The sequence below is a fragment of the Maribacter arenosus genome, from assembly GCF_014610845.1.
Lineage (GTDB): Bacteria > Bacteroidota > Bacteroidia > Flavobacteriales > Flavobacteriaceae > Maribacter_A > Maribacter_A arenosus.
In genome coordinates this window covers 115344-173014 of record NZ_JABTCG010000004.1, presented here as the reverse complement: position 1 = coordinate 173014, position 57671 = coordinate 115344, and the positions used below count along the sequence as shown (strand labels likewise).

The window sequence follows — 57671 nt, the reverse complement described above, 5'->3', positions numbered from 1 at the left end:
TCTGGATAAAAAGACCAAATGGCTTAAAAAGTTAAATCTTTTCAATGAAAATCATAAAGAAGCAGCATAATATGAACAAGATTGTACTTTTATTGTTTTTCGTCACTCTGTCCAGTTTTGCACAAGATAGGAAAGAGGAAAAACGGAAAGAAAAAGCACAAATCGAATCTACTGACCTGACCTGGGAGGGAAATAAGGACTTGTCCGAGAATGACTTCGTCTCAGCCGAAGTGGATTACCGAAAAGCCATTGCAAAAAGTGGTGAGAATAATGCAGCCCCCTATAATTTGGGAAATGCCTATTACAATAAAGAAACCTATAGTGAAGCCTTTGGAAGGTATAAGCAGGCAGGGGAAGTGGCCACTGCCAAGGAGGATAAGCACAAGGCTTACCATAATATGGGTAATGTCTTCATGAAACAAAAAGAATATGAAAAGGCTGTCGAAGCCTATAAAGAGGCCTTACGAAACAATCCCAAAGATGAGGAAACCCGTTACAATCTGGCATTGGCCAAAGAACTTTTGAAAAAACAACAAGACGAGCAACAAAAGAACGACGATAATAAAGACGACCAAGACCAAAAAGACAAACAAGACCAGGAACAGGACCAAAAGAACGAAGGGGATAATAAGGAGGACCAAAAAGATCAGGACGACAGTGATAAAAATGATCAAGGTGATAAAGGGGACGAAAAGAAAGAGGACAACAAAGAAGGTGATGGGGATAAAAAAGAGGAAGATAAAAAGCAACCTGAACAAGGTGATAAACCCCAAGAACAACAACAGCAACAACCAAGACCCAATCAACTGTCGAAACAACAAATTCAAAATCTGTTAGAGGCCATGCAAAACGAGGAAAAGAAAGTACAGGAAAAGATCGATGCTAAAAAAGTCAAGGGAGCTAAAGTCAAAAATGAAAAGGATTGGTAATTCAAATGGGATTTAAATATTATATATCATTACTGCCATTATTGTTCATAGCGCTCACAATGGGTGCTCAGGACAATGCCGTAACTTTTGAAGCGAATTTGAGCAAGGAAAAGTTGGGCATCAATGAAAGGCTACGCATCGAATTTACGATGAATAGGGATGGTGATGATTTTTCACCCCCCGATTTTGATGGATTTCGCGTCATATCGGGTCCATTGCAGGCCATAAGCTCTTCTTGGGTAAATGGGGTACGTTCCTATTCAAAAACCTACTCCTATACCTTGGCCCCTACGGGACGGGGCAAATTCACTATTAAACAAGCCTCGATAGTTATCGATGGAAAGGTGTATAAATCCTTGGCCAAAACTGTAGAGGTAACCGCCGCGGTAGAAAAGCCTAACGACGATATGACCGTCGATGATTATGCGGACAATAACCTCCACTTAGTGGCAGAAGTGTCAAAAACAAATCCATATTTGAACGAAGAAATAAGTGTGGTCTACAAACTTTATGTGAGTCCCTCTATACGTGTTTCAAATTATCGCCCATTGGATAATCCGAAATACAATAACTTTTGGAGCCAAGATATTCCCGTACAACGATTGAATACCGAAAATGGCACCTATAAAGGCAAGGCATACCGTTATGTAGTCTTAAAACGGGTGGTACTCTTCCCCCAAAAATCGGGTAAATTGGACATAGAACCCCTCTCACTCGATGTAACGGTTGACGTTCCCACAAATAAACGTGACTTTTTCGGTGGAAGAATTTATAGCCAGACTAATAAAACGGTATCTGCTGGTAATCGCACCATCAATGTTAAAGCATTGCCGACAGCTGGGAAACCTACCGATTTTGGAGGTGCTGTCGGTGAATTCGATTTTTCGGTCACTACTAGTAAAACCCATTTAAATGCCTCAGAATCACTTCAAGCCATAGTTGAAGTGCGTGGAAAAGGGAATCTTAAATTGTTTCAATTACCAACACCGGAATTGCCAAGTTCGCTAGAGGTCTATGATCCGGAACACAATGAAAATGTACGTACTACTTTGTCGGGAATGCAGGGTAAGGTAAGTGATAGCTATACGATTGTCCCTTCTTTCAAGGGAAAATACCCTGTGCCCAGTATTTCGTTCAGTTATTTTAATCCAAAATCCGAAACCTATCATACCATTAATTCTGAAGAAATAATGATCAATGTGATTGAAGGTCCTGCCAATTCTTCAGGAACCATGGCCAACAATCCCATAAATTCCAAACAAAGAGTGGTGACCACAGGAAACCAGTTCAATTTTATTAAACTCAATCCAGAACTTACTGCCAAAAACAGCGATTATTTCTTTAGTTCCAAGTATTTTTATTTATGGTGGTTATTACCTTTAGCCCTAATACCTTTAGCTATCATATTCAGAAAAAAACGTGAAGCCATAGCGAGTGATGTTGAAGGAAATAAAATTAAAAAAGCCAATAAATTGGCTAGGAAATATTTGTCAGAGGCCAAAAAAACCTTGGGGAAGAAGGATGCATTCTATATCGCTTTGGAAAAAGCTCTACATAATTATCTAAAGGCCAAATTAAAGATCGAGACTTCTGAATTCAGTAAAGATAAAATTGCCAGCCTATTGACCGAGAAAGAAGTTGAAGTGGAAACCAAGGAAGGCTTTATCGGCTTATTGAAAAATTGTGAGATGGCACGTTACAGTCCATTTTCAGATGTACAGATGCATCAGGATTATGATAAGGCAAGTGAAGTCATCTCTAATCTTGATAAACAACTATAAGCAATGAAAAAGTTACTTTACATCATTGTATTATTGACCGCCTTTATAGGGAATGCACAAAATATAGCGCTTTTCGATAAGGCTACCGATGCTTATAATAATGGCGACTTTCTAAAAGCCATCGAATATTATAACGGGATTTTGGATAATGGACAGCATTCCGCTGCCCTTTATTTTAATTTGGGTAATGCCTACTATAAATTAAACCAGATTGCCCCAAGTATATACAACTATGAAAAGGCACTCTTACTTTCCCCAAATGATCCTGAAATAAAGAACAATCTTTCCTATGCAAGAAATATGACACTCGATGCCATTGAGGTTATTCCCGAAACCGGACTTGCAAGGATATACAATACCATAACGGGGGTTCTTTCCTTCGACCAATGGAGCTATGTAGGGATTGCATTCATGATTCTTTTTGTTTTGTTATACATCGCCTTTTATTATTTTAAATACGCGATGCGCAAAAGAATTGCTTTCGTTGCCAGCATCGTATCTTTAATGATATCGGTAATGGCGGTGGTATTCGCCCTTGTGCAATACAATGATTATATGACCGATCAACCTGCGATTGTTTTCGATAGTGAAGTGCAGATAAAGATGGAGCCCAATATAAGAAGTGAACCCCTGTTCGTGCTACATGAAGGCACTAAGGTGAATGTTCTCGATGAACTTAATGATTGGAAAAAAATCAAGATCGCAGATGGCAAATCGGGTTGGGTAACCTCAGAAAGTATAAGATTGTTGAAAGATTTTTAGTATTTCGTTAACAGACAATCAAAGCTATACTTTTATATTTGTGCAAAACCAGTATTCCATGAAAAGGACGAACATCCTTTCTACTTTACTATTCGTATGGATTTTTGCCATATTCACACCGTCGGTCATTACACTGTTCAATAACGACGGGAACTCTGTCCTTACCACTAATTTAACCGAAGAAGAGCAGCCAGAGCAAGGGAAAAATAATATTGATGAGAAACTGATATTGGAAAGTAATACCTCGGATTTTTCCATGTTAGCCCATCTACAAAGCCTAGGTTTATATGATTTCTATATATTAGGACTTTACGACCTTACCCCTGATATTGTTCTACCTCCTCCTGAACAATCCATCTAGTTCATGATAATTTCCTAATAACCAGGTATTTGTGCCAAGGAAATAATATCCTAGGATTCTGCATCCTAGGGTGAAATCGTATAATCATTGACTATTTATCGAATGTGTGTCTTTTTGATAGGACTCCTAATTCGATATTGGTTATCTGTAGAATGAGTAACTTAACATCTTAAAACTAAATAATATGCAAGTGGATAACGTCTTTAAAAATAACGAGAAGTGGATAAAAGAAAAACTAGCTACCGACCCTAAATTCTTTGACGAATTGGGTAAAGGTCAAAACCCTGAATTACTCTATATCGGTTGCTCCGATAGTAGGGTGACCGCTGAGGATTTAATGGGAATGGGGCCTGGCGAAGTATTTGTACATCGTAATATTGCCAATATGGTCATCAGTATAGATTTGAATGTCATGTCCGTTGTCAACTATGCCGTTGAACATTTAAAAGTGAATCATGTAGTGGTCTGTGGCCATTATTCATGCGGAGGTGTAAAAGCGGCCATGCAATCTGCTGATCTAGGTATTTTGAATCCTTGGCTACGTAACATTCGTGATGTATTTCGAATTCATAAAGATGAACTGAACGCCATCGAAGATGAAGATAAAAAATATGACAGATTGGTTGAACTCAATGTACAAGAGCAATGTGTAAATCTAATTAAGACCGCGGCAGTTCAAAAGGCATACCGAGATCGAGGACTTAAAGTGCACGGTTGGGTCTTTGATATACACACCGGCAAGCTTATAGACCTAAAAATAGATTTTGAAGGTATACTCAAGAATATAATGGAAATATATCATTTGGATTAATATGGTGATGGCATCCTACTTATTTTTTAATACATCACCTTTCAGACGGACATTAACCAATGAAAATAAATATTCAAGCCCTTTGAGATTTATTTATCTAAAAAATAGATTCATACAGGCCAAATAACTTATATAAATAACTTTATGAAAAACTTTTTCGCTCATTTTAAAGGAGACCTCTTAGGGGGAATCACAGCAGGCATCGTTGCATTACCATTGGCACTTGCCTTTGGGGTAAGTTCAGGGTTAGGACCAAGTGCCGGACTGTATGGTGCAATATTCATCAGTTTTTTCGCTGCACTTTTTGGGGGTACCAACACCCAAATTTCTGGACCAACAGCCCCTATGACCGCCGTGAGTATGGTCATCATTGCAGGCATCATCGCTGTCTATGACGGTAGTGTGGAAAAAGCACTCCCAGCTATTTTAACTGTATTTTTATTGGCTGGCCTCATGCAAATTGGATTAGGCTTTATAGGCGTTGGAAGATACATCAGGTACATCCCGTATCCCGTAGTTTCTGGGTTTATGACGGCTATTGGGGTCATTATCCTAGTTACACAGATATTACCTGCATTAGGCTATTACCCCAAAGAGGATGAATCCTGGGTAGAACCTTTTAAACCTCAAGCCGAGGAGTTGATATTGGAGAATATTTTGAGGGAAGAGGCCGGAGAGGGTATCTTGGTATTGGAAAACTTCAAAGAAACCATTGAAAGGTCTAATGAAGTAACCGAAAAGACAATTTTGCAAGAGGCCAGTACCTTGGCGGCCAAAGAAGCCTCAGGGGTTATCGGTGCCGTCAAGGTTTTACCAAATGCCTTGAAAAACATCAATTGGCTGGAACTTGGCCTTGCCTTGGCTACCATTTTTATCATTTACGGGTTTAAGCGCATTACTACCGCTGTTCCCAGTACATTAGTGGCACTTCTGGTTGTATCCGGTATCGCCTATGGCTTTGGGCTTGATTATAGGACGATAGAAAAAATTCCCGAAGGCTTTCCTATGCCCAATCTTGAAATTATTACCGAATTCAAACTTGGGGCTATATCCCCCTATATTTTTACGGCATTAACCCTGGCCTTATTGGGGGCCATTGATTCCCTGTTGACCTCTGTTGTTGCCGATAACATGACCAAAACCAAACATAATCCGAACAAGGAATTGGTAGGGCAAGGAATTGGAAATACCATAGCGGCCATTTTTGGAGGGTTACCTGGGGCAGGTGCGACCATACGAACAGTTGTAAATATCAAATCTGGAGGTAAGACCAAATTGTCAGGGATGATAGCCGGTATATTACTGTTGTTCATTTTACTTGCGATGGGGCCAATTGCCTCCCAGATCCCGGCTGCAGTTTTAGCGGGTATCCTAATTACCGTGGGTATCGCCGTAATGGATTATAAAGGCCTTAAAGCAATTCCCAATCTTCCGAAAGACATTGAATTCGGTCCCTTGAAACTAAGCTCCGAGGTGGTAGTGATGTTGGTTGTTTTGGTATTATCAACGGTTTGGAACCTGGTATATGCAGTAGGTATTGGTTTGGTAATTGCTTCTTTGATGTTCATGAAAAAAATTGGTGATCTCACTGCAGAACGATCAGATGTGAAATCCCTGAATAAGGAAAAGGCATGGGCCGATGAAAGCATTTTCCCAGAAGAATTTAAAGAAGAAGTCTTTATAAAGCATATAAAGGGGCCGTTATTCTTTGGTACGACCAGCGACTTTCAAATACTCGCCGACCAAATTCCTAAAACAGCCTCTTACGTCATCATCCGGCTAGATCGAATGCAGTATATGGATCAGTCAGGTCTTTATGCCATGGAAGATGTTCTTCAGGAACTGAATAAGAACAATATTACCGTTCTCTTTGTTGATTTACAAAGCCAGCCAAGATATATGATGGAACGTATCGATATCATTCCCGACTTTATTCCAGAGGAACATATCTTTAAAAATTTCAAAGAGTGCACGAGGTGGATAAAATCGCATGTAGAAAATAAACATCTACCGAAGAGTTAGGCAAAAAAAAGCCGTGCTTTCGATTAAGGCACGGTTTTTTATTGGTTCTATTTTGATTGTACTTTGGTATATTGTTTTAAATTTGTCTTCTTAGTTCAGTACCATGATCGATAAGATAAAGGAACATATTGCGGAAGTCGAAAACTTCACAGCCGAATCCAAAGAAGCTATTGAGGCTTTCCGAATAAAATATTTAGGGAAAAAAGGGTTGTTGAATGATTTTTTTGTAGCCTTTAAAAACGTGCCCAATGATCAAAAGAAGGTATTTGGCCAGTCGATCAATCAGTTGAAATTAGCTGCTACCGAAAAAGTGAGCGAACTAAAGGAATCACTTGAAAGCAAAACGGAAGATACAGGGAAGTATGGCGATTTAACCCGTCCTGGGGAAGCTATGGCCCTTGGGGCAAGACATCCTATTTCCATTGTGAAAAACCAGATTATCGATATCTTCTCAAGAATTGGTTTCAATGTCTCCGAAGGTCCCGAGATTGAGGATGATTGGCATAATTTCACCGCTTTGAACCTGCCTGAATATCATCCTGCAAGGGATATGCAGGACACTTTTTTTATCCAAACTGATCCTGATATCTTATTGCGTACGCACACCTCATCGGTTCAAGTACGTTATATGGAAAACAACAAACCTCCCATACGAACCATTTCGCCAGGCAGGGTATATCGAAACGAGGCCATCTCCGCCCGTTCACATTGCTTTTTCCATCAGGTGGAAGGATTATATATTGATAAGGATGTTTCTTTTGCCGATTTAAAACAAACCCTACAATTTTTTACCACCGAGCTTTTTGGCAAATCAAAAATCAGGCTTCGTCCTTCCTATTTTCCTTTTACCGAACCCAGTGCCGAAGTTGATGTCTATTGGGGCTTGGAAACGGAAACCGATTATAAAATGACCAAGGGCACGGGTTGGTTAGAGATTATGGGATGCGGTATGGTAGACCCCAATGTACTTGAAAATTGCAACATCGATTCCAAGGAATACTCAGGCTTTGCTTTCGGAATGGGAATTGATCGCATTGCCCTATTGCTCCATCAAATATCGGATATTCGATTGTTGAGTGAAAATGATGTTCGCTTTTTGGAACAATTCAAAAGTACCCTATAGACTTCCCTTTTGAAAAAAGACATTGAAATCCCGGTCGTCAAAGATGTTTATGTCGCAATGCTATACGAATGGAATGACGACTTCCGCTCTAAAGAATGGAATGCGTACCTAATAAATGATGGAAGTTTCCCTATTGAAATGGTTTTCGTTGTTTCAAAAGGATACCATGGCGATATAAAAACCGCCACGATGAGACATCGTATGGAGGCGTTAGAGTCCAAATCCTATCAAAAACTGGAATTCGTTCTGAAAGAAGTTCTTGATTTGAACAATGAGTTTTATGTTACATACTACTTACATGGCCAACTCTACGAAAAGCGGTTTATCTTTAAAAAAGAATCGATTTCAGAAAAGAATCTGACCCAAATTCCACTACTTAAAATTAAGGGTATTCTTGCCCGCTGATGAAAATCAACGCAAGGGGAACCCTTTAGCAGCCCACCATGGGTGAATTTCAATTACTAGTCTTCCGGCTTTTACCATGGGATCCATATTGGCCAGGCTATCTGCCATTTCCAATGTTGGGGTGTTATAAATGGTAATACCACGGATATCGCCATCATCACCAAAGGGTCCGGATATATCTGCATAACCTTCGTTGTACATTCGGCCAAGATGTTCTAGATGCAAGGCTTGTAGGCTATCGGCTTCCGTTTTGTTCTGCGAACGAATTGGCCCCCTTTTTAGAAAGGCAATAAAATATTGTTGCATGAGAATGGTGTCCTTTGTGGTTTCATCAACAAAATCGAAGGTTTTATATCCTTTTAGAACCAGTTCTTCATTGATTTGCCTGATGGATTTTTCTTTTACGACCTCCTCGATTTTTTGGGGTACTTTTTGTTGCTCCTGACATGCTAATAAACTCAACAGCGCCAATATACACGTTAAATACTTCATTTTACCATGACTTATAAGGTTGTTTACTTAATATCGAATTATAATATTTTAGATCGCCGGTTACTTCTTCCCCAAGCCATTCAGGGCGTTCAAACACCTCCTTTTCGTCTTGCAGTTCAATCTCTGCGATAACAAGCCCCTCGTTTGCCCCTAGAAATTCGTCTACTTCAAAAATGTAATTCCCCAGAGGGATTTCATACCTATTTTTTTTAATCACGGTTTCTTCACACAATTGGAGCAAAGCTTCTGCCTCATTAAGGTCGATCTCTTTTTCCCATTCAAATCGGGATGTGCCAGATCCATTCGATATTCCCTTCACCGTTATAAAGCCTAAATCCCCTTTCACTCTTACACGAACAGTCCGGTTAGGGTGTGTGTTCAAAAAACCTTGGACTATTCTGGTTTTTGAGGATGCTTCCTTTCTATAGGTATCCCCTTTAACCAAGAATTTGCGCTCTATTTCAACCATAATCGAAAGGTATTCAAAACTAAAAGTATATAAATGAAAGCAATAATCCCCATAAAAAATATGGGGATTCTTGAAAACTATAAATGCTTCAATTTTTTTATGCCATATCTGGCTTATCCTTCTTTGTTGAAAAAGGGATGATCAACATATACGCAAAACACAGAACAAGTACCACGAGGCTTCCTATGATTCCAGAAGTAGAGCTTACATAGCCCATAATCGGTGGAATAATAGCCCCACCTACGATAGCCATGATCAATAGGCCCGATATCTCATTGGATCTAGAGGGCATTTTGTTTATGGCTATTGAAAATACCAAAGGAAACAGATTGCCCGCCCCAAGACCTACAATGAAAATAGCGATATAGGCCATCATTTCAGTTGCGGAAAACATAATCATCAGCGTTCCAATAATCGCAAGAACCGTAGTGGTCACCAAAAAAAATACAGGCTTTAAAAACTGTAATAAAATGGCCCCAACAAACCTACTGATCATAAGTGCCGTAAAATAAATGCTAATCCCATAGGAGGCATTTTCCAAAGTAAGTCCGTGAAGTTTCATTAAAAACCCTTGAATGTTGGAGTTCATTCCTACATCGGCGCCAACGATAAGAAAAATGGCAATAACCATGGTAAGTACAAATCTATTGGTCAATAATTTCATACAAGAACTAAAGGTGGCCGGCGTTTCGGATTTGATATTCTCTTCGATCTTTGTAGTTGAAAGCCATAGCACATTCGCCACTGATATAATGGCGTATACAAGGAACACTAAAATCCATTTGTCATAGGTGATTGCCAAATACGTGGCAATAATAGGTCCTGTCAACGAAGTAATGGCTTTTATAAACTGGGAAAGGCTTAAAAAACTTGAAAGTTTTTCCTTTGGTGTAACCTCTTGTAAAAGTGGACTTGCCGCCACCTGAACTATGGTATTCCCTATGCCCATAAAAACAAAGGCAATCAATATTACTGCGAAAGAATAATAAATAAAAGGAATCAACAACCCTATAATGGTAATGATGATCCCAAGGTTCATCATTTTCTTTTTGCCGATTTTGTCCTGAAGGATACCTACTGGTATAGAAAAAACAAAAAACCATAGGAACACCATGGATGGAATAAACTGGGCCATTGAATCGGAAAGACCAAAATCTTTCTGTACATATCCGGTCGAAACCCCAACGATATCGACAAAGCCCATCACAATAAAGGTCAGGAATACCGGAAATAATTTACTGGGTTGAATTTTTTTAGAAACCATATAGTATAATTTAAAGTTTAGGAAGTTCATTTTTAACCATGTCCCAAAAGTCGGGCACAAAGAGTTTGGCACTACCGATAATAGCTGCATCCTCCATTAATGGCGATACCTCAAATTGCAATTGCAATCCTGCTTTGTGTAATTCGCTCTTTAAGGTGGGCAGGAATAGTTGGCTTGCCTTGGAAATATTTCCACCCATGACAATGATTTCAGCTTGAAAATTCGCAATATATGGAATCATAAATTCGGCCATATTGGCCCCGAATTCCCTAAATACGGTTTTTGAACCCTCAGAATCGGCCTCAGCAATTTCCTTTACGCCCTTCACTCTTTTTTTTGTGATTTCAAAATAGCGTTCAATACACCACCGCGTAGAGAAATAATCATCGCTTATGCCTGATTTATAGGGTTTGTCCCATAGACAACCATCTTTTGGAACATCATTGGAATTGACCTGAGGGACCCCATTATTAATAAATGCCGATCCAAAACCTGTTCCTAAGGTCACAACAATAACCTTACGGCAATTCTTGGCTTTCCCCTGTGTGGAGACCCCTACACCAAAAGCGGTGGCATCATTAAGAAATCTAAGGTTCACTTGGTCACTATTAATGAATTTTGGCAATTCATGGGGAATCGAGACCTTGTACAGGCTTTCATATTTATCATTATCCCCCTCGAATAAGGCCACCCCTGTCTTATAGTTAAAAGGGCCAGGTATGGCAAATCCGATATCTACTTTACGCTGCATTGAAGTACTTTCAATGGTCTTATTTATAGCCTTACTCCAATCTTGAAGCACCACATCCTTTGATGCCTTATTGTTTATATGGGCAGAAAAAGTGGTGTTTTCAAGAATTTCAAACGTTCTTAAATCAACCGCTGCACTAGTAACATGACTTCCGCCTATATCCACTCCAATGGCAATTTGATCATTCATAAAATCTGTATTTAAAGTTCTCTTTTTATTTCAATGTCGTACGTAAAGTAATCGGTATGATAATACACTATATTGAATTCAACAGGCCTATCCCCTGGATCACATACCAACCGTTCCCTCCTTAAAATAGGAGCTTTAGAAGGGACTTCTAGGATGGAAACCAGTTTTTTGTCCGCTTTTATCGCGCTGATTCGTTCCTTGGAAGTGGCCACAATGGTATCATGGGTGTCTTCAAGCAATTCGTACAATGGCGTCTTAAAATTTTCATTCCCTGTTATACCCACTCTCGGATGAAAATAAGATACGGAATACAAATATTTAGCATTTTTGGATCCCCTAATTTTTTCAAGTTTCCATATTTTTTTGGATTTCGGAGTAGCTAAGGCCTCATAAACTTCATCCGGTGCAATTTCAAGGGAAATAGTAACCAAATAATCGACCACTTCGATGCCCTGTTTTCGCATTTCCTTGGTGAAACTGATCCAATTGTCGAGCCGTGTTGCGATTTTATTGTTGACCACCTTGGTGCCCACCCCTTTTTTGCGTTCAATGAGCTGCTCATTTACCAAGGTATTGACCGCCTGACGTACGGTATTCCTGGAAACCCCTAATTTTTTGGCCAAGGTTACTTCCTTTGGCAAAAAACACTTTCCACTTAGATATGCATCCTGAACGATCAGCGACCTGAGATATCCCTCTATTTGTGCGTGGAGTGGAACAGGGCTGTTATGGTCTAATTTAAAGTCCATCCTCAAACTGTTCCCCTATTGTTCTTTTGATATTTTCCCATTTATTCCTTAATGGAATTAGCCCATTCTTCAAATGTACGTATTGCAGTATAAAGTACACCTGCCGAACCTCGAAAAGTACCAGATCCTTTCGGTTTATTATCCACGGTATACCATTCATAGAACCCATCGTTCTTGATTACCCTATCGGTCATCGGTAATATTTGTGCATAGGCATCGGCAACAAAACCATAATTCACCATTTGCTGGATCATACGTGCCCCGAACCAGGTCCAATCACCTCCATTTTGGTAATTGTATTCGGGATTCATGATTTGGTTCTCAAAGTATCCTGCGGGATAAGGAGGGTATAAGGTCAGCCCAATTGAGGGGGCACCTGCCTGCTTTACCCTCGAAACCATTTCATCAATAGATGTTTTTATTTCCTCCTTGGTCAGCAACCCTGCCTCTATAGCTACTGCCGTGCCTCCAAAGTAATAAATTTCATTCTCATTAAAATCTTCCGGAAATGGCGAACCATCCAAATAAATATGAGGTATGAATTTTTTGGCTTCGCTATCCCAAAGCCATTTTTTTGCATTTTTCGCCAATTGATTGCGGATGGGAAGCCATTTAGTTCTTGTTTGTGGTAACAATTCCACCAAATTGTCCAAGGCTATAACTAACATGGCATTGTCATAGATATCAATGGCCCTATGGGTATTCGCATCTATATCGACCCCCCAGCCGTGCTCTGGTTGCACATCGCCCCAATCGGCTGTTGTTGCACCCCAAATTAACCCATGTTCGGTGGAGAAGCGTTTGTCTATTAAAAATTGCATGGCCCATTCCATACGTTCGGCGACGGTTTTATCCCCAATTTCAACATCTAGAATAGTGGTATCCCCAGTAACTTTTACATACTTATACACGGTCTGTATCAAAGAGGTTTCCTGGTCTGTTTCCACGGTGTTCTTATGACCGGCATAACGTGGTTCCAAATCTGAATAACTAAAATCGGTTTCTTCTTTGGAAATTGCTTCCGCAGGGGTAAACCCGTCAATAATATTCCCATCATCGCCTTGCATTCTAAAAAACACCAAAAGGTTTTCCTTTAATTCCTTGGGAGGATATACTTCTGCTGATAGCTCAATAAAGGTGTTATAATCCCGAATCCAAACCTCGCGATAGCCATCCCCTGCGTTGAATCCGGTTTTGACAACGGCCAGTGCCCTTTCTTTTACTTCAGTGAATTGCTTATCGGCCAGTATTTTATCGGCAAGTTCCTTTTTCTCATTTTTGGTTGAGCAGCCAAGTAATACTAGGCTTAAGATAAAAGCCATCGATCTTTTCATTTTCTATTTATTTTTCGTTAGACATTGAGGGTGGAGGGGTATCGGTACCCCAATCTAGATTAGGTTGGGGGCCAAGGTCAAAAACGAGCTTTCCTCCTTGCGTCAATTCCTTATGGTACATCCAATTTTTAGCAATTGGTTCCCCGTTAAAGCTGAGGGATTGTATGTATAGATTATCCGGATGTTGGTTTTTGGTTTCGATAATCAGTTCCCTACCCCCATAATAGTTTTCATCGAGTTGTATGGTTATTTTTTCAAATAAGGGACTCCCAAATTGTAAAGAGGGTTTTGCCGAAGTATGACCCTGCACATCGAACAAACCCATGGATGCCATGACATACCAAGCTCCAAGTTGACCTTGGTCCTCGTCCTGGCCAACCCCATAACCATGTAGAGGCTCCGTTCCATAGAATTCATTACAAATGGTACGTACCCATTTTTGGGTAAGCCATGGCTTACCGGAATAGTTGAATAACCAAGGGTTATGTAAACAAGGCTGGTTGCCATGGTTGTACAATTTTTCAACCCCCGAAAAACTATGTATTTCTTCAGAACCACCACCGAACATGCTTTTTTGGGCATCGGTGAACATGGTCTCCAAACGTTCATTGAATAATGGTTTACCCATTAAGGCAATGAGTCCAGCAGGATCATGGGGTACATACCAGGTATATTGGTAGGCATTTCCTTCTTGAAAGCCATCCCAACCTTTCATAGGGTCGAATTCCTTAATAAACGAACCATCCTCAAGTTTGGGTCGCATGAATTTAGTTTCAGAATCAAATAGATTTTTATAATAATCCGACTGCGCTATCAACTTGTCATAACTGGTTTTGTCATTTCTGCCTTTCGCCATTTGGGCCACGGCATAGGAGCTAAAACTATACTCCAACGTATGGGAAGCCCCGAAATTGAAAACCCAACCATTAGAGATTATCGTATCCTTGTAAGGCACATAACCATTCTTTACAAAATAACTTAGATCGTATTTGCCATTACCCAAATTACGACCATGGTACTCCAATTCATTCTTAAGGGCCGCTTTATATCCGGTTCTGATATCGAAATCACGAATTCCCACATTATAGGCCGAAGCCAATAACAAACCTTGAAAATTGGTCTGAACCCCATTCGTAAAAACACCGTTCGCGACCCCATCGTGAAGCCATCCGCGATCTTTATAAAAATCGATATTCGATTGTATGTAGTCACTAAAGTAATCAGGATAAGCCAACGCCCATAATTGGCTTAAATTCCAAAACCCTCCCCAAATACCATCGGTATTATAATGCTGATACTTTGGATTACCTGATTCGTCCAATTCGGTACGGCCTATTTTTCCATCAATCAAAGGATAATCCCCATTAACATCGCTTGACAGGCCCCGACCCAATAAGGCATGGTACAGCCCTGTGTAAAACTTGATCCTATCCTTTTTTTGACCACCTTCAACTACAATGCGGTTCAATCTTTCATTCCATATCTCCTGGGACTCCTTTGCTACCGTATCAAATGTTTTACCCAAAGACTCCGTCTCTAAATTAAAACGGGCATTGGCAATTGAGGTATGGCTTAAACCGGTCTGTATTTCCAGCACTTCATCCTGTTCCATGGCAAAGGTCAGGTACAAACCATTGTTAACGCCTTTAGTATCTATAGCATCCTTTTTTTGTAAACTGTCCACAAAACTTCCGGTTCGTAATGGTTCTTTGTTGAGTTTGGCCACAAAGTACATTTTTACCCTTTTTCCTGGATCGCAAAATTTCACATACTCGGGATATGTTTCAATATACCCCTCTATTTCGTTGGGGTTCACGATTTGGGCAAAGGCATCGGTAACATCGCTGCTTTCCCCTTGTTTATGGCCTATATCGATTATTAAATGGGCTTCCTCTGACTTGGGAAAGGTATACCGTTGATATCCTACCCTTTCGGTCGAGGTCAGTTCGGCCGTTATTCCATAATCATCCAAAAAGACCGAATAATAACCTGGCTTGGCAGATTCATTGGACTTATTGAATCGAGATCGATAGCCACTGTCCGGATCCTCCAAAGTACCGGGAACGGTTTTTAAATCTCCTACGATTGGCATATATACCAATCCGCCAATTTGAAATTCATGAAAATGGCCAAAACCCTCAATAGAGGTGTGACGATCATCATAGCCAGTTGGCCCCCAACTGCCCAAACTATTATAGGCATTGGTATGTGGCGCCAATTTTGCCATTCCGAAAGGCCGTGCTGCGGGGGTATAAAAAAACCATCGCCCATGTACCGATCCTATTTGGGGGTCTACATATTGTGTCAGGTCAAGTAACGGCCTTTCCAACGCCATATCTTCATTACAGCCTACAAGACATAAGAAAACGAAAAGTGATGTTGCTAGATATCTCATTTTTCAATTTGTTTTGAACTTTTCGGCAATTCTTGTATGCCCCAATCAAAATTGGGTTCGGGACCCATGATCAACTCTAATTCCCCACCTTTCAACAACTCACTTGACGGAAACCAAAAATTCTTCAGTTCCCTACCATTCAAAGTGGCTTTTTGTATATATTTATTGTTGAACGATGTATTTTTCGCTTCAATAACAAATGAATTACCTCTTTCGTATCGCCCTCCCAAATCTATCTCGACCTTTTCAAAAATTGGACTTCCTATTTCATAGATAGGGTCTACACGAACCCCACCATCGGTTTGGAAAAGACCTAAAGAGGCCATCAAGAACCATGCGCTCATTTGGCCTTGATCCTCATCGCCTAAATAAGCATTGGATAACCCAAAACCGTAATACCGATCTACAATATCCCTGCTCCACTTCTGTGTTAACCACGGTTTTTTAACCCAATTAAACAAGAATGAAAAATGCATGGATTGTTGATTGCCTTGTGTAACCGGAAAATCCCAATACAACTCGTTGGGTGCATTGTATCGCCATGGACTACTCACCATAAAACCATCGTCCAAACGATTTGCAAATTCCCCCTCACCAACAATGGCCGCCAGTGCAGGCACATCTTGTGGAACAAAAAAGGTTAACTGCCACGCATTACCTTCAACATACTGAAAATTACCTGCCGTTTTAATAGGGTCGAAATCTGGGAACCACGAACCATCAGAATGCCTTAAATGGGCAAACCCGCTATCTGGATTTATCGCATTTTTCCACCAATACCCTCTTTGTATAAATTCTTCATATTCCTTATTCTTACCCAAAGCTTTGGCTAGTTGGGAAACCGCAAAGTCATCAAAGGAGTATTCCAGGGTATTTGAAAAACGCCCTTTGTTATACGGCACATAATGGTATTTTAGATAAGGCTCCAAATCCCTATTCCCTGCATAACCATTCCCGACCTTTTGCCCTAAAGTGGTCTGCATTTTATAAACAGCTTTAAAGGCTTTTTCTGAATCGATATTGCCAACGCCCATTTGATAGGCCCCCACAATCAGTGGAATCTCATGTTCTGCTACCATTACCGGAATATATTCCATCCCAGCAGGTCCTTTGGCCAACCAGCCATTGGCATCATACATTCCTAACTGTGAATTCACCCATTTCGATGACCAATCCGGTGTTACCAAATTCCAAAATTGGTTTAAATTCCAAAACGTATTCCAAAAGGCATCACACCCTAAAGCCACTCCATTGGGGTCTTCGATTTTTTGAACCTGCTCCTCGGCATCGACCCAACTACCATCGATATCACTGAATATATTCCTACTTACCAAAGCACGGTACATGTTTGAATAAAACCGTGTTTTTTCCAATCGGTCATTCGATGTAATCAGGACCCTCTCGAATAAATCGTTCCATGCATTTTCTTGATTCTCACGAACTTTGTCAAAGCGCCAACCAAAAGGTTTAGTTATTTCTTCCTCTAAATTGAGGGCAGCATTATCTATACTTACATAGGAAATTGCGGTTCTTATCTGTACAACTTGATTATCCTTGGTATCAAATTCAACAAAGGCCACTACATCTTCCGGATTTTCAACTTTAAATTCCACAGTATTCGTAATGGCGACATCATCCTTTCCTTCTTTTTCGCCATCCACCCAGACACCAAAATCCTTGATTGGGGCATCAAACTCCATCACAAAATGTACGGTATACTCTTGTGCTATATCGTCCCATTCCTTGGGTTGATCACCATCTTCCACATATTGTTTCCTATAATAACCTTCTCCCCAAACTGAAGGGGATATTTGCTTACTATAACCTACAAGCTTATAATCGTTTACCTTCTTAAAATAAGCTTCTTCAATCTTATAGTTGTATTCCGAAGGTGTTTGTAAATCGACTAGTATTCTGGAATTGGGCTTATCTTTTGGATAGGTGTACCGCTGAAAACTAGCGCGTGTTGTAGCGGTAAGTTCCGCCTTGATCTTATAATCACTTAAAAAAACGGAATAGTACCCCAACGGCGCCTGCTCGGTATTTTTGTCAACACGTGAACGATAACCGGAATCGGGGTCTCCGGGGTTCCCTACCTCGGTAACCAAAGGGCCATTGGTTGGAAAAGTCCCCAAACCGGCCATAGTCCATTCGTGGATATGGCTAAATGTGCCCACACTTTCAAATGAAGGTTGATACCCTGCTTGCCAGCCACTTTTTTGGTTGTCCGGACTTATTTTTACCATCCCGAATGGCATCCATGGTCCAGGTGCGATCATCCATCTGGAATGCCCTGTGCCTATTTTGGTGTCAACATAGTCCGAAAGCATGTTTAGTTTTTGTGGACTTCTTTCCACTGTTCCTTCTTCTATAACTTTGGCGTCTACTAAAACAGTATATCTACTGGTTTTTGATGTCTTTACCGCTGTCATGGGTGCTTCATAAATGCTTCGCCCATGCTCCACGGTTTCTTTGAATATCACTTGACCATCTAACTGCACTTGAAGCAATGGATTTCCTGAAAGATGCTGGACATCCAATAGCAAAGGCTGAATTTCTTTCCTATTTATCTTCAATTCATAATCTGCGGCGGTTACACTTCTTAAGAATGCGTTTTGGGGCTTTATCAACTTCACGTTTTCAGGTCCTTCCAAACGAACTTGATCGAAAACCAACCAACTGCCTTCCAGAGTTGTTAATTGTATTCTATTACCCCCACTTTTTATCAATCCTTCCGGAATAGGGATACTCAATTTTTGTTCCTTGGTATCCTTATTAACCCCTTTTAAGGCTTCAGCATTCTGTCCTTTATCGAGCTTGAACTTCCATGATTCATCATTGACGCTTACTTTAAATAAGGGTGGTGTTTCAGGGTTACAATCCAAAACATCAACAACCAATCTCCAAGAGGCATTGCTCGGTTTTTCGCTGATTCCAAACAGAATATTTATTTCATGTGGGCGTATACCTGCCAGTCCTGAAGTACCCCCCCAATAATCCGTTGCCCCTGGCAAGACGAACGGAAAGTCATTCTTTTCATCAGAGAAGCCGATTAAAAAAAAACGGTCTTCCCAGCCAAAATCATACTCTAAAAACTTCGTATACCCAGAATTTGCCAAAGCGAACTCCGAGCTGCTATCATTGGATTTTCCAATTTGCCAAACCGTTGATTCTTGCGCTTGGAAAGAAGTGAACCATACAAGCGTGACAATTAAAATTTGAAATCTAGGGTAAATCATATGTTTTGGTTTTAGCAAGCTTCATCCTTTACAAAAGAAACAACGACCTTTGCCTTTTTATCTCCCTTATTTATAAGCAGATATTTTTCAGCGGCTGCAGGAACAGCAAACGTTTCGGCATAATGGAAGATTTGAGGGCTAAATCCCTCAACAACCAATTCAATGGATTGTCCCTCGACCAACATCAATACATGGCATTGATTGTTGGTAGCGACAGATACTTCATTGTTGAACTCATACCTATAGATATCATAAAAATGATCTTGGTGTGTTTCTAAGTGGATCATCTCCCAATCCTCTCCCGATGCTTCAATTTCCGGTTTGGCTATAAGGGTTGCGGGCACCTTTTCCCCTTGTCTTTCAAAATTGAGGTTTTCAAAGGCCCTTTCAATATTCATAGGTCTTGGGTTACCATCTAGGTCCAAGCGTTGCCAATCATACATCTTAAAGGTGAAAATGTAAGGTGTTGCACTGATTTCCAAGACCATGTTATTAGTACCCGAGCAATGGATGGTGCCATAGGGAATTAAAAAAAGGTCGTGTTTTTTAGATGGGAATTTCTGTACGTATTTCTCAACATCCAATTCCTCTTTGGTTCTATAACTGTGAACTAAGGCGCTTTTGAAATCCGATTTATTAATTCCTTCCTGAAAACCCAAATACACTTCGGCATCCTCTTCGGCATCCAAAATATAGTAGGTTTCATCCTGTGTAAAATTTTCCCCGAACTCCTTTTTGATATACTCCGGTTTCGGGTGGCATTGCACCGATAGGTTTCCTCCATCGAATGTATCCAAAAAGTCGAATCGTATAGGAAATTCGTCTCCGAATCGTTTCCCTGCTTTTCCCAAAATATTCGCACTGTTCTGGAACATCAGCATGTCAAACGAAACCTCTAATAAAGTTCCGTCACTTTCAAATAGCAAACCGTTCTCAGGTACGATCATCTCAAAAGACCAGGCGTAATTGGGCACATCCGGATTCAGGTCTTTAAACCTTTCTTTCATCCATTGTCCGCCCCAAACCCCAGGCTCGAACCAAGGCCTGACCCTGAAATAGGATCTTGACATTCTTTTTAGGACATCCCTCAGTTCTTCCCCATCCATCCACACCGGATTTCCCGGTCTTTGTTGATCTACTATGATTGAAATGTTGGGTAGCAGTCTCTTTTTCTCCCTGTTGAGCATAGGCCAATCGACAAAGTAAAAATGCTTATACATTTGTTTATGGTCTTTTGACAAACTAAAACCAAAATTTGTTATGGCATCGGCACGCATGCGAAATTGTAGTTCATTTTTAGGTAGATCAAAATAGACCAACTTGCCTTCTACACCAAGTGTACTTGCCCCTGTACCATATATTATGTTGACATTGGCTTTTGGGTCTATTTTGAAATGACCCATTTTTTCATGCACGAAATAATCGCCGATCTCTACAGTGGTTATATAACCGAAAATAGGGTCATTGCCCCCTAAAAACGGAGTTATTAAGGATGAAATATCATCCTCAGTTTTCAAGAAAGTGCTTATATTTTGGAATGACGTTCGTAGTCCCTTTTTTTCAAATGCTTCCCTCAAAGAGGCAATTACCTCATCCCAATCGACGCCAACATATCCATCTAAAATCACTGTTTCTTCACTGGCCAATTCTTCCGCCAAAGTGGCATACCCTTTTTTGATAACTCCATTTTCAAGTGGAAACGAAGGATAAATATCATAAGATGATTCATCGTGATTTTTCTTTTTAATAGGAATTAAATATTGGGACGTTCTTCTTTTCATGGGTCAGTATGCGCTAACGTCCTACGAAGATAAAAATTAATATGTTCATATGTCTATACATATTAAAATAAATTTACTTTTGCTGACTGTTTTTAACCAATTATTAATGCCTTTGGGCCAAATCCTGGATGACATCGGAAGGTATCCTTACCCTTTCGTATTCATTATTGGCGATCCAAACCATGGCCTTGGCAATACTGATAGGGTGAATTGATTTATACTTCTTCAACGGTCCAGCCATGACCAGATTGGCCACTTTCATCAATTGTTTAAAGATCCATTCGCCGATTCTCCGTTCCTCGCGTTTACCTCCTATCAGTGAAGGTTGAAGAATATGTGTTTTAGGTATTTGCATTTGCAAAACCGCTTCTTCCATTTGGCCCTTTATCCTATTATAAAAAATTGGGCTCTTCGCATTGGCGCCCAATGCGGAAATAACGATAAATGTCTTTATTCCATTCTCTTTTGCAAGTAGGGCTGCACTTTTAGCAATACCGAAATCGATTTTTTTATAAAACTCCTTGTTAGGGGTTTTCGACTTTGTTGTGCCAATGCAACAGAAAACTTCTTCGCCCGTGAATTGAGCCTTAAAGTCATTCAAATTGAACATATCGCCAAGATATTCCTCTATTTTAGGGTCAGAAATGCCGACAGAACTTCTAGAGAACAGTTTAATTTTAGTATAGTTCGGGTCATTCAACAAAAGTTCTAACAATTTTCCTCCTGTCAACCCGGTAGCCCCTAAAATTATCGCTGTTTTCACCTAAACTAAAATTGTTAAAAGTTATTATAAATTTACAATATGAAATGAGCCATAACAAATTTTGACATCAATCATTATAGACGTTTGCGATTTACCTCTGACTTATAAAAAAATAATCATCATCAGATGAAAACGGATTTCCCAACACGAAAGATCATTCATGTAGACATGGATGCCTTCTATGCTTCCGTGGAAGAACTTGATAATCCCGATCTCAAGGGAAAACCTCTGGCCGTAGGAGGCAATGAAATAAGGGGTGTTGTTTCAGCAGCAAATTATGAGGCTCGCAAGTATGGGGTCCGCAGTGCGATGAGTGGTTATTTGGCTAAGAAAAACTGTCCCCAACTGACATTCGTAAAACCCCGATTCATTAGATACAAAGAAATATCGAAACAAATACGTAACATATTCTTCGATTACACCGTTTTGGTAGAACCCCTTTCGCTCGATGAGGCCTACTTGGATGTCACGGTAAACAAAAAGGGGAATCCATCCGCAACTTTAATTGCCCAGGAAATTCGACAACGTATTTTTGATGAAGTTGGCCTAAAGGCATCGGCCGGAATATCTATAAACAAATTCATTGCCAAGGTCGCCAGTGACTTCAACAAACCCAACGGTCAGAAAACCGTAAATCCTGAAGAGGTATTGCAATTTTTAGAAGATTTGGAAATACGTAAATTTTATGGCGTAGGGAAAGTCACTGCAGATAAAATGTACAAGTTGGGCATATTTACAGGAAAAGAGCTTAAAGAAAAACCGCTCGAATTTTTAGAAGCTAATTTTGGGAAGAGCGGTTCTTATTATTTTGATGTGGTTCGGGGCATTCACCATAGTGAGGTTAAACCACATCGAATTCCAAAATCCGTAGGCGCGGAACGTACATTCAACGAGAATCTGAGCAGCGAGATCTTTATGTTGGAGCGTTTGGAGCACATTGCCAATGAACTTGAAAAACGTTTGAAAAAATCGAACATAGCAGGAAAGACTCTAACCCTAAAAATCAAATACAGCGATTTTACATTACAGACTCGAAGTAAAACCCTTCCTTATTTTATAGCGGAAAAAGCATTAATCCTGGAAAACGCCAAGGAATTACTCTATCAGGAAAAAATGGAAAACTCGGTACGCCTGTTGGGAATTTCTCTGGCAAACCTTAATAACGAGAAAAAGAAAACCGAATCTAAAGAAGACTCGGTTTCGGTACAATTGCAGTTCGATTTTTAAGGGCATCAGTCATAGTAACATACCTAAACGGTTTACGTTCAGCAACGAACTATCCATCAGAACCATCTTCTTTAAATTCATCAAATTCAGATTGGTAACGTTCCAAAAACTTTCGCTGCATATTTTCCATTCGTTCCCTAACCCGGTCAATATCCATAAAATCTTGACCGAATTCACTTTCAAAAAAATCGTCGGTAAAAAACCGTCTGGTAAATAGAGAATCCCTCACAAATATATCTGGGAACCCTTCGCTATTAAAATCGGAAAAACTCCTATAGAACCTTGATTGCATCGATTTCAGGACACTATCCTTATTCATGGAAGCCAGATCATTTAAATCTGTATTTGAGGACCATGAATAGATGGAGTCGTAACGTATAAGGTTGCCGTCCTCATCGAATTCCCTATTGACCTTCCAACTACCCTTTGGGGTTTCTGCAATTTCTTCTTTACCCTTTATTTCGTCTTTATCCTCATTTTTCTTTTCCTGGCTATTGCAACTCAGGGTTACTAGTGCAGATAGAACCAGTAGGCCATATTTTTTCATAGTACCATAATTTTAAGATTAAAAAATATTTAGGGCTCTAGCACATCGTTTTCGAAAATAGTTGGGATCTCTTCTATTCTTCCTGCTTACTACTATATCCGATTCCGATATGTTCACAACAAAAAACCGATTAGGTGTGTGTTGCAATTTTAATTAAAACTTACTTTCTTCATGAACACCGCAAGGACAAACGTTCATTGTAAAAAAAAATCAACGTAGATCGTCAAAGACGATCTACGTTGATAATGATTATGAAATTTTAATATTTCGAGGCGGTTTTTGAATGGCCTCCTCTTTCTTGGGAAGATGAATGCTTAGAATACCATCGGTATACGCTGCTTTTATCTTCTCCTCTTTGATGGTTTCCGGCAGCGAAAATGTACGTTTAAACGAGGCATATCCAAATTCCCTTCGGGTGTAATTTTCCATCTCCTTTTCATCCCTTTCATTCAATTCAGTTGAAATAGATAACACTTTATTGTCTAAATCGATATGGAAATCAGATTTTTTCATTCCTGGTACGGCCATATCAACAAAATAGGCGTCCTTGGTTTCCCTGATGTTCACCTTTGGGAGCGTTATCCCTGTATTGAAGTTGGAAGTGAAAACAGAAGGTAAATCCCGATTGAATAGTTCATCCATCCAAGTAGACCACGTTGGGAAAGTTTGGCCACTGGTAGTTGTTTTTGCCAAACTCCCATTTCCAGTTTTTACTAAAGTACCCATAAATACAAAAATTTAGTTAGACAATCAATTTTTACATTTAAAACATAATCATCTAGGCAAAATGAATGCCGAAACCGAACTTGGGATACAACCATAATCAGTTTTATAAATTCCTTAAGATTTATACCTCTTGATTATTAAAAAAGTCCTAATGGGAAATGTCAGAATGGCATATGAACAGTGCCTCGATATGCCAAGATTTCATTTGTCATATCCTTTCGAGAAGTGGCGTAAAGCTGATGAAAATTCCAAATAATCTTGACCATTCCAAAAAAAAACCGTTTTATGGCATCCGAACGAATTTGGAGAGGATTAGATATTGCACGTCTGGATTTCTGTGACCCTAAGCGTGTTCACCATTCCTTTATCTTTAATGGGCATAGCTGCCAAACTGATCAACATATCGCCAACTTCCAAATACCCTTTTTTGCACGCAATGCCATTCACATCCTCAATGGTCTCATCAGTTGAAACATACTTATCGTAATAAAAGGCCTTAACTCCCCAAAGTAAATTAAGTTGGGTTAAAATTCTCCTATTTGAGGTAAACACCAGAATAAGGGCACTGGGTCTCCATGCAGAGATTTGAAAAGCCGTATAGCCACTATTGGTTAAAGTAGAGATGGCCTTGGCTTTTATCTCATTGGCCATGATGGCCGCATGGTAACATACCGATTTGGTGATATATCTATTGGTTCTAATATGTGGTGGTTCTTGTGGAACTGAAATCAGCTCTGAATTCTCAACACTTGATAAGATACTCGCCATTTTTTGAATAACCTGTACAGGGTAATTGCCGACTGAGGTCTCCCCTGAAAGCATTACCGCATCTGCGCCGTCCATAACTGAATTCGCCACATCATTTACTTCTGCCCTTGTTGGGGTTAGACTGGTAATCATGGTCTCCATCATTTGGGTGGCAATAATAACCGGTATCCTGGCCTTTTTGGCGCGCAAAACCAGTTTTTTCTGAATCAAGGGTACCTCATGGGCAGGAACTTCAACACCCAAATCGCCACGGGCGACCATTAAGCCGTCACAATAAGAGACAATCTTATCTATATTTTCAACCGCTTCCGGTTTTTCGATTTTAGCAATAATCGGGATTTTCTGTTTTGCATGCTCCTTGATGATATTTTGAAGGTCGATAATGTCTTGACTATGTCTAACAAAGGACAAAGCAATCCAATCGACATCCAAGGAAATGGCAAAAATGGCATCCTCAATGTCTTTTTCGGTAAGGGCGGGCAATGAAATATTGGTATTCGGTAAATTTACTCCCTTTTTGGATTTCAATGGTCCTCCTTGAACCACCTTGGCCTTTACTTGGTCTTTTTTATTCGTTGAAACCACTTCGAACATCAATTTCCCATCATCCAACAAGATTCTCTCCCCGGGATTTACATCTTTTGGAAAAGCGGTATAGTTCATATATACCCTTTCAGAATTTCCTTCAAATGGTTCCCCGGTTACAAAGGTGATTTCGTCACCTGGAGCAACAACCACTTCTTCAGCCATGACTCCAACCCTAAGTTTAGGTCCTTGCAAGTCCCCTAAAATGGCAATATTGGTATCCATTTCAGTATTGATCTCACGAATCATATTTACACGTTCCTTTACATCTTCATAGTCGGCATGGGAGAAATTAATCCTAAAGACATCAACACCGGCTTCTATCATGTCAATTATAACTTCCTTTGTGCTTGTAGCAGGACCCAGCGTTGCAACTATTTTCGTCTTTTTTTTATTTGACATTAACTAAAAAATTAAGTTGTTTCTTGATTTCAAAATATCCGCATTTAAACTATATGCGGTGATTATTCTTGGTATGGTCATTAATTTTTTTAACAAAAGTGCTTCATTTAAGTCATCATCGTGTTCAATCTTGATAAAATAATCGACATCCTTGTATTCCGGAATCAAATGGCGTTTAGCATATGAGGGCTCATTTTGAAAAAGGTCATCTCGCATCAAACGCTCTTTCTTCAAGCTTTCATTGGAGATTAATGTCCAATACCTGTCATGTTTATCATCTTGCCATTCAAAAAATGGAAATGCCTCATATTCGGACAATTCCAGATCTTTTGATACCCTTACAAATGAGGACATGAGTGCCTCATTAATAGCGTACACTATCGAAAAATCGGGCATAGTACTATGTAATGCGATTAGGGTAAAGGATTCCTCGTAAAAATCCCCGCTAATTTTATGCACTGTCGCCATATGCCTTCAAAAACGTAAATATAGGATTAATAAAATATATTGCCTAAGCCCCTAAAGGCTAAAGCTATTTTTGTTCAAACAAAAATGCTGTTTTTTCAATTAATTGATATTGTGCTACCCTATTCTATCTTGAAGGGCGAAAAATGCGCGTTTTGAAGCGCGTTCCTCTGCTTTCTTTTTAGAAGTTGCCCGTGCTTTTGCCACCACTTTATCCCCTATGGATAGCTTTACCGCAAAATGCTTTAATTCATCGTTCCCGGTATCTTCATATACATCGAAGTGAAAGGTCTTTTTTTGTTTTTGGCACCATTCAATAATCAAACTCTTATAGCTTATGACCTTACCTTCCAATTGTTCTATATCAACATAAGGCACGATTACCCTTTCATGAATGAATTTTTCACAATACTTGTAGCCCCGATCCAAATAAATGGCCCCTACCAAGGCTTCAAATACATTGCCATGGATGTTATCGCCGAAATGGGTTTTGGGAATTCTACTCTCTACAAATTTAATCAAGTTCAGATCTTTGCCCAATTCGTTCAAATGTTCCCTACTTACGATTTTCGAACGCATTTTGGTAAGATAACCCTCATCGCCTTCGGGAACTTCATTGTATAGATGTCTCGAAATAATGGTCCCTAGCATGGAATCGCCTAAAAACTCAAGGCGTTCATAATTCATTGGGTTGCCTTTTTTGTCTTTTTTATTCAACGACCTATGCAAAAAGGCCTTTTTATAAATTTCCAGTTTCTTCGGCTTAAAGCCCAGAATTTCGGTAATCCCCAAAAAAAAATCCCCATCCTGTTTGGAATGGGAATTGAATATATTGGATGCAAAATTCATAAAATGATTAACTGATTTTCTTAAAAACAACACATGCATTATGACCACCAAACCCAAAGGTATTGCTCATCGCTATTTTAACATCCCTTTTTTGTGCCTTATTTAAGGTAAGGTTGAGCTTTGGGTCAATATTTTCATCAACCGTCGTATGGTTTATCGTAGGAGGAACAATACCATGTTCCATAGACAATATGGATGCTATGGCCTCAATCGCACCTGCTGCACCTAACAAATGGCCGGTCATTGATTTTGTAGAATTGATATTGATTTTTGGTGCATGCGCTCCAAAAACCTCGGATATGGCCAATAGTTCGGCAACATCTCCCAAGGGTGTTGAAGTACCGTGTGTGTTGATGGTATCAATATCCTCAGGTTGTAACCCTGCATCCCTTAAGCAGTTTTTCATAACCTGGACTACTCCTATACCCTCAGGATGTGGTGCGGTCATATGATAGGCATCACTGGACATTCCCCCACCAAGTACCTCTGCATATATTTTAGCACCTCTTGCCTTGGCATGCTCATATTCCTCTAATACAAGCGCTCCAGCGCCCTCTCCCAAAACAAAGCCATCCCTAGTGGCATCGAATGGTCTTGAAGCTGTTTCAGGACTCTCATTTCTGGTTGAAAGTGCATGCATGGCATTGAATCCTCCCATACCAGCCAAGGTAACGGCAGCTTCACTACCACCAGAAACAATAACATCGCAATGGCCCAAACGAATATAGTTCAACGCATCGATCATCGCATTGGCCGATGAAGCACAGGCAGATACTGTTGTATAATTAGGACCCATAAATCCATGCTTGATCGATATATTGCCGGGGGCGATATCCGCAATCATTTTAGGGATAAAAAAAGGATTGAACCTTGGGGTACCATCACCTTGTGCAAAGTTTATTACCTCGTTTTGAAAGGTCTCTAAACCACCAATACCTGCGCCCCAGATTACACCTACCCGGAATTTGTCGATAACATTAAGGTCCAAATTGGAATCAAGTATCGCCTCATCAGAGGAAACCAGGGCATATTGTGCAAAGCGGTCTAGTTTACGTGCTTCCTTTCTGTCAAAAAAATCTTCGGCATTGAAGTTTTTAAGTTCACAGGCAAACTTGGTCTTGAACTTTTCGGTATCGAAGTAAGTTATAGGCGCAGAACCACTTTTACCATTAACCAAACCGTCCCAGTACTCACTGATAGTATTGCCAATAGGTGTTAACGCACCCAATCCTGTAACTACAACTCGCTTTAATTGCATTGAACTAACTTTAGTATTAAGCCAAGTGAAATTAAATAAAAATATCCATGCAGCATATTTACCGCATGGATAATTATCAACGTATTCAAGAAATCATAGGATTACTTTGCTTCTTCTATATAGCTTATGGCCTGGCCAACTGTTGCGATATTTTCAGCTTGATCATCAGGGATTTGAATATCGAATTCTTTCTCGAACTCCATAATCAACTCAACCGTATCCAGTGAATCTGCCCCTAAGTCGTTGGTAAAGCTAGCTTCTGATACAACTTCGTTTTCATCAACTCCTAACTTATCAACGATGATAGCCTTAACTCTTGATGCAATGTCTGACATAATAATATTGGTTTTAAAAATTTAAATTGTTGGCAAAAATAAAAAACTTTGGTATTAATATTACCTTTTAAGGTTAAAATGTCTAGTAATTTAAGAAATTTAAACACAAGAGTATTAATTTAGCCCAAAATAATTTCTTAGGTAACGTTTTAAGGAAAAGTACATAGATCGTCAATTATAGCCCTTTTTTATTACAATGTGCCTGCTATGTTCTATAATCCGGGTTCTTTTTCTTTACGGAATACTGAAAACAACAACACTATTTTTCATATTAAAATCCATTATTTTTGAAAACCAAACAAATTGTTCTATTTGCCTCTGGTTCTGGATCCAACGTTGAAAATATAATTCGGTATTTTCAGGATAAGCCAAAAGTTACTATAGCCATGGTACTGACTAACAAAAGGGATGCCAAAGTTTTAGACCGATGTAACAAATTGAATGTCAGTGCTTTGTATTTTAATAAAATTGCTTTTCAAGAAACCGATTGCATACTTGACATTCTTAAAGGTGTAAATCCCAATCTAATCGTCCTTGCGGGTTTTTTATGGAAAATACCCGAAAAGATCATAGAGGCCTTCCCGAATAAAATTATCAACATACATCCCGCCTTGCTACCAAAATATGGAGGTAAGGGTATGTATGGCCCAAAGGTCCACAATGCCGTAAAAGAAAATAATGAAACGGAAACTGGAATTACCATTCACTTTGTAAATGAGCATTACGATGAAGGGGCCATCATACATCAAGCGAAAACAGCAATACTTCCTGAAGACAGTGCCGACGATATTGCAGAGAAAGTACATACACTGGAATATGAACATTTTCCAAGAATCATAGCCCAACTATTATTGGACCAATAATGGCAAAAAAGGATAAATTCTATGTCGTCTGGAAAGGAAAAAGACCCGGGGTCTACACCACCTGGGAAGATTGTAAGGCAGCGATAACAGGTTATAAAGGGGCCCAATATAAATCGTTCCCCACCTTTGACCAGGCCAAAAAAGCCTATAACTCCAACTATGAGGAATATAAGGGGAAAAAGAATACGGCCCCAAGCTTAACCCAAGAACAACTTCTTATAATCGGGGAGCCTGATTTTCATTCCATCGCTGTTGATGCCGCTTCGAGTGGAAATCCCGGTATTATGGAATACCAAGGGGTCGATACGAAAACCGGCAAAAAACTGTTCAAGCAAGGGCCGTTTAAACAGGGAACCAATAATATTGGGGAATTTTTGGCCATTGTACATGGGTTGGCCTTTTTAAAGCAGAAGAAGAGTGATCGTATTATCTATACCGACTCGAGAACTGCTATGAGTTGGGTTCGAAAAAAGACCTGTAACACTAAATTACAGGAAACAGCTGAAAACAAAACCCTTTTTGATTTGGTGCGGAGGGCCATAACGTGGTTAAAAACCAACTCTTATGACACACCTATCGTAAAATGGGAAACCAAGGCCTGGGGGGAAATTCCCGCTGATTTTGGGAGGAAGTAAAATATACCACTTACTAATCAATCAATCCTTTTGTCTATTATGGGCACAGAGCAAGCAATAGGTAACATATATTAGGATGCTCTTTTAGCCTTTATAACAAAAAAATATCCCTGTCAACAAATTTAATGATTTGATATCAACAGGGGTGGGTATTGGAATTCCAATACTGTATATTTGCACCAAAATTTCAATTGATGGGAAAATTGTTGATTGTCGGTACCGTTGCCTTCGATGCTATTGAAACTCCTTTTGGGAAGACAGATAAGATTTTGGGTGGTGCAGCAACCTTTATTGGCCTCGCAGCCTCCCAATTTGACGTGCAATCAGCAATTGTATCTATCGTTGGCGATGATTTTCCGCAAGAATATATCGATTTGCTTAAGAATAAGAATATCGATATTACATCACTCGAAGTGGTAAAAGGGGGTAAAACCTTTTTCTGGAAAGGCAAATACCACAACGATTTGAATTCTAGGGATACATTGGTGACCGAATTGAACACCTTGGCCGATTTCAAACCAGTGGTGCCCCAAAATTTTACAACCGCCGATGTTGTCATGTTGGGTAATTTACACCCGGACATTCAAATGAGTGTTATTGATCAAATGACAAAAAGGCCCAAGTTGGTTATTCTTGACACCATGAATTTTTGGATGGATAATACCCTCGAAGAGTTGATGCGCGTTATTAAACATACCGATATTATTACCATCAATGATGGGGAAGCCCGTCAACTCACACATGAGTATTCCTTGGTAAAGGCGGCAGAGGAAATCCAGAAAATGGGACCTAAATATGTGGTGATCAAAAAAGGCGAACATGGCGCATTGTTGTTTCATAAAGACGATGTTTTCTTTGCGCCAGCGCTACCTTTGGAAGAAGTGTTCGATCCCACAGGGGCTGGTGATACCTTTGCAGGTGGATTTGCCGGATATTTGGCGGCAACCGGGAATGCATCATTCAACAATATAAAAAATGCGGTAATCCATGGGTCCAACTTGGCTTCTTTCTGTGTAGAACGTTTCGGCACAGAAAGAATGGTAGATCTTAAGCGGGATGAAATAAACAAGAGGTTGCATCAATTTAAAGCCTTGACCCAATTTGATATTGAATTACAATAATGATACGCCCTGCAATAATTGCCAGGGCTTTTTTAATCTAGAGAAGCGATGAGCGACGCAATTAAGCATGAATGTGGAATTTCGGTAATCCGTTTACTTAAACCCTTATCATACTATAAAGAAAAATACGGAACTGCTTTTTACGGGGTAAATAAGATGTACCTGATGATGGAGAAACAGCACAATCGCGGACAGGATGGCGCCGGTTTTGCGAGCATAAAGCTGGATATGAACCCCGGGGAAAGATATATGAGCCGGGTTCGTTCCGTAGAACAACAGCCGATACAAGATATTTTCGACCAAATCAATGACCGAATCAATGTGGCATTTCAAGAACATCCTGAATACAAGGATGATGTTGTGGCCCAGAAAAAAAACATTCCATATATCGGTGAGGTACTTTTGGGGCATGTTCGTTATGGGACGTTCGGAAAGAACAGTATAGAAAATGTACACCCTTTCCTAAGACAGAACAATTGGATGCACCGTAACCTTATTGTTGCCGGTAATTTTAATATGACCAATGTTCATGAGCTTTTCGATAACCTTGTGCAAATCGGGCAACATCCCAAGGAAATGGCCGACACCGTAACCGTAATGGAGAAAATAGGTCATTTTTTAGATGATGCTGTTGCCAAATTATACAAACAGATCAAAAAAGAAGGTTATAACAAATTAGAGGCTTCCCCATTGATAGCCAAAAGATTAAAACTGAATAAGATCCTTAAGAGGGCCGCGAAAAATTGGGATGGAGGTTATGCGATGGCCGGAATGTTGGGCCATGGGGATGCGTTTGTTCTTAGAGATCCTTCGGGCATTAGACCTACGTACTACTATAAGGATGATGAAGTTGTAGTAGTGGCTTCTGAAAGACCGGCGATACAAACCGTATTCAATGTTCCTTATGAAGAAGTCAAAGAACTTACTCCTGGCAGCGCGATCATCATTAAAAAAGACGGCAGTTCCGCCATCAAGGAAATTTTAAAACCCAAAGAAAGAAAAGCCTGTTCGTTTGAACGTATTTATTTTTCTCGGGGAAGCGATAAGGAAATCTATCAGGAACGCAAGGAATTGGGTAAACTTCTCTTCCCTCAAATCCTGAAGGCTATAGACCATGATATTAAGAATACGGTTTTCTCGTACATACCGAATACGGCAGAAACTTCCTTTTTCGGTTTGGTCAAAGAAGCCCAGAATTATTTAAATTCAAGGAAGGAAGAACAAATCCTTTCAATCGGCTCAAAGATAACCCAAAAAGAACTGCATGAAATTCTTGAAATACGGCCAAGAATCGAAAAGGTAGCCATAAAGGATGCGAAACTCAGAACGTTCATTACCCAGGACAGCAGTAGGGATGACCTTGTCGCCCATGTATATGATATTTCTTATGGTTCTGTCGAAAAGGACGATAATCTTGTCATAATCGATGATAGCATAGTTAGGGGTACAACCCTTAAAAAAAGTATCCTAAGAATATTAGATCGGTTGTCGCCTAAAAAAATAATTGTGGTTTCCTCGGCACCTCAGATCAGGTATCCGGACTGTTACGGCATAGATATGGCCAAACTAGAGGATTTTGTGGCATTCAAAGCTGCACTTGCGTTACATGAGGATAACAACTCATTGGATAAGGTCGAATTGATTTACAACAAATGCGTTGAGCAAGTCACTTCAAAGGACCATGAAATCGTGAACTATGTGAAGGATTTTTATGCGCCTTTTACAGCAAATCAGATTTCCGATAAAATCGGGGAACTTCTAAGTCCTGAAGACATTAAGGCCGAAGTCAAGATCATATACCAAACCATAGAAAGTCTTCATGAAGCCTGCCCCCATAATCTAGGGGACTGGTACTTTACAGGAAACTATCCTACGCCAGGAGGCAATAAAGTAGTAAACAGGGCATTTATCAACTTTTACGAAGGAAAGAACGAAAGGGCATATTAATAGTTTTATCGATGAAATACATAAAATTGTGCATTTCATCGATAATTTCCGCAGTTCATCGTGTTTATAGCCTTTAAGGGAGTATGCCCGCCTACTTTAGACTTGCCATAGCATAAGTAGGTTAAGTTCATGGTAAGATTTGGGGCAAAAAAGGTGGAGACTTCTCCACCTTTTTTATTTATATAAGCCTCCAAATTTTAACCTCCTAAGACAGAAAATCTAAAAAGTAAGGGGCTCAAAATCTTTTTAATCCTTTCTTAAATAGTTACACCCTTCCCATCGATATTCATCCATGGCCAATTTAAATTTCAACCAAGTAAACAGAATTAAATCATGGGCTAAAAACCTGTTTTTTTGTCGATCTTCGCACTTCAACCAAGTATATGGGTTTTCATCTAAAACCTTTCCTCACTTTTAAGTTTAACCCTATGTTTGGAGGACCATAGCATAAGTAGGTTAAGTTCATGGTAAGATTTGGGGAAAAAGGTGGGGCAATGCCCCACCTTTTTATTTTAATGAGACCCTATTTTGCAACGACCGTAAGCGGATTTTAAAATAGTTGGTAGAATTAACCCCGCCATTGGGCTGGATCTCCCTCTCGATTTACTCTTTTTCCTAAAAAGACACACCCTTCCTACATCATATGTAACCATAAACCTGGTAATACGCATTTCAACTAGAGATCAGGGAGTTTGTCTAAAACCTTTCCCCACATTTTAGTTATACACTATGTTTGCTGGACCATAGCATAAGTAGGTTAAGTTCATGGTAAGATTTGGGGAAAAAAGGTAGGACATTGTCCTGCCTTTTTTATTATGGAAACCTCAGTAATTAACAGGGGTAACCTTACCTTTTGAAGGTTGTATACCACACAAACTATAGAATATAAACCTAAAATTTGTTAAAATTTCTTTTTTATTTACCACAATACCAGTATTTTAGTGTTGCCATAGCATAAGTAGGTTAAGTTTATGGTAAGATTTGGGACGAAAAGGGTGGAGGCTTCTCCGCCCTTTTCTATTATATGAAACAAAAAAACCCCCTTAAATCGTCGATTTAAGGGGGTTTTTTTGAATTGATCTCTATTATTTATTGGCAAGATAACGTTCCGCAACTTTGTCCCAATTGATTACATTGAAAAAAGCATTTATGTAATCCGGTCTTCTGTTTTGGTAATTTAAGTAATAGGCATGTTCCCAAACATCCAAGCCAAGAATCGGGTAGCCCCCACAGCCTGTATTCGGCATTAGGGAATTGTCTTGGTTAGGGGTAGAGCATACCTCAACCTTACCGCCTTTATGAACGCAAAGCCAAGCCCATCCCGAACCAAATCGAGTACCAGCGGCCTTGCTGAATTTTTCCTTGAAAGCATCAAATGAACCAAAAGCTTCTTTTATGGCATTCGCCAATTCACCCTTGGGTTGACCCCCACCATTCGGGGACATGATTTCCCAAAATAGGGAATGGTTGTAAAAACCACCTCCATTGTTCCGGACCGCAGAATTGGCCATGTCTAACTTGGTCAAAATATCCTCAATGGATTTCTTCGCCAAATCGGTGCCCTCGATGGCGGCATTTAGATTATTCGTATAACCATTATGGTGCTTAGTATGGTGTATTTCCATGGTCCTTGCATCAATATGTGGTTCTAATGCATCGTATGCGTAAGGTAATTTAGGTAATTCAAAAGCCATAATTTATAATTTTTATGTTAGGTAAAATGTTGTCCAAATTTACATTTTTTAACAGACTAATTCAGCCAATAAATTGTTAAGAACAATTATAGATTATGTAATTTGCAGATAAAAATCAGTGTCAGGATATCCCTTTAAAATATATAATGCATCTGCAGGTTCGGGAAAAACCCATACCCTGACCAAGGAATATCTAAAAACAGTCCTTTCATCGAACCAAACATTCAGTCAAATTCTGGCCGTTACTTTTACCAATAAGGCGGTCAACGAGATGAAAGAGCGGATCCTAAGCAGTCTTTTTGAATTTTCATCGGTCAAATCAGCTGACGAAGCTTCTGTTATGTTTAATGAACTGAAAGAGGAATTGGGAATTGATCCCGAAACTTTGCGACAAAAGGCCAAAACAACCTTAAAACTGATTTTACATAATTATGGGTTCTTCGATATTTCGACCATAGATAAGTTTAACCATAGGCTCATTAGAACATTTGCCAAGGACCTGAAGATAGCCCAGAATTTTGAGGTTATTCTTGATACCGAACTATTATTGAATGAGGCAATCGACAATTTATTGGAAAAAGTAGGCCAAGATAAAGCGTTGACGGAAGTACTAATGGAGTTTGCCTTGGATAAGATAGACGAGGACAAAAGTTGGGATATTTCGTTCGATCTGAACAAAATAGGGAAATTGCTCTTTGACGAAAACAATACAGACCATCTATTTCTTCTAAAAGAAAAAAAAATAAATGACTTCCTAGCCTTGAGGGAACTGCTTCGGGCTAAAACCAGCAGTATTGAGACAAAGGTAACAGTGCTTGCAAAGCGAGCCTTAAATCTCATCGATGAAAATAAAGTTGACTTTAAATCCTTTTCCAGAGAAACCCTTCCCAATCATTTCAAGAAAATTATCAATAAGGAATTTTCACTTTCAAAATTGTACAATAACAAATTGTCTGAAGACCTCTATGAAAATAAAGTCTTAAAAGCCGGTATTACCGTTCCTAACGATAATCTAATCCCCGATTTGCGCACTATATATCTGGATATAAAAGAAAATTTGGTTCAACGGGCATATCTCGCAAATGTTTTGACGAATATTGTTCCCCTTACGGTATTGAATGCCATTCAAAAAGAAGTGAAAGCCCTACAGGAAGAAAGGGGCCAGCTTTTAATATCGGAATTCAACACCTTGATTTCCAATGAAATAAAAAATCAACCTGCCCCATTTATCTATGAACGCCTAGGTGAGAAATACCGTCATTATTTAATCGACGAATTTCAGGACACTTCCCAATTGCAATGGAACAACCTTATACCCCTGATAAGCAATGCCTTGGAAGGGGAAGATCATCAAGGGAACAAAGGTTCCTTGTTTTTGGTCGGTGATGCCAAACAGGCCATTTATCGCTGGCGGGGAGGAAATGCAGAACAATTCCTGAACTTGGTCAATGAAAATACCAATCCTTTTGTTATTCAACCAAAAACCTACAATCTACCATCGAATTATCGAAGCCATGAAGAAATCATAAATTTCAATAATGACTTTTTTACGGTTACCTGTCCGTTTTTGAACAATCAACTTTACCAAGAATTATTCGAACAGGGCAATCGACAAAAAATCAATATGAAAAAGGGGGGGCATGTACAAATCACCTTTCTTGAAGCACAGGAAGATCAAGACTTGAATGACCTTTATTGCGAAGAAGTGCTCAATACTATCCAAAATATTCTTCGGGAAGATTTTACATTTAATGATATCGCCATTTTGGTCAGGGACAATAAGCATAGCGTTATCCTTGCAGATTACTTGACTGTCAACAAAATTCCGATTATTTCTCCGGACTCCCTTTTGATCGCCAACAATGAAAAAGTTCAATTTTTAATGAATCTTTTGCATTACAGTCTACACCCAGAAGATTTGGAAGCGAGTTACAATATTTTGTATTTCCTTTTAGGGAAAGGTCAAAATGTGCATTCGGTCTTAAGTGACCATCTATCTTATTTGGAAAGTTTCTTGGAGGAGAAATATGGATTTAGATTATCTAACTTAAGGAATATGTCCGTATATGACGGTTTGGAACTTGCCATCAAAAAGTTTGATTTGGTCAAGGACTCAGACGCTTACCTCATTTTCCTATTGGATATCGTCCTGGAAGTAGAACAGAAAGAGGGAACAGGCTTGGTCACCTTCTTAACTTATTGGGAAAAGAAAAAAAACAAACATAGCATTGCCGCTCCTGACAATTTGAATGCCGTGAAAATCATGAGCATTCACAAGTCTAAGGGACTGGAGTTCCCCATCGTTATTTTTCCATATGCCAATTCAAATATATACAAAGAGATCGACCCAAAATTATGGCTCCCCGTCGATTCATCGCAGTTCATGGGTTTTACAGAGGCATTGATCAATAAGAAGAAAGAAGTGGTTGATTACAATCAAAATGCGTTACTTGCTTATGAGGAAGAACAACATAAATTGGAATTGGACGCCTTTAATATACTATATGTAGCATTGACAAGGGCGGAAAGAGCCTTGTATATTATATCCCTAAAAGAAACCGGCGCTTTAAAATCTGACAGGAAAACGCATTATTCCGATGTTTTTGTACACTATTTAAAAGAAAAACACCTTTGGAGCGATACCCAGACTGTCTATTCTTTTGGGAAGTTAGTGAACCATATCCCAAAGAATAAGAACGCTACTAAAGAAAGACCCGTCCATTATCAGTATTCCAATAAGGAAAATCCAAGGTTTAAGATAATCACTAAAGCAGGAATGCTATGGGATACGGCTCAAGAGGAGGCTATCACTCAAGGAAATTTGATCCATCATATCTTGGGGCTTATCGAAACGGAGGACAATGTTGATTCTGTTTTTACGGATTTGGAACGAAAGGGCATAATCGATATGGAATCGGTTCCTCTCCTGAAAAAGAAGATTAGGACCGTAGTAAGCCATGATGCCTTAAAAGGATATTTTTCTAAAGGAAATATCATAAGGAATGAAAAAGAAATCATTACTGGAAAAGGTGAGATTCTTCGACCTGATCGTATTGTAATCAAAAATAATCATGCCACCATCATAGATTATAAAACCGGAAAGCAAAACAATACCTATAAAGAACAGGTAAACACCTATGCCCAAGTTTTGGAGCATATGGGGTATACCATAGAAAATAAGATAATAACCTATATCAATGACGATATAAATATCGAATATGTTTAAAACTATTGACTATGTACGGAAAAATAAAACAGTTTCTGACTGACGAACTGGAGTCCATTAAAAATGACGGACTATTTAAGAGTGAAAGGATCATCACATCCCCACAAGCGGCAGTAATAAAACTATCGACAGGGGAAGAGGTGATCAATTTCTGCGCCAATAATTATTTAGGGCTCTCATCGCACCCGGAAGTGATTCAAGCCGCCAAGGATACGATGGACACCCATGGTTTTGGTATGTCATCGGTTCGCTTTATATGTGGAACCCAAGACATACATAAACAACTGGAACAAAAGATAGCGGCCTTCTATGAAACTGAGGATACCATATTATATGCTGCCGCCTTCGATGCCAACGGGGGTGTTTTCGAACCTTTGCTGGGCCCCGAGGATGCCATAATTTCGGATGCATTGAACCATGCCTCTATTATTGATGGGGTTCGTTTATGCAAGGCAAAAAGATATCGATATGCCAATGGGGATATGTCAGATCTTGAGCAACAGTTGATCCAGGCGCAAAAAGACAATGCCCGATTTAAATTAATCGTAACCGATGGGGTATTCTCTATGGACGGTGTATTGGCACCTTTGGATACAATATGTGACCTAGCCGATACGTACGATGCCTTGGTAATGGTCGACGAATGCCACGCGGCTGGCTTTATTGGGGCAACTGGCAAAGGAACATTGGAAGAAAAAGGGGTAATGGGTCGTGTCGATATAATCACAGGCACATTGGGCAAGGCCCTCGGCGGTGCCATGGGCGGTTATACGACTGGGAAAAAAGAAATCATTGAACTACTAAGACAGCGGTCAAGGCCTTACCTCTTTTCAAATTCCTTAGCACCATCGATTGTTGGGGCTTCCTTAAAGGTTTTCGATATGCTTGCCAATGACAATTCATTACGCGATAAACTTCAATCGAATACGGAATATTTCAAAAAAGGAATGAAAGAAGCAGGTTTTGACTTCATCGACGGGGATTCGGCCATAGTTCCCGTGATGCTATATGACGCAAAATTATCACAACAAATGGCCAATATGTTATTAGATAGAGGCATCTATGTCATCGGATTTTTCTATCCTGTGGTCCCTAAAGGAAAAGCCCGTATTCGCGTGCAGCTATCGGCTGCCCATGAAACGGACCATATCGATAAGGCCATTAAGGCGTTCGTCGAAGTAGGCAAAATATTGAAAATCGTTTAAATGCATCATTATTCCTTTAAATTACGTTAAAAAAAATAGGAATATATTTTTGTTAATAATATTTAACAACTTACATTTGCAGCTAATAAACACTTAAACTTAAAATTTTGAACATGAAACATCTTAGCAAATTATTGGTTGTTGCCCTACTTGTTGTAGGCTTTAACAACATACAAGCGCAAGACGAGAATAACCCTTGGCAAATCAGTTTTGGGGTAAATGCCGTTGACGTATATCCAACCGGTGATGTAAGTTCTTTCGGTAATGAGTTCTTTAACGCGACTGACCATTGGAACATTCTTCCTTCTATTTCTTACGTAGGCGTATCTAGATCTGTAGGAGATGGTTTCTCTGTAGGTGCTAGAGGTTCTTTAAATAAAATAAGCAATTTTGGAGATACCGAAGTTGATGATTTATCACATTATGCCATTGATGGTACTATTAAGTACAACTTTCTTAAAGATAGGGTAATCGATCCGTTTATTGAAATCGGTGGTGGTTACACTTGGGTTGATGAAATTGGTGCTGGAACCATTAATGGAGGTTTGGGACTTAATTTCTGGTTTACAGAAAACATTGGTCTTACCGTTCAGTCTTCTTATAAGCATGCTTTTGAGGATTATGGTGTTAAGCACATGCAGCATTTAGCTGGTATTTCCGTGAAATTCGGTGGTACCGACACTGATGGTGACGGCATTTATGACAAAGATGATGCTTGTCCTGAAGTTGCTGGTCTAGAGGCTTTCAATGGTTGTCCTGATTCTGATGGTGATGGTATCGAAGATAGCAAAGATAGCTGTCCTAACGCTGCCGGTTCTAAAGAAATGAACGGTTGTCCTGATGCTGATGGTGACGGTGTTGCTGATAAAGACGATGCTTGTCCTAATGAAGCTGGTGTAGCTGCTCTTGCTGGTTGTCCTGATGCTGACGGTGACGGTGTTGCTGATAAAGATGACGCATGTCCTAACGAAGCAGGTCCTGCAGAAAACAAAGGATGTCCTTGGGCTGATAAAGACGGAGATGGTGTATTAGACAAAGATGACCAATGTCCAGACGTTGCTGGTACTGTGGCCAACAAAGGTTGCCCAGAAGTAACTGCTGAAGTTCAAAAACAATTGAATGATTATGCTAGAACTATCTTGTTCGATACTGGTAGAGCAACTTTAAAAACTGAAACTGTATCTGTCTTTGTAGATATCATTAAGATCTTGAATGAATATCCTACTGCTAAATTTACGGTTGAAGGGCATACAGACAGCGTTGGTAGCGAAAAATTGAACCAATCATTATCTGAAAAGCGTGCTAACTCTGTTAGAGACTTCTTGATCAAAGAAGGAATCTCAGCAGACAGGTTAACTGCTATTGGTTACGGTGAGGCTAAGCCTATCGCCACTAACAACACAAGAGCTGGTAGAACTCAAAACAGAAGAGTTGAAATCAACTTAGTGAAATAAGTAGATTTAAAATCTCATAATATTTTAAAAGCCCTGACGATTTGGTCAGGGCTTTTTTTATTTTTGGCCATGGACAGTTTTCTTGAACACGTAGTGCATACTTATTATAATGAACACGGTTCATTTGAAAATACCGTATTTGTTCTCCCCAGTAAAAGGGCAGGTTCCTATCTAAAAAAAGGAATTTCGAAAATTACCCTAAAACCCATATTCTCGCCTGAAATATATAGTATCGAAGAATTCGTATGTAAGATCTCAGGGCTTTCGACCGCGACAAATACCCAACAACTTTTTGAGCTTTACTATGCCTACCTTGAACATTGTGAAAATGGACAGGAAACTTTCCTTGATTTTTCCAAATGGGGGCAGACCTTATTACAAGATTTCAATGAAATCGATAGATATCTTATAGATACGGGACGCTTATTCTCCAACTTATCGGCCATTCAAGAAATAAACCACTGGTATTTGGCAGCGGAAAAAACCAAAATGGTGAAGGAATATATCGCATTTTGGAATTCCTTGGAAAATCTTTATACCACGTTCAATACACAATTGCTGGCTAAAGGTATCGGACATCAGGGACTTATTTATCGGAAAGCCTATGAGGAATTAGAAGCCTTTCTAAAATCCCACAACGAAAATCGCTATGTTTTTATTGGTTTCAATGCACTTAATACAGCTGAAAGTAACATAATCCAAAGCATATTGCAAACGGAGAATGCCGATATCTATTGGGATTTGGATTCTTATTTTTTGAATGACCCAATTCATGATGCGGGATTCTTTATACGGAACCATCAAAAAACATGGCCCTACTTTAATCAAAATAAGCTTAAGGGAATAAGTTCATATTTTACACAAGAAAAGAAGATTGAGGTAATCGGTGTGCCCAAAAGTGTGTCCCAATCAAAATATATTGGTACACTACTTAAAAAGATGGCCCTTGAACACAACGGAACCTTGACCCGAACAGCAGTGGTCCTAAATGATGAATCATTGCTCAATGCATTACTCAATTCATTGCCAGATGAAATCGAAAAGGTAAATATTACCATGGGTTTTCCTTTGAACAAGACCTCCTTTGATAATTTCTTTAACCAGTTCCTTGAACTTTATGTGAATAAACAAGCCCATGGTTGGTATTATAAAAATCTTTTGGCATTCTTATCCGATCCTTACACCCATATGTTCTTGGATGAAGATGGTTTACCTTCGTCCGAAGTACTGACCCATACTATTTTAACCCATAATCTGACATTTTTAACGAAAAGTCAATTAGTATCCTTTGTAAAGGATAATCATCCCTACTTGGAAAAGTTGTTTTTTGAGCAAATACCTTCGCCCATTCAGTTTGTTCAATGCTGTTTGGCCATAATCCCCATTTTAAGATCAAAACTCCAAGCTTCGGGCAACTCCGTTGCTTTGGAGGAACTAAATCGATTTTATGGTATTTTCAACCAAATGGCATCATTAATCGGGGAACACGACTTTATTAATGATCTAAAATCGCTGAAAGCCCTTTTTAACGAACTAGTTTCCTTGGATACGCTCGACTTTAAAGGAGATCCCATAGAGGGTTTACAGATTATGGGCATGCTTGAAAGCCGGAATCTCGACTTTGATACCGTAATACTTGCCACGGTGAATGAAGGGATCATTCCTTCGGGCAAGTCCAACAACTCCTTCCTCCCTTATGACCTAAAAAGAAATTTCGGACTTCCCACCTTTAAGGAAAAGGATGCGGTTTATACCTATCATTTCTATCGTCTTCTACAACGTGCAAAGCATATATACCTCGTTTATAATACTGAACCGGACGTTTTGGAAGGAGGGGAAAAAAGCCGCCTTATTACCCAATTACTGACCGATGAAAATTTAAAAAACCCCATCACGGAATACATTGCCGTCCCGGAAATAAAAGTGGACCCCAAAACAGAGGTTCGCGTTCAAAAGGACGAAGCGCTTATACAGCTTATTCAAGGGAAAGCACTAAAGGGATTCTCCCCTTCATCCCTCAGTAATTATATCAGGAATCCTTTGGATTTCTACAAGCAAAACCTCTTGGGCATCGATGACTTACCAGAAGTTGAGGAAACAGTCGCCGCCAATACGTTCGGCACAATCATACACGATACCTTGGAAGACCTATATAGACCCTTGGTCGGTAATTTTTTGACCAAGCAAATTCTTATAGATATGAAGGGCAATATTGAAAGGTTGGTTCAAAAGCATTTTGCCGAGACCTATGCCGCCCTCGATGTGCTACGTGGTAAAAACCTCATTGCCTACCAAGTGATTATCAAGTATATAACGAATTTTATAGATCTCGAGGTCGAACAAGTTGAAAGACATCGGGTAAAGATCCTAGGGTTGGAGGAAAAAATGGAAATTGCACTCGATATTCCGGAGCTAAGCTTTCCGGTGCATCTGAAAGGAAAATTAGATCGAATTGATGAAATTGACGGAACACTTCGAATCATCGACTACAAATCGGGCAACGTACTGGCAAATGAAGTGGAGTTATTCGACTGGTCGATAATTACCCAGGACTATAAATATAGCAAGGCCTTTCAATTATTATGCTATTCGCTCATGTACACCAAAGGAAAAAATAACAATCCAATTGAAGCAGGAATCATCTCGTTTAAGAATTTAAGTGCCGGTTTGCTGAATTTTGCCACTAAGCCCAGTAAGAATGCCCGCACCAAAGACAGATCGATTACCCCAGATATCCTTGCGGATTTCACGGTGGAGCTGAAAAAGCTCGTACTCGAAATTTGCGATCCTGGGATTCCCTTTATCGAAAAAGAGGTTTGATCCTATTTTTTGTCCGGTCTGCTAGGCCTTACCTCTATTTTACTCGGTAACGTTCTTGGGTGCATTTTCAAAAGATCCAATACCAATTCCCCAATATCCTCTGGCTGTATCTTCCAGGCATCTTTTTCTGAAGGCTCGTTGTTGTTAAAATGAGTGGCCACTGAGCCTGGCATTATGGTGGAGACCTTTATATCATATTTCCGTAAATCGAGCATGGCTGCTTGGGTAAAACCGACTACGCCGTACTTTGAGGCATTGTATCCCGCTCCCGTGGCAAAGAAATTGGTGCCTGCAAGACTTGCTAGGGTAATGTAATACCCTTTTGATTTTTTCAACGCATCCAAAGACGCTTTTAAGGTATGGAAAACACCATTTAAGTTCGTATCGATCAGCATATGCCATTGTTCGTCACTCATCTCGTCAATCGGAGCAAAAATCCCTACCCCAGCATTGGCCAAAACCACATCCAAGGTTCCCCAGGTATCGAGAATGGTCTTTATGGCGTTCTCCTCATCCTTATGTTTCGTAACATCGGACTCAATGGCCAAAACATTCTTGTTATTCCCCAATTTCCGGGCCGCAGCCTCAACAGATTTTAAACTTCTACCACTTATGGCCACCCTCATACCTGCCTTAAGCAATGATTGGGCCACTCCGTAACCAATACCTTTGGATCCCCCTGTTATATAAGCTACTTTACCTTGTAAATTCACCATTTTTTAGGGTAAAGATAATTAGATAAAAGAAAACGATACCAGTATTTTGATACTTGAACAAAAAGTATTTCCTTTGAACTTCCTAAAAAGGGGGATTAGCTCAGCTGGCTAGAGCGCTTGCCTGGCAGGCAAGAGGTCACCGGTTCGACTCCGGTATTCTCCACATAAAGCAGAAAAGCTGTACAAAAAGTACAGCTTTTTTTATGGAGAAATGAGAAAAGCCATTTTTTCATTTTGACAGAAATAAAGAGACTGCGTTAGCAGAAGTTTTTCTATTTACATAAGGGCGCGAACAAAGGAGCAACTCAGTTACTCCGGTATTCTCCACATTAAGCAGTAATGTTGTACGGATAGTACACGTTTTTTCAAAATAATAGGTGCCTCTAATCTTGCCGAGACAATACGTGCTGCATCATCCGTCTCGGGTATTTTCATCATCAATGGGCCGTCAATTGGCCTTTTGCCTGAGGATATCGTCATCAGCATAACAACTAACAAAAAGGGCTCTTGGGGCTTCATCGACCTTTATTTTGTGCGCTAACACAATAAACATATTTCACGTCAGAAAAAATAGGGCCGTTAATACCATGCTATCATTATGGTCACCTACCTAAGATCACCCTTAAAAGTATGTTATGCAGAAGCTAGGCTGCCTTTTTTCCAAAAGGTTTCGCTGATAGTTGGCCAATGAGTATGGCCTTCCATTTTTGAATCCTTTGAAGTTCGAAATCTTCTTGAAGCATTTGATCGATATCATAAAAATTCATGAGTATTGGTTCGCTGTTTTTTAACAAGACTTCTAGGTCAAGTCTTTCGAGCAACAGTTCTTTTTTCCCCTTTCTTTTTATCCCCTTTCTTTTTTCTATTATTTGAAATCCATTCAAAGTGTTTAGATCTACTAGCTGTTCTAGACATTCTGACGCTGTAATTTTAAGGAATAAGAATTTTTTCTGATTAGTATCCAATCCAATATATGTATTACCCCAGTTTTCTGCCTGAGTGATGTTCAAACTATTATTACCAATTGCTTGTTTAATTTTGGCGCTTTTTCTTTTTCTTTCCCTTTTCCCCTCTGATATAAATAAAAAGTAGGGTAAGAACACGCTAACCATTACGATTAGGTCTACTATAATCAATGAAATATCCATTTCTATACGATTTATTATTACTAAAAATTGATTTTGTTAATTCCTCAATACATGTTGATGTTCGTACCCCTTGCCTGAAATTGGGATGCATGATATATGGAAAAGTCAAAACTCTTCCTACCCGCATCGCGTACGATTTTAAGATTTATGGAAAGGAATGAAAAGGATAGGAAATTGAAAAACTAGTAAGTCTTAAGTCAATTGTGTGGCTATACCTGAGATATAGGAGATGAAAAATATTTTGGTGCGAAGCCAAGACTATTTTCTTAAGTTCTTTTAGAAGATAATCTACTTTCGGTTTTGGAAGGTAGTTTTGGGGTGAAAAAACTTCAATCCCTACGTTTGTTAAATTTACGAACGGGTTATTATTATTATGAAAAATAATATCTGCACTATTGTCAGCGTATGTTGTAGTATCGCTAAAAGTTTTGGTCAATGGAAATGACGAATCATTGTAGCCAATAAATGCGATAAAAAGTATTAGTCGAAAATAAAACATTGTTTTACCTTAATTCCTTATCAAATGTAGTAACATATTTAGTTAACCCCGTGTTAAAAATCATCGCTTTTTATTTTTTTAAGAGCAACCTTTTGCCCAAGTATTTCATCTATTTTCACATGGTTTTAAGTACAATAGACTAGAGGGGTTATAAAATAAATGGATTGTTTTTTTAGATGGCCGAACTCATATTATATGCCATGTTTTAAACGACGTCCATGTCTTAATTGCGAACGATGTCAAACAAACCCTGGGACCTAATAGTTGGAATGCCAGATTAAATGGTATTTCCTTTGGTTATTTGCGAGCTCCATACCGACCGCTCCCCTTTTTTTGGTATGCAATTGCAATAGACGTTTCAAATGGGGGGTTGTCCGATACTTCGTTGCCGGATCCCATGCCGACAGGAATGGACCATTACATTTGCAAGACGGGATAGCTCTCGGAGCAACAAAGTTACTCCGGTATTCTCCATTCCTTTCCCACGATGCTCAATTTGTAAAAACTTTTGTTTGAAATATTTTAGGTCTCCCCGGTCACAAACCAAAAATAGCGCTACTTCATCCCCTCATGTACTTCATGACCCGTAGTCGTTTTTTCACCACCTTGATTCATCATCGATTTTTTACCCTGCAATTGTGCTGCCGCATCAACGGTAAAAGTGCCATTGGTAACGATTTCATCCCCATTTTGCAAACCGGACAATACCACATATCCTCCATTGATCGCGTCGCCCAAAGCGATTTCCCTTAGTTCAAAAACGGGATTGTCCGGGTCGGTCTTTAGATAGATAACCGAGCGTTCCCCTGTCCACAATACAGCACTTTCGGGAATTATTATCGTATCGTCTTTCGTCCTTGAGGCGAGCCTTAATGAACCAGATACGAACATTCCTGGTTTTAATTCCCCTTTTGGGTTATTTAAGACAGCCCTGACCTCAACGGTTCTAGTCGCTGAATTCAACACGGGATTAATAAATGAAATTTTGGCATTGAACTTTTTATCGGGATACGCCTTGGTCATAATTTCGATATTTTGGCCTTCCTTTAAAAGCGAGACCTGATTTTCATAGGCATCGAAAACTGCCCAAACCGTATTTAGATCGGCAATCTTGAACAATGGCGAGCCTTGTTTTATATAGTCGCCAGCTTCTACCATGATTTCAGAAACCGTTCCGGATACATTGGCATACACGGGGAAATTTTCCCGAACCTTACCTGATTTTTCAATCTCGCCTATCTGCTTTTCGGAAAGTTTCCAAAGCTTAAGTTTATTACGGACGGCGGTATACAAAGCGGGCTGGGATTCCTTTAAACTTGCCGCCGTTATCAATTCCTGTTGGGCCGAAACGAGTTCAGGGGAATATATGGTTGCCAATTGTTGCCCAATGCTAACCTCCTCGCCCTCATAGTTCACGAACAGTTTTTCTATCCGTCCGTCAAAATAGGATGCTTGGGTCGCAACGGCCTTTTCATTTTCTTCTATAGTTCCTGAAAGCTTCAAGGAGTTGTCGCCAGAAGTACTGTAACCTACTTTTGTGGTTCTGATATCGGCCAGAGCCAATGCATTTTTGGACATTTTGAACTGATCTTCTGCCAAACCATCGGCCCCGGATTCCATTGGAATCAAATCCATGCCACAGATAGGGCAGTCCCCCGGTTCGGGTTGCAGAATCTGGGGATGCATTGAACACGTCCACATTTCACCCGATTTGGATTCTTGGTTGTGATCATGTGTTGCGCTCGTAGTGGTGTCGTTGTAATTACCCCCAAAAATCAGGTATCCGGCCATAAGACCTCCGATCAACGCTATTCCGATATAAAGAATATTTTTTTTCATTTCTTCTGATTACATTTTTATATAATTAATAAATTATTCTCTTTCTAATCCTAGGGGAACTTACGAACCATAGCATAAAACCACTCAATACGGTTAATAGTCCCAAAAAGGAGAAAGCCCTTAAAACAATGGTATTAAAGTTATCCCTGCCCTGATAATCCATCGTATGGGTCATCCAAAGAAAATCGAACCATCGCCACTTCCGATGTCTAACGGTCTGAAAAGCACCATTTTCAATGGCAACATAGGCCTTTAGATTTTCCGCTGTTCGATAGGAGATTTCATAAGCCGGTAAAGGTCTTCCCCTATACTCGTGGTGTTCGTTAACACCTGCTATTCTCTTTATTTGGTCGAATTCCAAATCAGGACGCATATAACGCTGGGCAACTTTAATGGCTTCCTGTTCGGTAACTTCTTCCTTAATAACTCCCGAACGGGCATTAATAAGTGTCGATTCATTGATCCAATAATATGGCTCATCGGCAATTTCAAGAAGTTCCAAGGACGTAATGGGCTGTTTATAATCTAATTGGGAAGTGCCCACTAAATCTACAAAAGCCGTTCGGCCCGGTGTTGCCTGTTTAAAATGATCCCCGTGGATTTCATCGATATCCGTCCAACTAAAATATAGCCCACTTATCGTCCATAGCAGAAATTGGATCCCCAGAAAAATTCCCAGGTATCGATGTATTTTACGAATCTTAATGGCTGTTTCACGCTTTACCATTGTTTATGTATTATTTTGTTTACATTTTTAAAAACCTACAAGATTTTAGAAACCTTGTAGTTAGGTCCTAAAGACCGTGCTGCTTAATCGATTTTAGTTGTTCGTAATCTCAAGGCATTGGCTATTACCGAAACGGAGCTAAAACTCATTGCGGCAGCGGCTATCATCGGGGAGAGCAATAGCCCGAAAAAGGGATAGAGTACCCCTGCGGCAATAGGCACCCCAAGGGTATTGTACACCAACGCAAAGAATAGGTTCTGTTTAATGTTCTTCATAACCTTATCGCTTAGGTTCCTTGCCTTGACAATGCCATGCAGATCGCCCTTTACCAAGGTAATGGTTGCACTCTCGATGGCGACATCCGTACCTGTGCCCATGGCGATACCCACATCGCTTTTGGCCAATGCGGGGGCATCGTTGATGCCATCTCCTGCCATCGCAACTATTTTCCCATTTTCTTGCAATTTCTCGACCTCCTTGAGTTTGTCCTCCGGAAGCATTCCTGCTTTATAATCGGCCAAGTCCAGTTCACTGGCCACAGCCCGTGCCGTATCATAGTTGTCCCCCGTTAGCATGATGACGGCAATACCTTTGTCCTGTAATTCCTTGATGGCCTTTGCACTTGTCCCCTTTATTTTGTCGCCGATAACCACATAACCAACCGCATTTCCATCTATGGTCAGATATGAAACCGTTTTGCCTTGTTTTTGATAGTTCAGTGCCTCATCCCGAAGGTTGGTGGTCATCGCTGCATCTGCATGTTCCATCATTTTAAAATTCCCCAACGAAACCTTTTTTCCATTTACAGTGCCTTCAACACCCTTACCCGTAACGGCATTGAATAAGTCCACTTTTAATAGGGATATCCCTTGTGCTTTACCATAGTTGACCGTTGCCTCTGCCAAGGGATGTTCGCTCAATTGATTTAGGGAAACGATATACTGTAGTACTTCTGTCTCCGAGTAGGAATCCCGAGAAGTCCCGATGGCCTCCACCGTGGGTTTTCCTTCGGTCAAGGTCCCGGTCTTATCGACGATAAGGGTATCTACTTTATGCATCTTTTCCAAGGCTTCCGCATTTTTGATAAGGACGCCATTCTGTGCCCCCTTGCCTACACCCACCATAACCGACATGGGCGTAGCCAGACCCAAGGCACAAGGACACGCAATAATGAGAACAGCTATGGCATTGACCAAGGCATAAACATAAGCCGGTTCCGGTCCCCAAATGGCCCAAACCGCAAAGGTTATCATAGCAACCAACACCACTACCGGAACAAAATACCCCGAAACCTTATCTGCCAAGTTTTGAATAGGCGCTTTGCTACGACTGGCCTCGTTGACCATACGTACAATCTGTGAGAGCAAAGTGTCGGAACCTATCTTTTCCGCAATCATCAAAAAGGATTGGTTACCATTGATGGTTCCGCTGCTGACTTTATCGCCCACGGACTTGTTTACGGGAATGGGTTCGCCGGTAATCATGGATTCATCCAATGAAGTATTTCCTTCGGTAATCGCCCCATCTACTGGAATCTTATCCCCTGGTTTTACCCGAAGGATATCACCCAATTCAATGTCATCAATGCCGATTTCTTCTTCCTTTCCATCCTTGACCCGAATCGCTTTGTTCGGTGCAAGTTTCAGCAATTCCTTAACAGCGGTATTTGTTTTGCTGTGTGCACGGGCCTCCAATACCTGTCCCAACAACACCAAGGTCAAGATGACCGTGGCCGCCTCAAAATAGACATGTACGCTACCCGTTTCCGTTTTAAACTGGGCAGGGAAGAAATCGGGTAATAACATCCCGAAAACGCTAAAAATCCAAGCAACACCAGCACCGATCCCAATAAGCGTGAACATATTGAGATTCCATGTTTTGATAGAGCGATAAGCGCGTTCAAAGAACATCCATGTAGCATAGAATACGACAGGAATGGATAGTGCCAATTGTATCCAGTTCCAGTTTTTTTGCTTCATTACAACGTAAAGTGGATTGTTCGGAATCATTTCACTCATCGCGATCAAGAAAATCGGCAAGGTGAAAGCAGCGGCAATCCACAATTTTTTGAGCAGCTTTTTATAGGTCTTTTCCTCAGCGGATAGGTCGGGTTGCATGGGTACGAGGTCCATTCCACAGATGGGGCAGCTTCCCGGTTCGTCCCTAACGATTTCTGGATGCATGGGGCAAGTGAATTGCGTCTGGGAATTGGATGCAACGTTTTGCTCCTCGACCAAATCCATTCCGCAGACCGGACAATCCCCAGGTTTATCATAGGTCTTGTCGCCTTCACAATGCATCGGACAATAGAAGGTGCCGTTTCCATGGGCTTTTGGTTTTTCCGTCTTCTTTTCTGGCGAATGATGATGCTCGCCTTGTTTATGAATTGTATAGTGCCCTCCATCTTTTTTCAGGGCTTCCTGAAATGTCTCGAAAGGAATATGCTCTTCCATTTCAATGGTCGCCTCGGCCTTTTCCAAATCGACCGAAACCAAGGTCACACCTTCTACTTTTGAGAGTGTTTCTTCCACATAGTTTCGACAACCGTTGCAAGTCATTCCGTGTATATGATACGTATGTTTCATCTGTTCAAATTTTTTTGTTCTTTAAAGGTCAGATGTGATTCGACATTGAACATTTAGTTCATTAGTTATTATTTGTTTTTTAAAGGTATTCATGAATCTGCGATTTCGGTTGGTATTGCCAACGCGCAAGCTGGCTTCTTCACTAAAAATGTCCACCGGACATTTTCTTAACGCTCGACCCTATGGCTCATTTCATGTGTTTTCTTATAATGCCTGTCAAAGGAAGGGTTAAACACTAACCATTAACTATAACTTCCCTTCCTAAAACAGGACTTTATCTTACTGGATCTTTTCTACTACCTTCCCGCATTTCAACATCTTATCTCCGTAATATGGATTTCTGATTTCCTCCATATTGGAAATCCAATAACCCCCTTTTCCGTCAAAGGCCATCGGACAAAACTGCTTGAAAATGGCCCCATCTGAAATGGATTCTTTGAACAAAGGTTCTATCTTTTCAGTTAATTTGGAGAAAAGTTCCCGTTGCTTTTCAATATCATCGGTTTCTTCCATAGCCAAGGCCATCAACTTCATCTCTTCACTTTCCTCGGTAAAACTTTCGGCCAAGTTTTCGGCTGCTTCGTTCACTTCTTCAGCTTCCGAATTGACCAACGCCATTCTAATCTGTTGATAATCATCGAATACCTTTCCGGTCATCCTGTCCGAAAAGGAGGCATCGGCAATTTCTGGCGTATTTTCTTTAATAGCCTCCATTTCGTCAGGAGTACTTATTTTAGTATCCTGTTTGTTCTTTTTGTCGCCACATGAGGCCAAAGAGATAAGCATTATTGTTGCGATTGTCAAGTTAGCGGTTCTTTTCATTTTTTTTAGGTTTAGAAATTGATAGTCAAATAATTATATTGCGATTTTTATTGATTCGTTAAGTAATTGATAACAGCGGATTGCACATAATAACTTTTTACGGCTTCTACTCCGTTCAACTGAAACCTCAGTTGCAATTCTTGAATGTCTAACACCTCATTGAAGTCGATAGTACCTGTTTCGTAGTTTTTGGTCAGGATTTCTTCTGCATCCCTGGCCTGTTTTAGATTTTTTTCTTGTGTATTGATATTTATCCGTGCTTGGTTTTGCATCGCTATCGCTTTTGCAAAGGTGGTTTTCAACACATTTAGGCGTTCCATCTTTTGTAATTCGATTTCTTTTTGGCGCAGTTCATTCTGTTTGGTAATCGATTTGAATCGGTTATTGAAAATTGGAATGGAAAGTGAAACCATAGGCATCACAATATCCTTCCCATTGTCGCTAAAATCCATGTCAGTTCGTTCAGAAACGGGAACATAATCCAATCCAAAACCGATATCTGGTGCACTTTGTTTCTGATTAATTAATTCAGACTGGGTTATGGATTCATAAAGTCTATCATATTTGATCAGTTCAGGATTAAGCTCTAAACTGTCTTGTAGATAAACAGGTTCTTCCAATGGCAATAACAAGTCGGAAACGACCTTGACAGCTATACTTTGTTTTCGGTTTAAGAGATTATTGAAATTAGACTGCTCCGCCAGGAATTCTTGACCCAAAACCGCTTTTAGTTGATGCAGTTCATTCTGTCTAATCTGTAAGCGGAGGACATCTACAGCGGAGGCCTTCCCCACTTCTACTGAAGTCAATGCTAACCGTTCATAGGTTTTAAGCAATTGCGTATTTTCATCCAATACACTTTGTTTGGCATTAATCGCATACAATTCGTAGTACGATTGGGCAATCGACAACGCGAGTTTACGTTTGGCGATGGCAATTTCAACGAAATCTGTTTCCGCCATTGAACTAGCATAATTCTCTCGAGCTGTAATCGTACCAAACCAAGGTAACATTTGGGAAACTGAAAATCGGGCACGTTGCGCGCCAGTTCGTGTTTCAGGCTCACTCACAAAATAGCCTGCACTTACGGTGGTGTTAGGCAAAGAATTCGCTTCCCTAACTTTTTCTTGGGCAATGTTATAGCGGAGTTCATAAGCCTGTATTTGAGGGTTGTTTAGCTCAGCTTCCTGAATGTAAGATTGTAATTGTTGTGCATTTATTGAGAGACTCAAGAAACTAGTAACAAAAAACAGGTATGTATGTAATTTTAAGGTTTTCATAGTTTATGCTTTTAAAGTCTTATCTAGCTTTCGTGAAAGCAAAATCTCTTGCTGCCAGCTATAGAGAACAGGAACTAAAAAGTAGGATGTAATATCGATCAGCATCCCACCAAAAATAGGTATGGCCATCGGTATCATAATATCGCTTCCTTTTCCCGTTGATGTAAGAACGGGCAATAGGGCCAAGACGGTAGTGACCGTGGTCATCAAACAAGGTCTGATTCGTTTTTCAGCGGCTTCCAAAGTTGCGGAACGAATCCCCTTTCTGTTCGTGGGTGCTTCCCTATTAAAGGTTTGTGTTAAGTAGGTGGCCATGACAACCCCGTCGTCTGTAGCGATACCGAACAAGGCAATAAAACCTACCCAAACCGCAACACTCAGGTTAATGGTCTTCATATTGAAAAGCTCACGCATATTCTCCCCGAACAAATTAAAATTGAAGAACCAATCTTGACCGTAAAGCCAAATCATAATAAACCCCCCGGCGAATGCAACCGCAATACCCGTAAATACCATTAAGGAAGTGGTTACTGAACGGAACTGAAAATAAAGGATCAAAAAGATAATCATCAGTGCCAAGGGCACCACCACCGAGAGGGTTTTTTCAGCCCGCAATTGATTTTCATAGGTGCCGGTAAATCGATAGCTCATTCCTTTTGGTACTACCAATTCACCCTTTTTGATTTTTTGCTGTATCAGCGCTTGCGCATCTTCTACCACATCTACCTCAGCATAGCCATCCATCTTGTCAAAGAGCACATAACCGACCAGGAACGTATCCTCGCTTTTAATAACCTGCGGCCCTTGCTCATATCGGATGGTTACCAATTCACCCAATGGTACGGGACTGCCTTTTGCAACAGGCACATAAATATTATTAATATCCCCAGGATTTTCCCTAAGTTCCCTCGGGTAGCGTACCCGAACCCCATAGCGTTCCCTGCCTTCGACGGTTTGGGTCAAGGTCATGCCGCCAACGGCAACCTCTAACACCTGTTGTACATCCTCCACAAGAATGCCATATCGTGCCAAAGCCTCCCGATCGATATCGATCAACAGATAAGGTTTTCCAACGATCCGATCGGCAAATACCGCCTCGTCCTTAACTCCCTCGGACTCTTTAAGGATATTTTCAAGGGCTATTCCGAAAGCTTCAATTTGTCGTAAATCCTGGCCCTTGACTTTAATCCCCATTGGAGCTCGCATCCCGGTCTGTAACATGACCAATCGCGTTTCAATCGGCTGTAGTTTTGGTGCGGAAGTAACGCCAGGCAATTTCGTTACCCGAACGATTTCGTTCCAGATGTCGTCGGGCGAATGAATTTCCGGGCGCCAGTTTCGGTAATATTCCCCTTTGGTATCGGGAATCAGGTTTTCATGGGTTATATCAGAAAAATCCTGAATGTCGCTTCCTTCATACTCGGACTTTTTTTCTTCTATAACGGTATTGGGATTCAAAAAGAAACTTCCATCCTTTAACTCAAAAAATCCATTTTCATCGACCTTATAGCGCTGTCGTTTACCTTCCTTATTGCGCATATACTCCGGTTTGTAGAGGATTACGTTTTCATACATAGAAAGCGGAGCGGGATCTAACGCAGATTCCGTTCTACCCGACTTGCCAACCACGGTCTTTATTTCGGGAATACTGGCCACGGCCATATCCAACTGTTGTAAAACCCTTTTGTTTTCGGCTACCCCTGCATGCGGAAGCGAAGTGGGCATCAATAAAAAAGAACCTTCATTCAAAGCGGGCATAAACTCTTTACCCGTATTGTTCATTATTACGATGCCTAGAGTCAAAACGGTAGCGGGTACAATTAAAAACAATACCCTGTTCTGTAATGCCCAGCGGAGTATCCTGGCATAGTAGCTCTTGAACAGGGAAAATGAACCGAGTAGGCCAAAGCAGACCATGGATACGAAAATTAGATTCATCACGATACTTCGGTCAAATCCCAAGGGGCGCCAATACCCGGCCAGTAGAAAAACAAGGGCAATAACGGAAAGAATAATGTTGATCGCGTTCTTGTTCAGCGAAAATTGAACATTGAAAATGGCCAGGTTATACTTATCGCGTTGTTTGGCGGTAAACCAGAATCCAGTACTGCCGAAAGCTATCAAGAGTAGTCCCAACCAGTATCCATATATAAGCGCTGCGATTCCCAAAGCGATTAATATCCCATTGACAACGTATTTTGAACGTTCCCTGACATCACTTTTTCTAAACAAGTAAGCGGCAAATGGTGGTATTAGAAAGAGTGCGATGAACAGAGATGCAGAAAGCGCCATCGTTTTGGTAAAGGCAAGTGGGCGAAAGAGTTTGCCTTCGGCCCCTATCATCGTAAATACGGGAATAAAGCTGATTATAGTGGTCATTACCGCGGTAACTATGGCGCCTGAAACTTCTGCTGTGGCGTTGTAAATTACCTCATTAATAGTTAATACAGTCCCATTCTCACCAAGGCGTAATTTTTCATCTTCTAAATGCCGTATCATATTCTCGGCCAGTATCACGCCCATATCGACCATGGTGCCAATGGCAATGGCAATACCAGAAAGCGCAACGATATTGGCGTCAACATTGAACAATTTCATGGTGACAAAAACCATCAATACAGCGACTGGCAACAATCCTGAAATAAGGATGGATGCCCTCAGGTTGAAAACCATGATAATGATGACCAAAATAGTTATCAGTATCTCCAAGGTCAAGGCTTCGTTCAAGGTCCCCAAGGTTTCTTGGATCAGTTCGGTACGGTCGTAAAACGGTACAATGGTCAGTTGGGAAGTGCGCCCATCGCTAAGTAGTTTAGAAGGGAGTCCAGTACTTAACTCCGCGATTTGGTCTTTTACATTATTGATGACCTCCAACGGGTTTGCCCCATATCTGGCTACCACAACACCACCGACCACCTCGGCGCCTTCCTTGTCGAGAATACCTCGTCGCACGGCTGGGCCGATTGAAACATTGGCGATATCCTTAACCCGGATGGAAGTATAATCTTCTGAGGTAACCACCGCATTTTTAATATCTTCCAAAGATTCTACATACCCTAGGCCACGTACCAAATATTCGGCCTGGTTGATTTCCAAGGTCTGCGCACCAATATCGCGATTGCTTTGTTTAACAGCATTGACCACCTGATGAAGTCCAATATTGTATTGCTTCATCAATTCAGGGTCCACATCGATCTGGTATTCTTGCACATACCCCCCGATTGAAGCCACTTCTGAAACACCACTTGCGGCGGCCAGTCCGTATTTTACATAGTAGTCCTGAATACTTCTCAGTTCTTGTAGGTCCCAACCGCCTGTTACATTTCCTTCTTCATCCCTGCCTTCCAAGGTATACCAGAAAATCTGACCCAATGCCGTCGCATCCGGGCCCAAAGCAGGATTAACCCCCTCTGGAAGCAAATTACTTGGGAGGGAGTTCAGTTTTTCTAGGATTCGACTACGACTCCAATAGAATTCCACATCCTCTTCAAAAATGATATAGATGCTCGAAAACCCGAACATGGACGAACTTCGAATGGTTCGAACGCCAGGGATGCCTAGCAAAGAAGTCGTCAACGGATAGGAAATCTGGTCTTCGATATCCTGTGGAGATCTGCCAGGCCATTTGGTAAAAACGATTTGTTGGTTCTCTCCAATATCGGGGATGGCGTCCACAGCGACGGGATTGCTGGGCAAGAAGCCTGTGTCCCAATTAAACGGTGCATTTACGGTACCCCATCCTACAAAAAGTAGGAGCATAAGTACCGCCACAAGTTTATTCTCGATAAGAAATTTGATGCCTTTGTTTAGCATAGGAATTGATTATTAAACAATTAGAAACCGCATGGAGGAAACCATGCGTACAACAGAACAAGCCCAATAACAGCGTTTGCCGTTGGGCTAATTTTCCAAAGTTTAAAAATCAAATGAGGAACGTCTGATCTAGGATCTGTATATCCCGTATCAGCGGTGGCGGAGCATAATCTTTAAAGGGGACAATATTTTCGTCAATCCCTTCGAATAAATTGATATACGAATACACAAAAGAAACAACGAATGCGTGTTGATCAAAAGTAATTTGATCGAATGAAATCTTCAGGTCATCCTGTCCTTGTTGAATAACTTCCACATCGGTACAGCAGTCCATTTCCGTTTCCATCATAGCGCAATCCTTGGATGATGTGGACATTTTTGCCTTCATCGTGCACGTATCCACATTTTCGAACAGGCTAAAATCCACTAAATGATCGCCACAAAAATGCATATCCAAAGAGAAGGACATGGTGGAAAATAGCACGATAAGTGCCA

At 40.2% G+C, this 57671-nt stretch carries 45 protein-coding genes, 1 tRNA gene and 1 pseudogene (2 of these 47 cut by a window edge); 19 read left to right on the top strand and 28 right to left on the bottom strand.

From position 1 onward, the window contains the following. From HPE63_RS11720 to HPE63_RS11680, 9 genes are all read left to right on the top strand, one after another. On the top strand, positions 1 to 70 hold the end of the coding sequence (locus HPE63_RS11720) for a VWA domain-containing protein (protein ID WP_188314464.1). It extends 983 nt beyond the left edge of the window; 70 of the gene's 1053 nt are visible here — the last part of the coding sequence; the start codon falls outside the window, past its left edge; it ends in the stop codon at positions 68 to 70. Next, positions 45 to 929 carry a tetratricopeptide repeat protein gene (locus tag HPE63_RS11715; RefSeq protein ID WP_223198135.1) on the top strand — a complete coding sequence of 295 codons (885 nt, stop codon included), beginning with the start codon at positions 45 to 47 and terminating at the stop codon, positions 927 to 929. Before HPE63_RS11720 ends, HPE63_RS11715 begins: the two co-directional genes overlap by 26 nt. A gap of 5 nt (positions 930 to 934) precedes the next feature. Beyond that, a complete protein-coding gene (locus HPE63_RS11710) occupies positions 935 to 2710 on the top strand; it encodes a BatD family protein (protein WP_188314463.1) in 1776 nt (591 codons plus the stop codon). Positions 2711 to 2713: 3 nt separating this feature from the next. Then, positions 2714 to 3472, top strand: a complete 759-nt coding sequence (locus HPE63_RS11705; RefSeq protein ID WP_188314462.1) for a tetratricopeptide repeat protein — start codon at positions 2714 to 2716, stop codon at positions 3470 to 3472. Positions 3473 to 3530: 58 nt separating this feature from the next. Further along, a complete protein-coding gene (locus HPE63_RS11700) occupies positions 3531 to 3833 on the top strand; it encodes a hypothetical protein (RefSeq protein WP_188314461.1) in 303 nt (100 codons plus the stop codon). A gap of 184 nt (positions 3834 to 4017) precedes the next feature. Next, positions 4018 to 4644: a carbonic anhydrase gene (locus tag HPE63_RS11695; protein WP_188314460.1), complete on the top strand. Its 627-nt coding sequence runs from the start codon at positions 4018 to 4020 to the stop codon at positions 4642 to 4644. 144 nt (positions 4645 to 4788) lie between these two features. Further along, positions 4789 to 6666, top strand: a complete 1878-nt coding sequence (locus tag HPE63_RS11690; protein WP_188314459.1) for a SulP family inorganic anion transporter — start codon at positions 4789 to 4791, stop codon at positions 6664 to 6666. A 103-nt stretch (positions 6667 to 6769) separates the two neighbouring features. Further along, the gene (gene pheS / locus HPE63_RS11685; protein WP_188314458.1) at positions 6770 to 7789 is read left to right on the top strand and encodes a phenylalanine--tRNA ligase subunit alpha; all 1020 of its coding nucleotides are present in this window, start codon (positions 6770 to 6772) and stop codon (positions 7787 to 7789) included. A 9-nt stretch (positions 7790 to 7798) separates the two neighbouring features. Continuing rightward, the gene (locus tag HPE63_RS11680) at positions 7799 to 8194 is read left to right on the top strand and encodes a hypothetical protein (protein WP_188314457.1); all 396 of its coding nucleotides are present in this window, start codon (positions 7799 to 7801) and stop codon (positions 8192 to 8194) included. Positions 8195 to 8200: 6 nt separating this feature from the next. Here HPE63_RS11680 and HPE63_RS11675 read toward each other — a convergent pair whose 3' ends face one another. From HPE63_RS11675 to HPE63_RS11630, 10 genes are all read right to left on the bottom strand, one after another. Continuing rightward, positions 8201 to 8686, bottom strand: coding sequence for a YciI family protein (locus tag HPE63_RS11675; RefSeq protein ID WP_188314456.1), 486 nt, complete (start codon positions 8684 to 8686; stop codon positions 8201 to 8203). Between the two features lies 1 nt (position 8687). Further along, entirely contained in the window at positions 8688 to 9155 is a 468-nt protein-coding gene (locus HPE63_RS11670; protein WP_188314455.1) for a CYTH domain-containing protein, read from the bottom strand. A 97-nt stretch (positions 9156 to 9252) separates the two neighbouring features. Beyond that, entirely contained in the window at positions 9253 to 10419 is a 1167-nt protein-coding gene (locus HPE63_RS11665) for an MFS transporter (RefSeq protein WP_188314454.1), read from the bottom strand. Positions 10420 to 10429: 10 nt separating this feature from the next. Beyond that, positions 10430 to 11359 (bottom strand): ROK family protein, encoded by a 930-nt coding sequence (locus HPE63_RS11660; protein ID WP_188314453.1) that lies wholly within the window; start codon positions 11357 to 11359, stop codon positions 10430 to 10432. 11 nt (positions 11360 to 11370) lie between these two features. Beyond that, positions 11371 to 12108 carry a GntR family transcriptional regulator gene (locus HPE63_RS11655; RefSeq protein ID WP_188314452.1) on the bottom strand — a complete coding sequence of 246 codons (738 nt, stop codon included), beginning with the start codon at positions 12106 to 12108 and terminating at the stop codon, positions 11371 to 11373. Positions 12109 to 12149: 41 nt separating this feature from the next. Further along, positions 12150 to 13442 (bottom strand): GH36-type glycosyl hydrolase domain-containing protein, encoded by a 1293-nt coding sequence (locus tag HPE63_RS11650; protein ID WP_188314451.1) that lies wholly within the window; start codon positions 13440 to 13442, stop codon positions 12150 to 12152. 7 nt (positions 13443 to 13449) lie between these two features. Beyond that, positions 13450 to 15837, bottom strand: a complete 2388-nt coding sequence (locus HPE63_RS11645; RefSeq protein ID WP_188314450.1) for a GH92 family glycosyl hydrolase — start codon at positions 15835 to 15837, stop codon at positions 13450 to 13452. Continuing rightward, positions 15834 to 19076, bottom strand: a complete 3243-nt coding sequence (locus HPE63_RS11640) for a GH92 family glycosyl hydrolase (protein ID WP_188314449.1) — start codon at positions 19074 to 19076, stop codon at positions 15834 to 15836. Before HPE63_RS11640 ends, HPE63_RS11645 begins: the two co-directional genes overlap by 4 nt. Positions 19077 to 19087: 11 nt before the next feature. After that, the gene (locus tag HPE63_RS11635; protein WP_188314448.1) at positions 19088 to 20857 is read right to left on the bottom strand and encodes a class I mannose-6-phosphate isomerase; all 1770 of its coding nucleotides are present in this window, start codon (positions 20855 to 20857) and stop codon (positions 19088 to 19090) included. A 103-nt stretch (positions 20858 to 20960) separates the two neighbouring features. Next, positions 20961 to 21620, bottom strand: coding sequence for an NAD(P)H-binding protein (locus tag HPE63_RS11630; protein WP_188314447.1), 660 nt, complete (start codon positions 21618 to 21620; stop codon positions 20961 to 20963). A gap of 126 nt (positions 21621 to 21746) precedes the next feature. Here HPE63_RS11630 and dinB point away from each other — a divergent pair, with 126 nt between their 5' ends. After that, on the top strand, positions 21747 to 22847 hold the full coding sequence (dinB, locus tag HPE63_RS11625) for a DNA polymerase IV (RefSeq protein ID WP_188314446.1): 1101 nt from the start codon (positions 21747 to 21749) through the stop codon (positions 22845 to 22847). A gap of 49 nt (positions 22848 to 22896) precedes the next feature. Here the strand turns inward: dinB and HPE63_RS11620 are convergent, their stop codons facing one another. From HPE63_RS11620 to HPE63_RS11590, 7 genes are all read right to left on the bottom strand, one after another. Continuing rightward, positions 22897 to 23394: a hypothetical protein gene (locus HPE63_RS11620; RefSeq protein WP_188314445.1), complete on the bottom strand. Its 498-nt coding sequence runs from the start codon at positions 23392 to 23394 to the stop codon at positions 22897 to 22899. A gap of 249 nt (positions 23395 to 23643) precedes the next feature. Further along, positions 23644 to 24120, bottom strand: a complete 477-nt coding sequence (locus HPE63_RS11615; RefSeq protein WP_188314444.1) for an Hsp20/alpha crystallin family protein — start codon at positions 24118 to 24120, stop codon at positions 23644 to 23646. A 312-nt stretch (positions 24121 to 24432) separates the two neighbouring features. Then, complete coding sequence (gene pyk / locus HPE63_RS11610; RefSeq protein WP_188314443.1) at positions 24433 to 25875, bottom strand: pyruvate kinase; 1443 nt, start codon at positions 25873 to 25875, stop codon at positions 24433 to 24435. A gap of 3 nt (positions 25876 to 25878) precedes the next feature. After that, the gene (locus HPE63_RS11605; RefSeq protein ID WP_188314442.1) at positions 25879 to 26343 is read right to left on the bottom strand and encodes an IPExxxVDY family protein; all 465 of its coding nucleotides are present in this window, start codon (positions 26341 to 26343) and stop codon (positions 25879 to 25881) included. Between the two features lie 114 nt (positions 26344 to 26457). Then, positions 26458 to 27189 carry a ribonuclease III gene (gene rnc / locus HPE63_RS11600; RefSeq protein WP_188314441.1) on the bottom strand — a complete coding sequence of 244 codons (732 nt, stop codon included), beginning with the start codon at positions 27187 to 27189 and terminating at the stop codon, positions 26458 to 26460. Positions 27190 to 27196: 7 nt separating this feature from the next. After that, on the bottom strand, positions 27197 to 28447 hold the full coding sequence (gene fabF, locus HPE63_RS11595) for a beta-ketoacyl-ACP synthase II (protein ID WP_188314440.1): 1251 nt from the start codon (positions 28445 to 28447) through the stop codon (positions 27197 to 27199). A 101-nt stretch (positions 28448 to 28548) separates the two neighbouring features. Continuing rightward, positions 28549 to 28782 carry an acyl carrier protein gene (locus HPE63_RS11590; protein ID WP_047247024.1) on the bottom strand — a complete coding sequence of 78 codons (234 nt, stop codon included), beginning with the start codon at positions 28780 to 28782 and terminating at the stop codon, positions 28549 to 28551. A gap of 287 nt (positions 28783 to 29069) precedes the next feature. Between HPE63_RS11590 and purN the strand changes: the two genes are divergently transcribed. The 4 genes from purN to HPE63_RS11570 all read left to right on the top strand — a co-directional run bounded on the left by purN (position 29070) and on the right by HPE63_RS11570 (position 33348). Continuing rightward, positions 29070 to 29645: a phosphoribosylglycinamide formyltransferase gene (gene purN, locus HPE63_RS11585; RefSeq protein ID WP_188314439.1), complete on the top strand. Its 576-nt coding sequence runs from the start codon at positions 29070 to 29072 to the stop codon at positions 29643 to 29645. Beyond that, entirely contained in the window at positions 29645 to 30280 is a 636-nt protein-coding gene (locus tag HPE63_RS11580; protein WP_188314438.1) for a ribonuclease H1 domain-containing protein, read from the top strand. Before purN ends, HPE63_RS11580 begins: the two co-directional genes overlap by 1 nt. 194 nt (positions 30281 to 30474) lie before the next feature. Continuing rightward, positions 30475 to 31401 carry a PfkB family carbohydrate kinase gene (locus tag HPE63_RS11575; RefSeq protein ID WP_188314437.1) on the top strand — a complete coding sequence of 309 codons (927 nt, stop codon included), beginning with the start codon at positions 30475 to 30477 and terminating at the stop codon, positions 31399 to 31401. A gap of 48 nt (positions 31402 to 31449) precedes the next feature. Continuing rightward, on the top strand, positions 31450 to 33348 hold the full coding sequence (locus tag HPE63_RS11570) for an amidophosphoribosyltransferase (RefSeq protein WP_188314436.1): 1899 nt from the start codon (positions 31450 to 31452) through the stop codon (positions 33346 to 33348). A gap of 1085 nt (positions 33349 to 34433) precedes the next feature. Here the strand turns inward: HPE63_RS11570 and HPE63_RS11565 are convergent. Beyond that, entirely contained in the window at positions 34434 to 35042 is a 609-nt protein-coding gene (locus tag HPE63_RS11565) for a superoxide dismutase (RefSeq protein WP_223198134.1), read from the bottom strand. Positions 35043 to 35160: 118 nt separating this feature from the next. On the opposite strand from HPE63_RS11565, the gene HPE63_RS18615 reads away from it, so the two are divergent. The 4 genes from HPE63_RS18615 (at position 35161) to HPE63_RS11545 (ending at position 43747) form a co-directional block, all read left to right on the top strand. Further along, entirely contained in the window at positions 35161 to 38268 is a 3108-nt protein-coding gene (locus HPE63_RS18615; protein ID WP_188314435.1) for a UvrD-helicase domain-containing protein, read from the top strand. Between the two features lie 11 nt (positions 38269 to 38279). Continuing rightward, positions 38280 to 39473, top strand: a complete 1194-nt coding sequence (gene kbl / locus HPE63_RS11555; RefSeq protein WP_188314434.1) for a glycine C-acetyltransferase — start codon at positions 38280 to 38282, stop codon at positions 39471 to 39473. Positions 39474 to 39586: 113 nt separating this feature from the next. Further along, positions 39587 to 40927 carry an OmpA family protein gene (locus HPE63_RS11550; protein ID WP_188314433.1) on the top strand — a complete coding sequence of 447 codons (1341 nt, stop codon included), beginning with the start codon at positions 39587 to 39589 and terminating at the stop codon, positions 40925 to 40927. Between the two features lie 69 nt (positions 40928 to 40996). Then, entirely contained in the window at positions 40997 to 43747 is a 2751-nt protein-coding gene (locus HPE63_RS11545) for a PD-(D/E)XK nuclease family protein (RefSeq protein WP_188314432.1), read from the top strand. A gap of 2 nt (positions 43748 to 43749) precedes the next feature. Here HPE63_RS11545 and HPE63_RS11540 read toward each other — a convergent pair whose 3' ends face one another. Beyond that, on the bottom strand, positions 43750 to 44463 hold the full coding sequence (locus tag HPE63_RS11540; protein WP_188314431.1) for an SDR family oxidoreductase: 714 nt from the start codon (positions 44461 to 44463) through the stop codon (positions 43750 to 43752). A gap of 89 nt (positions 44464 to 44552) precedes the next feature. Here HPE63_RS11540 and HPE63_RS11535 point away from each other — a divergent pair. Next, positions 44553 to 44626: transfer RNA gene (locus HPE63_RS11535), tRNA-Ala, on the top strand. Between the two features lie 146 nt (positions 44627 to 44772). Here HPE63_RS11535 and HPE63_RS11530 read toward each other — a convergent pair. The 9 genes and pseudogenes from HPE63_RS11530 to HPE63_RS11490 form a co-directional block, all read right to left on the bottom strand. Beyond that, entirely contained in the window at positions 44773 to 44982 is a 210-nt protein-coding gene (locus HPE63_RS11530) for a hypothetical protein (RefSeq protein ID WP_188314430.1), read from the bottom strand. Between the two features lie 125 nt (positions 44983 to 45107). Beyond that, complete coding sequence (locus HPE63_RS11525; protein WP_188314429.1) at positions 45108 to 45611, bottom strand: hypothetical protein; 504 nt, start codon at positions 45609 to 45611, stop codon at positions 45108 to 45110. A 1057-nt stretch (positions 45612 to 46668) separates the two neighbouring features. Continuing rightward, positions 46669 to 47949: pseudogene (locus tag HPE63_RS11520) on the bottom strand (efflux RND transporter periplasmic adaptor subunit); the annotation flags it as partial. A gap of 25 nt (positions 47950 to 47974) precedes the next feature. Further along, complete coding sequence (locus tag HPE63_RS11515) at positions 47975 to 48676, bottom strand: PepSY domain-containing protein (protein ID WP_188314427.1); 702 nt, start codon at positions 48674 to 48676, stop codon at positions 47975 to 47977. A gap of 83 nt (positions 48677 to 48759) precedes the next feature. Next, the gene (locus HPE63_RS11510; protein ID WP_188314426.1) at positions 48760 to 51261 is read right to left on the bottom strand and encodes a heavy metal translocating P-type ATPase; all 2502 of its coding nucleotides are present in this window, start codon (positions 51259 to 51261) and stop codon (positions 48760 to 48762) included. Between the two features lie 279 nt (positions 51262 to 51540). Further along, complete coding sequence (locus HPE63_RS11505) at positions 51541 to 52083, bottom strand: DUF3347 domain-containing protein (RefSeq protein ID WP_188314425.1); 543 nt, start codon at positions 52081 to 52083, stop codon at positions 51541 to 51543. A gap of 47 nt (positions 52084 to 52130) precedes the next feature. Further along, on the bottom strand, positions 52131 to 53363 hold the full coding sequence (locus HPE63_RS11500) for a TolC family protein (RefSeq protein ID WP_188314424.1): 1233 nt from the start codon (positions 53361 to 53363) through the stop codon (positions 52131 to 52133). Between the two features lie 3 nt (positions 53364 to 53366). Beyond that, the gene (locus HPE63_RS11495; protein WP_188314423.1) at positions 53367 to 57176 is read right to left on the bottom strand and encodes an efflux RND transporter permease subunit; all 3810 of its coding nucleotides are present in this window, start codon (positions 57174 to 57176) and stop codon (positions 53367 to 53369) included. A 109-nt stretch (positions 57177 to 57285) separates the two neighbouring features. Beyond that, positions 57286 to 57671 carry the 3' portion of an HYC_CC_PP family protein gene (locus HPE63_RS11490; RefSeq protein ID WP_188314835.1) on the bottom strand. It continues 37 nt past the right edge of the window, so the window shows 386 of its 423 coding nt (coding positions 38-423); the start codon falls outside the window, past its right edge; it ends in the stop codon at positions 57286 to 57288.

Coding starts and splice junctions, on each gene's coding strand:
- HPE63_RS11615 (WP_188314444.1), bottom strand. CDS start 24,120: ATGGGTACTTTAGTAAAAACTGGAAATGGGAGTTTGGCAAAAACAACT.
- HPE63_RS11645 (WP_188314450.1), bottom strand. CDS start 15,837: ATGAGATATCTAGCAACATCACTTTTCGTTTTCTTATGTCTTGTAGGC.
- HPE63_RS11650 (WP_188314451.1), bottom strand. CDS start 13,442: ATGAAAAGATCGATGGCTTTTATCTTAAGCCTAGTATTACTTGGCTGC.
- HPE63_RS11655 (WP_188314452.1), bottom strand. CDS start 12,108: ATGGACTTTAAATTAGACCATAACAGCCCTGTTCCACTCCACGCACAA.
- HPE63_RS11665 (WP_188314454.1), bottom strand. CDS start 10,419: ATGGTTTCTAAAAAAATTCAACCCAGTAAATTATTTCCGGTATTCCTG.
- HPE63_RS11620 (WP_188314445.1), bottom strand. CDS start 23,394: ATGAAAAAATATGGCCTACTGGTTCTATCTGCACTAGTAACCCTGAGT.
- HPE63_RS11570 (WP_188314436.1), top strand. CDS start 31,450: ATGAGCGACGCAATTAAGCATGAATGTGGAATTTCGGTAATCCGTTTA.
- HPE63_RS11580 (WP_188314438.1), top strand. CDS start 29,645: ATGGCAAAAAAGGATAAATTCTATGTCGTCTGGAAAGGAAAAAGACCC.
- HPE63_RS11605 (WP_188314442.1), bottom strand. CDS start 26,343: ATGGCGACAGTGCATAAAATTAGCGGGGATTTTTACGAGGAATCCTTT.
- HPE63_RS11675 (WP_188314456.1), bottom strand. CDS start 8,686: ATGAAGTATTTAACGTGTATATTGGCGCTGTTGAGTTTATTAGCATGT.
- HPE63_RS11705 (WP_188314462.1), top strand. CDS start 2,714: ATGAAAAAGTTACTTTACATCATTGTATTATTGACCGCCTTTATAGGG.
- HPE63_RS11635 (WP_188314448.1), bottom strand. CDS start 20,857: ATGAAAAGAAGAACGTCCCAATATTTAATTCCTATTAAAAAGAAAAAT.
- fabF (WP_188314440.1), bottom strand. CDS start 28,447: ATGCAATTAAAGCGAGTTGTAGTTACAGGATTGGGTGCGTTAACACCT.
- HPE63_RS11695 (WP_188314460.1), top strand. CDS start 4,018: ATGCAAGTGGATAACGTCTTTAAAAATAACGAGAAGTGGATAAAAGAA.
- pheS (WP_188314458.1), top strand. CDS start 6,770: ATGATCGATAAGATAAAGGAACATATTGCGGAAGTCGAAAACTTCACA.
- HPE63_RS11540 (WP_188314431.1), bottom strand. CDS start 44,463: ATGGTGAATTTACAAGGTAAAGTAGCTTATATAACAGGGGGATCCAAA.
- HPE63_RS11530 (WP_188314430.1), bottom strand. CDS start 44,982: ATGAAGCCCCAAGAGCCCTTTTTGTTAGTTGTTATGCTGATGACGATA.
- dinB (WP_188314446.1), top strand. CDS start 21,747: ATGAAAACGGATTTCCCAACACGAAAGATCATTCATGTAGACATGGAT.
- HPE63_RS11565 (WP_223198134.1), bottom strand. CDS start 35,042: ATGGCTTTTGAATTACCTAAATTACCTTACGCATACGATGCATTAGAA.
- HPE63_RS11670 (WP_188314455.1), bottom strand. CDS start 9,155: ATGGTTGAAATAGAGCGCAAATTCTTGGTTAAAGGGGATACCTATAGA.
- HPE63_RS11575 (WP_188314437.1), top strand. CDS start 30,475: ATGGGAAAATTGTTGATTGTCGGTACCGTTGCCTTCGATGCTATTGAA.
- rnc (WP_188314441.1), bottom strand. CDS start 27,189: ATGAATTTTGCATCCAATATATTCAATTCCCATTCCAAACAGGATGGG.
- HPE63_RS11715 (WP_223198135.1), top strand. CDS start 45: ATGAAAATCATAAAGAAGCAGCATAATATGAACAAGATTGTACTTTTA.
- HPE63_RS11660 (WP_188314453.1), bottom strand. CDS start 11,359: ATGAATGATCAAATTGCCATTGGAGTGGATATAGGCGGAAGTCATGTT.
- HPE63_RS11495 (WP_188314423.1), bottom strand. CDS start 57,176: ATGCTAAACAAAGGCATCAAATTTCTTATCGAGAATAAACTTGTGGCG.
- HPE63_RS11515 (WP_188314427.1), bottom strand. CDS start 48,676: ATGGTAAAGCGTGAAACAGCCATTAAGATTCGTAAAATACATCGATAC.
- HPE63_RS11590 (WP_047247024.1), bottom strand. CDS start 28,782: ATGTCAGACATTGCATCAAGAGTTAAGGCTATCATCGTTGATAAGTTA.
- HPE63_RS11690 (WP_188314459.1), top strand. CDS start 4,789: ATGAAAAACTTTTTCGCTCATTTTAAAGGAGACCTCTTAGGGGGAATC.
- HPE63_RS11550 (WP_188314433.1), top strand. CDS start 39,587: ATGAAACATCTTAGCAAATTATTGGTTGTTGCCCTACTTGTTGTAGGC.
- HPE63_RS11510 (WP_188314426.1), bottom strand. CDS start 51,261: ATGAAACATACGTATCATATACACGGAATGACTTGCAACGGTTGTCGA.
- kbl (WP_188314434.1), top strand. CDS start 38,280: ATGTACGGAAAAATAAAACAGTTTCTGACTGACGAACTGGAGTCCATT.
- pyk (WP_188314443.1), bottom strand. CDS start 25,875: ATGTCAAATAAAAAAAAGACGAAAATAGTTGCAACGCTGGGTCCTGCT.
- HPE63_RS11710 (WP_188314463.1), top strand. CDS start 935: ATGGGATTTAAATATTATATATCATTACTGCCATTATTGTTCATAGCG.
- HPE63_RS11500 (WP_188314424.1), bottom strand. CDS start 53,363: ATGAAAACCTTAAAATTACATACATACCTGTTTTTTGTTACTAGTTTC.
- HPE63_RS11545 (WP_188314432.1), top strand. CDS start 40,997: ATGGACAGTTTTCTTGAACACGTAGTGCATACTTATTATAATGAACAC.
- HPE63_RS11505 (WP_188314425.1), bottom strand. CDS start 52,083: ATGAAAAGAACCGCTAACTTGACAATCGCAACAATAATGCTTATCTCT.
- HPE63_RS11640 (WP_188314449.1), bottom strand. CDS start 19,076: ATGATTTACCCTAGATTTCAAATTTTAATTGTCACGCTTGTATGGTTC.
- HPE63_RS11525 (WP_188314429.1), bottom strand. CDS start 45,611: ATGGATATTTCATTGATTATAGTAGACCTAATCGTAATGGTTAGCGTG.
- HPE63_RS11700 (WP_188314461.1), top strand. CDS start 3,531: ATGAAAAGGACGAACATCCTTTCTACTTTACTATTCGTATGGATTTTT.